This window comes from Streptomyces sp. NPDC049577, assembly GCF_040675635.1.
GTDB lineage: Bacteria > Actinomycetota > Actinomycetes > Streptomycetales > Streptomycetaceae > Streptomyces.
The window spans coordinates 1-42,850 of record NZ_JBFAPH010000013.1 but is presented as its reverse complement, the minus strand read 5'-3'; the positions used below and the strand labels follow the sequence as shown (position 1 = coordinate 42,850).

The following is a 42,850-nucleotide window of genomic DNA, read 5'->3' as shown; positions in this document are numbered from 1 at the left end:
GGTGCCGGTGGCGCGGTAGTGCGCGACCTTGGTGGTGAGGTAGGTGTCCGAGTAGCCCAGGGCCGCGCCGATGCTCTTGGCCGTGACGCCTTGGTCGACGAGCTTGAGGACCGCGGCGCCGAGTTCGGGCCCCTCCAGGCCGTCCAGGAGACGGCGGTCGTCCGCGGTCAGGTCGCGGGTGGGGGCCACACGCCAGACCATGCCGCGGGCGTCGAGTTCGCGGCGGCGCTGGTCGGGGACGGGCCTGCCCCCGGCCTTGGTGCCGGCGTGGAGGTTGCGGTAGTAGGAGATCCGGCTGCCCAGGGCGTAGCCGGTCTCGTCGACGTACTCCTTCTCCACGCCGGCCAGGGAGCCGTGTTCGGCGACGTAGCGGTCGCAGGCGGCGATGAACTTCTTCCAGGTCGTCGACTCCTCGTCGAAGTTCATGCCGAGTTCCTCCAGCGAGGCGCGTTCGGCCGGGTCGAGGCGTCCTTGGGCCGCGTTGCGGCGCGCCCGCTGGAGGCGTTTGCCGAGGGGGTAGCCGTCGGGGGTGCGGTAGGAGCCGGGGACGAGGAGGTCGCCGTGCTCGGCGGCGTACTGCTGGCAGGCCGCATACAGCTGTTGCCAGCGCAGGTCCCGGGTGTCCCACACCATGCCCAGGCCGTCGAGGGTGCGGCGGACGTGCTCCGGTACGCGGTGGCGGTTGCTGCGGGTGTGGTTGATCTTCTGGCCGAGGGGGTAGTCGGTGGGGGAGGTGTAGGTCTGTGGCACCAGGACGTGCCCGAGCTCGCGTTTGAAGGCTCGCAGCTCGTCGAGGAAGCGCTGCCACGGCAGGTCGGTGGTGTCCCAGACCATGCCGATCTTCTCCAGGGCCTCGACGCGGTCGGGGCGCAGCCAGCCCTTGCGCCGGTGCTGGCGGGCGTTTTGGATCCAGTGGCCCAGGTGGAAGCCGTCGTCGGTGACGTGGGTGGCGGGGACGTTGAGGTGGTGGTTTTCGGCGGCGAAGGTGCGGGCGTGGCCGTAGCCGGTCCACCAGGCAGAGGTGGTCTGGCGCACGGTCAGCGCGGTGAGCTGGCGCAGCAGGTCGTCGCTGGTGCCGGGGGGAAGCTGGAGGGTGATGCGGGAGGGCAGCTGCGGGTTCTCCCGGTGCTCCTTGGTGCGCTGGGTGTCCAGCTCGATCCCCAGGCTTTCGTCGTGGGCGCGCAGGGCGCGCAGGACCTGCCACAGGGTGCGGAAGTCGCCCGGGTCGAGGTCGCCGATGCTTTCGGTGGAGTCGGGCACGACGATGGGGACGATCACGGTGGCGGTGCCCGAGGTCTCGCCGGAGCGGCGCAGGGCCCGGCCGACGGCTTGGACGATGTCGACCTGGGAGCGCTTGGGGTGGGTGAACAGGACCCCGTCGACGGTCGGCACGTCCACGCCTTCCGACAGGCACCGAACGTTGGCGATCACGGTCCAGGTGCCGGGCGGGTGGCGCAGGGTGTCCAGGATCTGCTCGCGCTGGGCGTGTGTGTGCTCGCCGGTGATGCGCTCGGCGTGGACCGGGCCGTCGGGCTGCTGGTCGGCGGGGACCCGCCGGAGTGTGCCGGGCAGGGAGCGGACGAATTCGGCGGCGGCCTCCAGGCGGTGGCAGAAGGCGATGACGCGGCGCAGGCCGTGCTGGCGGGCCGCTTTGGCCAGCACGCTCTGTGCGGCGAGGGTGCGAAGGTCCGGACCGCCCGGGGTCTCGACGTGCAGGTGCTCGTCGTCCTGGAGCAGCTGGAGCATCTCGGCCTTGGTGACGCCGGCGATGACCACGCGGTAGTCATCAAGGTAGCCCTCGCTGATTGCCCGGGCCCAGGAGTAGGTGAAAAGGACCGGCCCGAAGACGGCCGTGTCCGACATCGTCAGCCCCTGGTGGGTCTGTGCCCTGAAGTCGTCGATGCGCGGGGTCGCGGTCATGAACAGCCGGCGCCGTGCCGGAAAGACGCTCTCGCTGAGGATCTGGCGGGTGGCCAGGTCGGCGCGTCCGGCGAGGTGGTGGGCCTCGTCGTGGACGACCAGGTCCGTTGTGGCGCCGACGTTACGCAGTGCCTCGGCGAGCCGGTGGGCGGAGAGGTAGGTGGCGACTACCAGGCGCCGGCCGCGTGCGGTGGCGAGCCAGGAGCCGATCTCCGCGACCTCGGTCGTCACGTGCGCGGGGATGTCCCCCAGGTGAGCCGGGGCGTCGGTGACGGTGTCGTCGGAGCAGACGGCCAAGACCGCGTCCACCCGCGATGCGGCCCGCCATGCGTGCACCGTCTGCGCGACCAGCGCGAGCGAGGGGGCAAGGACGACGAGCAGACCGTCACCGGGCACCAGGCGAGTGGCGGATAACACCGAGATGAGGGTCTTGCCGGAGCCGCAGGCCGCATGCAGCTGCCCGCGGCCCCCTTCGGCCAGGCCGGAAGCGATGGCCTCGACGGCCTCCTGCTGGTACCCCCGCAAGGACACGTTCCCGTTCATCGAGAAATTCCCCCAAGGAAATGAACAGTGCGTCACCGCGGGTCGGAACCGTATCCCGGACCGCCGCGGCTGGGCAGGAAGATGAACGATGATCAGCCGCTGGCCGGCAGCCCGGCCAGGTCGCCGCGCTGGCAGGCGTCGATGACGGCCAGGGCCTGCACCCGGCTCAGGCTGCGACAGGCGGCGGCCACTTCCGCGCCCAGCGCCTCGTCGCCCAGGTCGGCGTCTTCGGCCTCGCCGGCGAGCAGGCCGGCGGGATCACCGATCCACGTGGCGTCGATGAAGATGCCACGCACGATCCACGCCAGCGCCTTCCAGTGGGAAGCGGGCAACGGCGGCAGGGTGCGCCGCTCGGCCTCCAGCAGCCGCTCCAGGGTGTCGTGCGGCAGCGAGCGGGCGCCCGCGTCCCCGAGCCGGCGGGCCCTGGCGACCGCCTCGGAAATGGTCTTCTCGGACACGCCGAGTTCGTCCGCGAGCTGCTTGGCGCCACCGCGCCCGCGGCGCTGAACCTCCTCGCCGATCGCGCGGGCCTTGTCGTCGGCGCCGGCGATGCGTTCGCCGTTGCCGAACTCGATGCGGGCGGTGGCGGCGGCCAGCCGCTGGTGGAAGTCCGACATCACGAAAGGGGAGCTCCTTGCAGACAGGGCCCCGCGCCCGGAACGGGCGCGGGGGGACGGGCAGGCGGTCAGGCGGCCGCTTCGATGAGGTCCTCGCGCACAGTGCGCAGGTACTCCTCCAGACCGGGCACCACGGCGACACCGCTTTCGCTGACGTCGGCGAGATCACGGACGATCTCGTCGGCGATCTCCTCCAGACGGTCGTCGTCGGTGTCGCAGGAGATGTCGTACTCCTCCGCCTCGCCCCCGGTGACGGCCCCGTCGATGTCCCACACGGCGACCAGGTCCGCCTCGTCGAAGCCCTGGTCCTCGCGGTCCGACGCGTCGAGCCCCAGGCCCAGGGCGTCGCGCAGCTGCTCCTCGGCGGCGCGGGCGTCCTCGCCCAGGCAGGCCACCTTGTTGTTGCCGTCCCAGACCTCTTCCCAGTCGGCCAGGATCCGCTCGGCCAGGGGCGCGATCTGCTCCATGACCCGGTTCGCCGCCGCCCCGGTCAGCAGCGGGATGGCGTAGCGGCGCTCGAAGTTGTGGAAGACCGAGAAGGGGACGGCCCCGCCGACCTCGGCGTCGTAGTCGGCAAGCAAGGTCCCTTCCCGAAGGTCGAGTTCGATGTAGACGGGCTGGGGCGCGCCCTGGCCGACGTACTGGCGGAAGAGCTCGGTGGGGGTGGTGCAGCGGATGATCCGGACCTCGGTCATGGATGTACCCTCCACAGGTGTCGGGGGCCCCTGCTGGCCACCCGGCGGGGTGTCGGAGGGTGCCTCCTCCGACACCCACAAAGATACTTACCCCGTGGGGTAAGTTGCAAGTGCCTGAAGCAAGTTCAGCGAGAAAAGTGTCCGCCAGTCGCCCCGAGGGGCGCCGCAAGCTGGTGGAACTGGTGCTGCCGTATTGGTGGACGCCGACCTATGCGAGACCGGGGCCATCGGCGAGGGCGTTCAGCGCCGAACAGCGCGAGCGCCTGCTGGACCTGGTGGCCCAGCAGACACCTGTCCCCACAGCCGCCAAGGAAGTGGGGGTGAGCACGACCCAGGTCTACGGGCGGGCGACCTGGGACGCGGCGTTCGCCGAGGCGCTGGGCGAAGCAGTCTGGTCGCTGTGCGTCCTCGGGGAACACGACCCGCGGTGCGGCACGGCTGCCGGGTACCGGGGGAATAGCTCCGGCCGGTCGCCGCGGCCGTCGTGCAGGGGCACCGGCTGCCGCGAGTGGCGACGTGGCGCGGCTCAGCAGGAACGCGCCGACGGGAGGGAGTCCGATCTGCTCAGCCTCCGGTAGGAAGCGGCGTGCGGACCTCAGCGGACCGGCTCACCCAATTGCGGCCTCCACCGCCAGCGCCCGAGAAGTCGCACGGCAAGGGAGTCCCCGCAGGCGGCAGACGCCGACGGGGACTCCCCCGTCTGCGTCCGGCACGCGTGCCGGACGCTGCTCACAGGCCGATCCCCTTGGTCGCGGCGTCCTCGAACGCCTCGCCCTCGTCCACGTACTCCCAGAACACCGGGCTGTTGGCAGACCAGCCGCCCTGGCGGCGGAGCTTGTCGACGCGCTTGCGGTTCTTGATGCCGAGGGTGACCAGCGTGCGCCGGGCGGAGTGGCCGGTGATCCGGCGCCCGGTCAGGCCCGCGTACTTCGCGGACCGCGCGAGAGCGCGGCCGACGCCGTCCGGCGACAGGCGTTTGGTGCCCTGGTGGCCCCACTGGTCGACCGACAGGAACGCCGGGCCGTCGGGGTCCGCGCCGGCAGCGAGCTTGGCGGCCCTGTACGCCTGCCAGCAGCGCACCGGGCAGGTGCTGCGGTTCTCGCCGTACGTGACGGGCGCCTTCCGGCCCGGACGGCCCTTGACCGAGGGCACGCTGACGATCAGCCCCTCGTCCACGATCTCGATGTCCGGGTCGTCCAGCTCGGACATCTCCTGGTTGCGCCCGGCGATGCCCACCTTGAGGGCGTTGAGCGCCTGGTCCCGCAGCCGGGCCAGCTCCGGCACCCGGTAGACCATGCGGCGCCGTGCCGTCGGCTGCGGCTGGCGCTCGTGCGGGGCTTCCGCCATCGCGCGCAGGTCGGCCGGGCTGAGCGAGGCCGCCTTGCCGCGGCCGCGCTGCTGGCGCCTCTTGTCCAGCCGGAGCGGCTTCAACGCCCGCCGGGCCGCCTCCGTGGCCTCCTTGGGCACGGTGTAGCCGTGCCTGCGGGCCTCCGCGGTGACGCCAGTGATCCTGCGCTCGATCGTGTTCGGCGGCGCCTCGACCACCTGATCCAGGTAGGTCACGAACGACACGAACGTGCCGACGGTGACCTTGCTGAGCGGCAGGCGGGTGCCGGTTCGCTCGGCGAGCCAGTCGTGGAACTCGCCCCAGATCTCCCAGTCGCGCGCGTAGCCGTCCTTGGTCTTCGTCGGCCGGATGGCGTTGAGGTGTTCCTTGGCGTCTGCGTCCAGGGCCTTGAGGACGGCGGCCACCGGGTCGGGCACGGCGACCTCGCCGGCACCGGGGACGTCGTCCACCAGCTCGGCGTCGACCACCTCCACCGACTCCAGCGCGGCCCCATACTCCGTGGTGGTCGTCATTCGGCGACCTCCTCCACCTCATCGGCGAGCTTGCCGACCCGCTCGGCAGCGTGGGTGATCCGCTTCGCCTCGACCCTGAGAGTCGAGCCCTCCTCGTCGTGCTCCGCGAAGTCCGCCGCGACCTCGCCCACCAGGTGGGCCAGCTCCTCCAGCACCTCCGCGACGTCCTTCAGCCCCGCCCGCAGCTCCCCGCGCTCCAGGTAGTACGCGGCCCGGGCGAGTTCGCCGTACGCGGGCAGGTCGTCGCGGGTGGCGACGGCGGCCTGCTCCTCCTGGAACGGCACGTACACCTGGGTGAGCATCAGTCCGGGCTGCTTGCTCTCGGCTTCGGTGCCGAGCCCGGAGACCGTGGCCACCAGGCTCGGGTGCACGGTGTGCACCTGGTTCGGCTCGTCGGGCAGGGCCCAGTGGTGGTCGTCCAGGGACAGCGGCATGTCGCCGGGGAGCTGCTCCAGCAGGGCGCGCAACTCGCCCACGGTGTCGACCATCGGCGCCGCGACGACCGCCGACCGCAGCCGGGGCGCCTGCTCCGTGTAGGTGTCGCGGGCATCGACGGCTGCTTGCCCCATGGCGGCGTCGACCGCGCCCGTCATCGCGGCGTGCGCCTCGGTCATGCCCTCCCCCCGAACGGCTCGGGAACGATGCGGCCGTGCTCGCGCAGCCACGCGTGGGCCGCCTTCTCCTCGGCCCGCAGCCGGTCGTAGACGGTGGTGCCCGCGGGGGTCATGTCCGTGAAGGCGACGTCGGCGATGCGACCCTGCGCCCACTGGCACAGCTCCCACTCTGGCTGACCGGTGTCGCTGTTGTACGCGGCCGGGTGCAGGGAGCCGTCCCGGACGAACGCCTCCCGCTCGACCTTCCGCTGCGCGACCTTGGCCTCGGCGGCGGCGAGCACGGCCCGGGCCGCCTCCACCTCCTTCTGCGCCTCGGCGATCCGGTCCTCGAAGTACGCGGTGACGACGGCCGTGCCGTCGATCTCGGCGGTGCTCACTGGTCCTGGTCCTCCTTCGTCTCGGTCGCGGCGGCCGCCTCCAGCTCCGCCGCCACCCACTTCGCCGCCGCGGTGACGGCGGGGAGGGTGACGGTGGTGAGCATCATGACGCCATCACTTCCCGTCGGCGGTGAGCCACCGCAGCAAGACGGTGATGTCGCCCGGAACGGCCGCGTCGTTCCCGGTGCGGAGGTGCTCCAGCAGGGCGAGCCCCGGGGTGGGTTCGCGGTACACCAGGACCAGGGCGGCGTCGTCCTGCGGCAGGGTGTCCGGCAAGGTGCGCAGCGACCAGTCCCGTCCGGCGCCTCCGAGCGCGGCGCGGACCTCGCCGGCCGGGAGCGCGCGGGGCCGGTAGCCGATGCGGTCCATCAGGGCGTGTCCGGGGTCGTCGTCCGGCTCGCAGCCTGCGGGGCACGGCGGCTGCGGCTCCGCGTCGCAGCGGCGCGCGACCTCGCGGCACAGCTCCGCGAGCCGCTTCACGCCGAGGCCCCGAGTCTGGTCCGCGGCGACGGAGCGGGCCAGCGTCTCGGTCTCGTGCACGAGGTGCTCGGGCTTCATGTAGAAGGCGTTCGGCAGGTCCAGGTGGGCTTTTACCGCCCAGTCCGGGATGGCGATCAGGTCGGCTATCGCATCGGTCGGGGGCATCGCCCAGGTGTCGGCGGAGCGCTGCGGTTCCGGCATTGCACGATTCTTCCGGACCAACCGGTTAATCTCCCTGCGCACCCCCTCCGGGGACCGGTCGTGGAAGAGGCCGTTCTCCCGGAAGAGGTGGGCGGCCTCGTCCAGCATCAGCACGACGCGGTCGGGCAAGCCGCCGGTGCGCTCCTGCTGGGCGGCCAGCACGGCGGCGAGTATGTCCGCGGGCGTCTTGCCGGGCGTCGGGCGCTCCACCTCCTCGCGCATTTGCAGGAGTTCGATGGTCTGGTCTTGGAGCTTGGTGGCGGCCCACGCGCGGGCGGCCTCGGCCTCGACGTCCTCGTCGGCGTCGCGGCGGTACTGCTTGGCGACGGCGGCGCAGGCGTCGGAGTCGCACAGCACGCGCGCCACCGCCTCGGCCGATCCGTCGGGGCGTTCGATGACCTCGACGTCGGAGTCGGCCAGCTCGGCGGCGATGCACTCGGAGACAAAGGTCAGGCCCAAGCGGGCGTTGGCCTCCAGCGCCGCGAGGTAGTCGGCGGTGGGCGGCACGGTCCTTGAGCCGGCACGCCCGCGCACGCGGTGCACGTGGACGGTGTAGTGGCGATCCGGTTCGCCGGGGACCAGCAGCAGGGGGACGCTCAGCGGCATGAGGGGGTCGGCCTCTCGGTGGCGGGGGTCGGGTGGTGGTCGGTGTGCAGGCTGATCTGGCTGAACTCCGTGCGGCGCACGGGCGCCGGCGGGGCGTGGAGGACGCTCCAGGCTCCCGCGTCGGCGTCGCCCCGGGTGACGCGGAGGTGGCGGTCGTCGGCCGCGTGGACGGGGTAGGTGGTGGCGGTACGGGCCAGCTCGGCCAGGGCCGTAAGGTCGGCGTCGGTCAGCGGGGAGCCGTCGGGGCGGGCGCAGGTGAGGACGATGCGCGGGCTGGGCACGGGGAACAGCTCAAGCTGCCCCGGGCCAACGGGAGTTGCGGGAACGGTGGCCGTCGTCACGACGGGCCCTCCTCGGCGCCGGCGAGCGAAGAAAGAGCGGTGTAGCAGGGGCGGCACAGCGGCAGGGGGCCGCTCGACTTTCCGGGGGTGTCGATGCGCAGCAGCAGTCCCGGCTCGCCGGCGGCCGTGCAGCCGCCCGCGGTGACCGGTCCGGGGCTCTCGCGGTGGTAGAGGCCGCACAGGCACCGGCAGCCGCCGGGCCGGTGCTGCTCCCAGCCGAACAACACCGGCCGGTGCAGCGCGAGCACGGGTTCGCTCACCGGCCGCTCTGCGGGTCCGGTGCTCACCGCGTCGTCGCCGGTTCGTCGTCGCCGAGTTCGACCAGAGCCAGGACGGCGGCGTACTGCTCGGCGCTGAGGCCTAGCGGCGTCTCGCCGCGCTCCTCGGACCCGGCATGCAGCTTGCGCTGGCCCTCGGCCCAGGCGCGCAGCAGGTCGCGCGCCTCGTCGGGGGTGAGGTCGAGGGCGGCGGCGGCCTGGTTCCAGGTGGCACCGAGGTCGAGGGCGTCGTGGAGGTAGGCGCCGCGGCCGTGCTCCATCTCGCGGCGGATGGCCTCGCGCAGCGCGAGGACGGCGAGGGCGTCGTCGGCGGTGCCGCGGTCGACCTCGTGCGGGAAGTCGGCGGGCAGGAGGCGGTTGGTCAGCCGGGTGATGTGCTGCTGGTGCTTCTCCGCCAGCCACGTCAGCGGCGTGGCCGGCGGTACGTCGCCGGGGTGGGTGACGTGGAGGTCTTGCCAGTGTTTGTACGCGTCGGTGCTCATTGGACTGATTTTGTCCCTCCGTCGCGGGCGCCGGTGGTGACGGTGCACCATGTCCGGTTTATCGCCTCGGATATGGCACATTATCCGAGGCGAGACGCACTGTGTCATCACTTCGCCAAAACCCGTGCAGAATTCCGGCCAGATTCTCCGAGGTCTGTACGGGGAGGGGTTCGGTGCGGCAGACTCCCGTGCAGACCCCGGAGAACCGGGTGAGAATCTGCCGGAAGGCCCCTGTGAAGATCACCATTGAAGGCGCATCCGTGGAATTCGCCGAGAAGCTGGTTGTCCTCGCCGCCCAGCACCGCGCGGAGCTGACCATCATCGACACCGCCTGGACCGTCGAACGCGCCGAACGCTACCTCCGCTCCCTGCCCGCCGGCGCCCGCCGCTTCGCCGAAATCGTCGTCACCGACAACGGCGGCTACGCCGACGCCGACACGCTGCGCCAGGCGCTCGGCAAGCTCAACGGGCCGACCATCGCCCTGTCCCGGGCCATCCCACGCGGCGTGCGCGAGGGCTGGTGGCCGGAGGGCACCAGCGCGCCCATCAGCGCGGTGTGGGACCCGGAGAACCCCAGCTGGCAGAAGGCCATCGCCTACGAGATGACCAGCGAGAACGTGCCCGTCTTCCGCGAGGCCCTCGCCCGTCTCGCGTTCACCCGACAGGCCGCCCGGGCTGCGGGGCTGCACCCTGGCGGCGCGGGCAAGACGTCCGCGTCCTGGACGCCCGACCCGTCCATGCTGGAGGGCTCCCCGAACATCAACTTTGTTGATGTGGACGGCGGTTCGCGCCCGGCCGACGGCGACCAGGACGACGACGGCGTGATGGAGTGCCACGTCTGCCTCCAGCCGTACGAGGTGGATGAGCAGGGCACCGCCTCTCACCTGGACGCTGGCCGCGACGCCGACCACACCCCGAGGAGCTGACCATGAGCGTCAGCACGGAGTGGCTGCGCGCCTGCTACTGGTCGCCGATGACCGGCATGCGCGACGTCGCCGCGAACCTGTTGATCGAGTGGGGTCACCGTCCCGAGGACCACCCCAAGGTACTGGACGCGCTGGAGATCGAACTGTCCGGCGCCCTCATCGAGACCGCGTCCGACGTGATGCGCGAGCACGGCCTTCCCGACCTGCGCGTGCAGCCGGAGGCGGCGGAACCCGTCTGGAAGTGCCCCGACTGCGACACCAACAACACCCGCCGGGCGGACGCCACCTGCCTCGCCTGCGGGCATGACCGGCCGGTCTCCCGGGTCCGAATCAACCTGCCCTCCCCCGCCAACTCCGTCCGCAAGGGCACCAGCGCGCACATCAGCCCGGTGTGGGACCCGGAAAACCCCTCGTGGCAGAAGGCCCGCGCCTAAACCATGACCAGCGAGAACGTGGCCATTTTCCGGACCCTCATGCTCAACCTGGACAGTCCAAGCGCACCGACGACGGGAAGGACCAGCCGTGACCGAGAACTCCGTCCGCGCCGTGGACAGCCTGACCGCCTACCTGCGGGCCGCTTCCCCCGACGCGATGCAGGACATCCTGTCCCGGGTGATCGAGGCAGCCGGGACCGCGGCATGGCGGGAGGCCGTGGAGGCCCAGGCCGAAGCGCACATGCACCACCCCGACCTGGAGTTCGAGCACATCAGCGACCTCAAGGGCCGGGCGTGGCAGTCGGTGGCGGACACCTTCGACATCGCCGTGGCGACCCGCGCCCGCCAGGTGACCGCCAGCGGTGACTATGACGCGCTGGCGACCTGGCAGTCCGTGACCGTCGGGATCGACTCCCCGCGGGACGGCCTGGAAGGCACGGGGCTGCTGGCCGAGGACGTCCGCCGGACACGGCGCGACCTGCGTGTCGCATTCATCGTGACCGCGCAGTGGGTCGTCCAGCGCGCCGTGGAGTACGCCGTGTCGGCGGTGCTGCTCCGGGACGAGCTCACCCTGGCCGAGTACACCGTCCTCGCCGACGTCCTGACGCCCGCCTGGTACAACGCGTGGCGGCAGCGCTACGAGGCCGGTGACACCCAGCCCGACGCCGACCGGCTGCTGCTGAACGGATGGCAACCAGTCGACGGCATGCCCCGCTGGCTCAGTGACCCGGTAGCGGTGCGGTGCATCCGCTGCGGCGCCGAACGGGACCTGCTGCCCCGCGACCTCGCGCTCGCCGGCAAAGCGGTCCCGACCTGCCAGCACCCGGCAGGCGCACCGCCCCTGACCATCGCGCAGCGCCGGGAGATCAGCGCCGTGCGCAAAGCACGCCAGGACGAGAAGTACGAGCAGGAGGCACGGGAGGCGGGCTGGGAACCGGTCGACCCCCGGCCGGCGCGGGAGACCACCCCGTGGAAATTGCGTTGCCCCACTTGCGGCGAGACCGTCCTGGCCCGGGTGTCCAAGAGCGAGCATATGACGCCGTGCCCGCACCGCCCGACCGACGCTGAACAGGCCGCGATGCAGCGGTTCGCCGCCGCCGGGTGGGAGACCCTGGGGCACCCCCTGCGCGGCGGGACCAGTAAGCGCTACCCCATCCGTTGCATGACCTGCGGCTTCGAGACGAGCCGCGAGGCCATCAGGAAGATCCGGCCGTGCACGCACCCCGGACACCCGGAAGGGCAGGCGTGAGCATGCGGACCGACCGGCCCCACCTTCCCCTCTGCCCGCCGCCGTCCACCGAGACCAACACCGACGGCGCCGTGCTCGCCCACCACAGCACCGGGCACCTCGACCCGGAGGTGACCGCCGAACTGGCCTCGCAGGCCGGGCTGGACGAGGACGACAAGAAGCGCGCGTTCCTGGTCACGCCGCCGCTCGACCTGACGCCCGGCACGCTACTGGTCGCGGTCGGCCCCGGGGCATCAGGCAAGTCGACGTACGCCGACACCGCGGACGTCGACGTGGTGATCTGCCTCGACTCCCTCCGCCACGAGATCGGCGGCGACACGGGCGACCAGTCCGTGACCCCGGCCGCCGCGGAGCGGCAGAACGCCCTGCTGGAGCACTACCTGAGCGCCGGGGCGTCGGTGTTCCTGGACTCCACGAACGTGGAGGCGCACCTGCGGGCCAGGCTCGTGGAGCGGGCCCGCAGGCATGGCCGCCCCGTCGTCGCCCTGCGCTTCCTGCCCGACCTCAACACCTGCCTGGCCCGGAACCGTCTGCGGCCGGCCAACCGGCGCATACCCGACGACACGCTGCGCTGGCAACACGACCTCGCGCGAGCAGCCACCCCGAGCGTCCTGCTCGCGGAGGGTTTCGCCGCCGTGCATCAGGCCATGACCTGTCCTCCGCGACGGTGAATGCGTCGCGGAGGTTGACAGGTGGGCCGTCGGTCACTCTGCTTCGAACGCGCTCACGCACTCGCCGCACAGGATGGTGCGCTTGGCCAAGGTGCGCGGGGAGACCCGGATCACGGTCGGCGGTTCGCACTGGCAGGTGGCCTTGGCGTAGTTCCGGTCCTCCTTCACCGGGGGTCCGTCCGCCCCCTCCGGCTCATCGCCGCTCGCGTCGTCGTCAAGCTCGGCGGTGCTGGCCGTCCCCCCGGCGCCGCCGACGACGGCCCGGGTGCGTTGGGCCGGCCGCACGCGGGTGGCGCGGATCGCCTCGTCCAGGGCGGCGATCTGCTGATCGTAGGCCGCAGCGGTCTCGTCGGTGGGCGCGGTGCCGGCGAAGCCGTACTTCTTCTTGAAGTAGTCGCCGACGTCCGCCTTCTGAATCAGCCCGAGCTCAGCGGCCGCGTCCCGGAACGTCTTGTTGTGGTACTGGCTTGCCGAGCAGTCCCGCTTGCCCCGGGCGTTGTTGAGGGCGTGCGCGGCCTCGTGCAACAGGGCTCCGAAGACCTCACGCGCACCGTCCTCCAGGGACTCCGCGGTCACGAAAACCTCGTGGTGCAGGGCGCTCCCCTCGCGGATCCGCCAGCGGTGGGGGGCGAAGTGGGCGCTCTTGGTCCTGCTCTCGCGCCCGCCCGTCGCCATGGAGATGACCGCGTCGGGGACCTGCGGGTGTCGGGCCCGGATGGCGTCCCACCCCGCCACCAGGGCGGCGGTCACCCCGGCCGCCACTTCCGCGATCCGTCCCTGCGGCGGGTCGGTCGGTGCGCTCTGCGCCGGTACAGACGGGGCGTCAGCTGCTGTCGTCATGAGCGGCACCTTACCCTAAGTCTCACCTCTTAAGAGGTGAGACTTAGGGGTGAGTTCACGATTCCGGGGCGTGCGCGAAGAAGAGATCCCGCACCCGCCTCGCTGGCGCCCTCACGGGGACCGGAAGGTCCCAGCCACGCCGACTCAGTTCCGAACGGGCGCGAGAGCCCCCTTTCTGCGGGTCACTTCCAGGTGCATCTGTCGTCTATTCACTTTTTGATCCGATTGACGTTCGCTACTCGCCGACCCCTGACCCGGTGCCCCGACCACCCGACAGGGCCGGCTGAGCGGGCCGCTCGTTGTGGTCGTCCGGCCGGGCCGTCTTCTGCTTACCCTCGCGAGCAGCGAGGACCGGGCGGGACGGCTCGCCGAAGGGCACTGCGGCACCGGCGCCGTGGCCGGGCCCGTCGTCCAGGACCTGGTCGAGGTCGGCCTTGAGGTCGCGGATCGCCTCGCTGAGCCGGTCGAAAGCGGCGACCCGCTCGACGGCCTCGTCCCCGCGCACCGCCGAGGCGGCGCGCTGCGCGGTGTGGCCGAGGTCCTGGACCGCCCGCCGCCCGGGCGAGTCGTAGCGACCGGCCTTGGCCAGGCGCTCGGCGAGCTTGTGGGAGAGGAGGGCGACGGTGTCCAGGCTACGCACGCCGGCGGTCCGCAGGGCGCCTTGCCACCGGATGTCGGTGACAAGGTCAGCGCCGTACCGGGCGAGGACGGCCGTGCGCTGTTCGCCGAAGACCCTGTTGGCGACGGGCAGCACTGCATTGAGGCGGCGCCATTCGGGGGCGCCGTTGTACTCGCGGCCGTGCCGTGAGGCATTACCGAATGCCTCGTTGACCAGTTGGAAGGCGTCGACCTCGCGGTCCCGGGCCGCCGGTGCCCGGTCCCCGGCGGGGGCGTCCTGGCGCTCGCCGTCCATGTCCGTGCCGCGAGCCAGGTCGGTGCGCAGGTCGCGGAGCGAGTCGGTGATCTGGCCGAAGACAACGAAGTTCTCGGACCGGTCCCGCAGGCGGTGCGCACCGCGCTCGGCGGCCTCACTGAGCGACCGCAGAGCCCGGTGGCCCGGCGAGCCCTCGCGGCCGGCCTTGGCCAGGCGCTGGGCAAGTCGGTCCGACAGGCGCGCGACGCCGTCGGCCACGCGGGCGCCGACGGCCCGGCAGATCCCCCGGACACGGTCCGCGACGCGGGCGCCGGACCGGCGCAGCACGTCGCGGGCGTTCTCCCAGACCTGCTGACTGGACTGCCACAGCTCGGTGAGCTGCCGCCACTCGCGGGCGCCGTTGTACTCGCGGCCGTGCTGCGCGGCGGCGGCGTACGCCTGCTTCACCTCCTCGAACCCGGTCAGCCCGAGGTCCACCGTCGGCTGCGGCGCGTTGGGCGGGTCCACCACCGTGCCGAGCTGGGCAACCCCCTGGCTCAGGGCGGCGAGCGGCTCCTGCGGGCCGGCGGCCGCGGCGCGCTCCACGGCGGCGCTCTCCCGCAGCGACTCCAAAGCGGCCATGATCTGGGCAAAGGTCACCATGGCCGGGTCGTCCTGGCCCTGCTCAGCGGGGGCAGCGGCCGACTGCTCCGCCGCACCACCGCTCTCCTGCGCACCCCCAGCGTCCTCACGGGGGTCCGGCGACTCCTGCTCCGCCTCGCCTTCGGCCTGCTCGGCTACGGACTCCGATACGGCGGGGGCCTCCTCAGTCTCTTCGAGGGCCGCTGATTCCGCCTCGGTCGGGGCTTCGACTTCTGGGATCTGCTCCGGCTCGCTGATGTCCTGCTCTGCCGGTGACGACTCCGGCGTTTCACGGCCGTCCGCGGCCTGGAGTTCTTCGGGAGAGACCTTCTTCCCCGAGAGCTCGGCCCCCAACTCCCCTTCGTCCATGAGGTCGTTGAGGATAGCGCCCACCTCGGCCGCGTACTGAGCACGGTACCGGCTGGCCTCGGCGGCGGCCTGCTCGCCGACCTGACGCCATGACATCCGTACCGCGTCGTGTACAGCTTCCGGCACACCGAGCGCAGCGGGGCCTACCCGCCACAGGGCGCGCAGCGCGTCCGCGCGTGAGTCGGCACGCACCGCAGCCAGCTCGACGTCCGCGTCGTCGATCTCCGGAAGCACCGGCGCCTCAGCGGCGGACTCGCTCTGTGGAAGCCCGGCCTCGGCGTCGAGGATGGGCTGGTCTGCGGCCTGTTGCTCGCCCTGACCCTCCAGGGTGCGCAACGCGACCTGCGCGGCCGCCGTCTCGGCCGTCAGTGCTGCCACGAAGACGGGTGCGACGGTACCCTCCGGGCCCGGCTCGGTGAAGGCACCGTTCCAGCCCGCAGCTTGCTCCAGCGCCGTACGGACCGCCTGCACCTCCATGCGGCTTTGCCGGGCCTGCTCCATCGCCGCGCCGATGGTCTCCACCACAGCCTCGGTGATAGCGCGACGCACCGGGTGCGCCAGGGGCGATGCTTGCAGTTCGCGGGCCAGTTGCTCGCGCACTGCCACGTCGTCGGACGCAGCGCGGCGGCCGTAGTCGTCCTGGACGGTCCGGGCGATCTCTTCCAGGCGGCCTCTCAGGCTTTGGGCCGCCTCGGATATCAGCTCGCGCCGCTCGCCGACGCGGCTGCTTCCTTCGTCGAGCTCGGCGAGCGCTGTGCGCAGGTTGGCATCGAACTGGGCCACGGGGTTGGCCAGCTCCCATGCCAGCAGTTGGTCCTCCCCCGCCGTGTCACTCTGCTCGACGACCGCGTCAGCAGCGAGGTCAGGCTGCTCGCGGGCGAACTCGGCGGCACGGGCAGCCCGGGCCTGTAGCTGTGTGGACGGGGTCTCCACGAAGTAGATGCGCGAGGCGCGTACGATCCATCCCTCGTGCGGACCGGGGAGTACGGCGGATGGTGCCGGGGCTGGAGTGGCCATCGCGGCCTCCTGGTTCGGTTCAGTGGCGGGTGCCCGGTTCAGGTCGGCGGCCGCCTCGGTCCCGGCGTGTTCGATCAGTGCGAGGACCGGGGCCTCAGGTATCGGTGGCAACGCGGATTCCTGCGGCTGCTCCTCAGCCATGGTCGTGCCCTCCCTCGACGGCGCCGCAGACTCCTGGCCAGCGGCGAGCGTGGAATCGTCAACCTCAACAGGATCAGTCAGCACCGCGGACTCTTCCGGCACTTCGGGTTCCTGGCCTTGCGGCTCAGGGTTGAGAGGTTCGTCGAACGCCTCCGGGTAAAGGAGCTCGTAGTCCGGTTCCTCTTCGGGTCTAACTTCAGCCGGGGAGTTTGCGGGAGCAGCCTCGACCGCCGAAGCCAGTCCGGCCTGCTCAACGCGATCAGCTGCTGCCTCCTGCTGGTGGTCGGCGCCTTCATCGGGGACTGCATCGACCGTGACCTCCAGGCGGGTCAGCAAGCGGGTGACGTCGTATGCGAGGTGAGCCAGCGGAAACGCGAGGAACCGGCGCTCGTCCGTGTTCGTGCTCGGCGGCAGTGCGGCGCGCCAGGCGGTGGCCGCGTCGTGCACGGTCTGGAGCTGGGCGGCCAGCTGTCTCGAGCCGGCGGTGGCGAGCCTGTCCTGCCCCAGCGCGCCGAGGCGCTTGGTCAGCTCTTGAATGTGCGGGTTCTTCTCGTACGAGGAGGGCCAGATCCGCGCGGCTGCGGCCGAGATTTCATCCTGGTGCCTCTCGGCGGTGCGCTGCGCCTCGTCGCGCAGCACATCAACGTCCGAGGCGGCCTGTTCGGCCCGGGATGTGGCCGGGGCATCTCCATATGAGGCCCCTGTGATCGCGGAGAAGAGGATCGCGCCGTGGTGCGCGGCCTCTTGCGGCGTGCCGGTCATGGCGGTGATGTCGGCAGGAACGCCGTCGACGGCCAGGCGCGCGAACCATTGCCCGCCCGCTGACAGGTGCAGCGTGGCGACGGTGGCGCCGTCATGGCGGAGTTCTCCGGCGCTGGGGTGACCACCCCCTCTCTGAAGGTGGAGCCGGTAGTCGCTGTCAGTGGTAAGGGTCTGGTCGACGGGCCGCACTCGTGGGCTGGCCACGGGGCGCAGTGCCTGCTGCTCGCTGGACAGTGTCTCCTCCGAGGGGTCGGTGGGAGCAGAAGGGTCAGTCAGCTGGTTCTGCGAGTGGGCTGCGGCCATGGCCGCAGCGCTGTCGGCCTGTGCCGTCTGCGGCTCGTCCTGGGCAACGGAGACGTTTGTCTCCAGGTCATGAGCCTCGGCTGCCTGGGCCGTACGGGCAAGGCCGAGTCGACCGTCGCTGTACCGAGGAGCGCCGATCGGAGCGCGCGGCTCCGCAGGTTCCGGTGCGGCGTCGGTGGGGACGGTCTGCGCGGCCGGCTCGGCCATCTCGCTCGCGCCCTTTGCCCCTGATGCCTGGACCTGTTCGTCCTGCGACCTGGTGTCCGGGCTGACTTCCTGGTCCATGGTCCGCGGCCCAGCTCTCATGTGCTCGGCCCCGTCGGCTCCCGCTTCCGCGCCGTGCGCATCCTCAAATCCCAGAGCCGTCTCAACCGTGAGGTCGAACAGCCCCCTTTGTTGGGGCGGGTCTGGCTCGACACGGTGCGGCACGTGGTTGGCAGGCTCAAGCGCTCCGTGGAACACCTCGCCGGCGCCCAGGCCGTAGATGTGCTGGCCGAACGGGAAGTCAATGTCCGCGGCCCGGGCAAGGAGCAGACCGCCCTTGTTCGGCAGGAGGAGGAACGTTGTGCCGTTGTCAGACCATGGCGCGGTCCCCACGGTGATACGCCACCCTTTTTCCTTCCGTCCGTGGGTCGTGAAGGTGGTCTTTCGTGGCTCGCTGATGACGTACCCGGTCCGTCTGTCCGTGGCTCCCGAGTACAAGCCGGTCACCCGGCCTTCGATCCTGACGAGGTCGCCTCGGTGGATGTTCCCCGGGGGGACTCTCTTGGCCCGGGCCAGGCCGCCATCGGCCAGCAGTTCGTCCTGAATCTGGACGGCAGCCCGGTCGAGACGCGCTTGATGGTGCGCGGCCCGCTGGTCCGTTGGTCGCAGCGTATCGAGGTATTCGCTCATCATCTGTGCCAGCCACCTCGGCCCGAGGGCATGCCGCTGTCCGAGCTTGACCTTGGGGTCCTTGTAGCGCGTGGTCAGCCAGACGAGCTCGTCGTGTACCTGGGCAATGTCGTCGGCGGTGTTCCCGCTCGGCGTGACGCCCGATGCCAGCGTGTGCAGAAGCCCGCGAAGAGCTTCGAACCGCTCAAGGGCGTTCTGGTCGCCCTCCAGCGCTTTCAGTCCTTCCATAGCCGAAGGCAGATCGAGGTTGTTGGCGAGTCCTTGCAGGTCTCGGGCCAGGTCAGGGTCGACTTGGTTCAGGTCGGGCGCACCGTTCACCGGGTCGCACAGGACCAGGTATGCGATGGCCGCTTCGCGGCTGGCAAAAGTGATCGGGTCGACGGAGAACGGTCTGTGCGTCGACCACTGCTCGGGCTTGTCGTGATCCCCGTAGCGCTTGGGCGCGAGGGACACGGTGCCGATGAAGTGCCCCTTGCGCCACACCTGCCCCGACGATTCCATCTTCAGGACTGGCGTCGGGATGAATCCCTCTGCCGCGAGTTCCAGCATGCGTTCGCGAGAGCCGAAGAGCAGCCGTTCCCCCTCGGCGCCGAGGATCTGGTGCTCGCCTTCCCCGTACGGCAGGAGTTCCTCCCACGATGGCACTGAGCGGCTGGCAGCAGCCCCATGAGGGAGGACGCTCGACGCAGCGGCGTTTCGTTGCGGCCCTGCTGCGGGCTCTCCAGCCTGGTCTCCAGCCCCGAGCTGCGGGTCGGGGGCCGGAGAGGCGTCCGGCAGGGGTTGCTCGCCCGGCAGAAAGCCGAGGGCGTCCCGGACGTGCTCGGTCCCGTCAGCTCCCAGGGATGTGGACGTTCGGCGCGCGGTCCCTTCCGGGCCGCCCTTCGGCCCTGGGGCGGGGTCCACCTGCCGCTGGTCTTGTCCTGTGTCTTCGAAGGCCAGGACCATCTGCTCGCTCTGCGTCGTAGCCGAAAGGCGCGTTGCCTGCTTGTGGACGCGCTCCTCTGGATCACGCGTCAGACGGGCAGCGTCCTCGCGCAAACGGTGAATTTGCACGTCCAGATGTTGGCGGAGCTGGTGCAGGGGCTCGCCGAGGTATCCGCCGTAGAGGGCGGTGTCGCCGGCGGACTCGAAGAGGGCCGTGGCGGCGGCCGCCGCGGTGTCCATCGCCGCGGCGTTGGACCGGTAGACAGCACTGCCCGAGCCGTCGGCATCGATCATCTGGATCGCGTCCCGCAGCGTCTGAAGCTCGCTCTGCGGACCCCCGGCATCTGGCCACTGGCGGCTCGCGGCCTCGTCGAGGGCGGTGTGCAGCTCATGGACGCGCCGGGTCTCGGCGGCCGCCTGTGCGCGGTTGAGGTGGCGGCCGAACACCGTGGCGACGTCCTCGGCCGGCCTTCGCTCGCGGGGTACCACGAGGACCTCGTCGGCATTGGGCAGGATGAAGCCGTTTGCGTTGCCGCTGGTCACGTCGCGCGTCTGAAACCCGGTGAACCCCCTGCTGGCCTTGTGCGCGTAGCGCAGTTCGGTGACGACCTCGCCGCGTCGGCCGCCTTCAGCGATGAGGTCCCCCAGGCGGATTTGCGCAACTGTCCGGGTTTCCGGCCGCAGGTCGTCGCGGTGTCCGGCCGGGGTGAGGTGCACCTGGGCGGGCATCTGGCGGACGAAGACGTCCTCTCCGACGGCGAGCTCGTTTCCGTCGGCGTCGCGGATCACGGCGTCGAGCAGGTCGGTGCTCTGGTGGTAGCTGCGGTAACCCGGGAAGACGGTGCCCGTAACGGAGATGGTCTCCGGTATGGCCTGCTCCCAGGGGGTAGACCGCTCGATGCTGCGGCCGCTCACCACGACGGTGATCAGGTTTCCGGGCTCCACGGTGCCTCGCTCGACCTCGCGCGGTTCGGTCGCGGGCATGGCCTCCGTGGTCTCCGGCGCCGTGATCACGACGGGCTCGGTGCTGGTGGGGAGCTCGGGGGCAGTGCGGGCAGCCATGATGCGCCGGGCCCGCCCCAGTTCCTCGACGTTGTCAGGCGCGACGTCGAGGGCGGCGGCGATATGCGTGCTGCACGTCGGGGCCCCGCCGTCGACGCGGTACAGCGGCTGGACTTCGGTGTCGCCGAAGGTGCGGCTGCACTTCGCGCAGACGCCGTCTTCAGCGAGGTCGAGGTCATGCATCCGGGAACGTCCGTACAGCTGCTTGCCGGCCAGTTCCCGGGCTTGGCGTGCCGCGCGTACGCACGCGTCGACGGCCGCGGCCCGGGTCTCCTCCTGCCCGAGACGAACGACGACTTCGCCGTCGACTTCGACGCGCGGTTCGAAGAGCTCGGTGGCGCTCTCGTCGTGGCGGTCCATCTTGACCACGAACGGGATGCCGTCCGCCACGACGTCGAAGACGAGTTCGGGGAGACGGACCACAGGCTCACCGACCGCCACCGAGATGGGCTCGCGAACCGGGGCCAGACCGTTGGTGGGCACGTAGTCGGCGTAGGACGCGACGGGGCGCGCCGCGATGGCGTCCACGGCGGGCAGGGCCTCGAACGGCACCTGCTCCGGAGGACTGCCGCCCGGCCGGAGCTCCGCGGCTGCGCCGCTGAGGCTGTAGGTGTACCCCTGTTTCTTCGTCCCGCTCCGGCTCAGGACGTGGTACTCGCCCGTCACGCCGGTGCGGTCGGTGCTGACGTACCAGGTGTCCTTGTTCGCGCCGGGGGACATCACCTGCCCGGTCACCGTCTGGCCGGTCCTCTCGTCCCGCCAGGACACCCAGGAGCCGATGGCGTACTCCTGCGGTGTGAGGCCAGGGGCGTCCGCGCGTTTGGCCAGGCGTAGCGCAGGCAGCGGTTTGAACGGCTCCAGGCGGTTCTCGGTCTTGTAGGAGCGCCGCCACATGGCCAGCTCCTGCGCCCGCTGCTCGGGGCTCTGGAGGGCCTGCTCGTTCTTGGATTCGAGGGCCGCGGCGAGTTCGTCGCGGCGCCGCTGCCACCCCTCAACGGCCTCGGGGTGCAGGTCGTCGGTGGGGATACGGGGCAGGGTGAACGTCAGTTTCCCGTCCGTGCTGACGAACCGTTCATGGGTGTCGTCCGGCTCTCCTCCCCGCTCCTCCGCCTGACCGGTCGGGCTGGCGGAGGCGGCAGCGCTGATGGTGGGTTGGACCTCCTCCACCGTCATCTGCCCCTCCGCGACGCCCGGGGGCTCCTCCTCTTCCTCGGGCTCTTCCTGCGGCGCGGGAGCCGGGACGCGCTCGGGCAGCGTCAGGCCGAACTCGGCGAACAGGTCCGCCGTGCCGTACGGGTCGTCGTCGGCCGCTGCACCTTCAGCGGCGGTCGCCTGGTCGGCCGGTGGCTGCGTCTGGCTGCTGGTCGGCTCGGGAGCCGACGGCTGGGCCGGGGAAGAGGTGGTGGCTGCCGGATCGGCGGGCGGCTGCGAGTCCTGCTCGGATTGTGCCTCGGCCAGCTCCCCGACGGTGCCGGTGGAGGGCATCTCCTGCGTACTGGGCTCGGCAGCCGCGGGGAGCTCGCTCGTCTCGTCGAGTTCGGTGAGACGAGCGGCAACCCTGCCGTCGGGGTCGCCGTGAACGGTGACGTGGGCGCGCAGGATCGCGGCCTCGCTCTCGCGCTCGCTGGCGCTGAGCGTCGCGGGGTCGCGGCGGGGCCCGACGTCGTCCATGTCGAGCAGCACGGCGCCCGCCTCGGGCGAGACCTGCGGGGCCGGCGGCGCGGCGTCGAAGGCGTCGAGCTGCTGTTGCAGCTGGTCACGGCGGGCGATGGCCTGGCGGCGGGTGTCGGTGACGGCCGCGGGCTCGTTGTCTGCCGGCTCGCCTGCCTTGTTCACCGTGGCCTGCGCCGTGACGAGGGCGTCGACCAGGCTCAGGCGCTCGCGTGCCCGTCCCAGGCCAGGCACCTGGCCGCGCAGCTGCTCCGCGTACACCAGCAGTTCGTCGCGGGTGGCGCGCTTGGCCGTCAGGTTTCCCTCGTCCTCTTCCTGCCGCTCCGGGGCATCGGTGAGGGTCTTCACCAGGCGCCGCAGGACCGTTTCGCCCTTGAGGTCGGGCAGCTCGGCCAGGGTGGAGCGCTGGAGCGAGCCGGGAAGTCCCTCCAGGTGCAGGCGGACGTGCGGTTCGCCGGCGTCGTCGCGGTAGCCGACGGCCACGAGCTCCAGCCCGCCGAGCCGCCCGAGGACCACGTCCGGGGTGGTCGGGCGGCGGCCTTCGGTGAGGCGCTGCCCGACCTGGGTAAGCGCCTGCATGAGCGGCCGGGCGGCGTCCTTGTGCTTGGTGTAGGCGATGCCGTCGAGCGTGATGCGGAAGTCGTCGCCGAGGACCGGCTCCAGGGCCGGCAGGACGCGGGCGCGGCGGGTGATGTCCCGGGTGAGGCGTTCGATGTCCTGGTGGAGCTGGTGGACCTTCTGGTGCACGATGGCGCGCTGGGTAGCCCGGCCACGCTGGTCCAGCTCCAGCGTGCGCAGCTCGCGCCGCAGCTCTTCCTGGGCGATCAGGTAGGGATTGCCGGAGATGATCGCCATGGCCTCCTCGTAGGGAAGGCTGGCGTCGTCGACTTCCAGGATCTCGTCGGTGAGGGTGTCCAGGCGGGCCTTGTAGAGCTGGTTGAAGCCCTTGGCCTTGGTGGCCAGCAGCCCGTACATGCGCGAGTCGAAGGTGTTCTCGGTGGCGACCCAGGCGATCTCGACCTCGGGGTTCTGGTTGCCGTGGCGGACGATGCGGCCGTCGCGCTGGGCCATGTCGGCGGGCCGCCAGTCCGGGTCGACGTGGAAGAGGGCCACCATGCGGTTCTGCGCGTTGAGGCCCTTGCCCATCTTCTTGGTGGAGCCGATGGCGACGTTGATGCCGCCGTGGTTGGCCTTGTCGAGGAACTTGCGGCGCTGGTCGGCTCGCCCTGCGTCCTGGATGAACGCGATCTTCTCCGCGGGCATGCCTCGCTCGATCAGAAGGTTCTTCAGCTCCTGGTAGGCGTCGAAGCCGCCGCGGTTCTTGCTGCCCGGGGTGCCGTTGTTGAGGAAGACGCCGATCAAGCCGCCGGGTACGGGGTGCGGGCGGCGGTCCTTGGTGCTGTAGGTGTAGCGGTTGTCGCGGGTCCTCTCCCACGTGGCGATGATGCGGTCCGCGAGCGCGGTGAGCTTGTTGCCGGGCTCGGCCTCGGGGTCGACCAGCCGCGGGTCGAGGGCGATCACTCGCGCGTCGTTGTTGATATAGAGCGGGTTGTCGACGCTCTTGTCGACGCCGCCCTGATGGAACGCCTCGTAGCGTTCGCCGAGCTCCTCCATGCGCTGGAGCTGGTCGGCGGTGGCCGGCACGAGCATGAGCTCCGGTTCCCCGCCCTTGATGCGGGGGCGCTCCAGGCCGAGGTCTTCGGCGCTTTTGAAGTCGACGACCGGGTGCCACAGCTGCCGCACCAGGGAGGGGACGTTGTGGAAGGAGGCGAACCGCTCGACGCTCTTGAACGCCTTGCCGTCGGTGCTCATCTCCAGCCGCGCGACCATGCGGCCGTACATCGCGGCCCAGGCGTCGAACTCTTCGGCGCCGATGTCGTTCAGCAGCTCCGGGTTGGCCATCCGCACCAGCGTGTGCAGCTCGCCGATCGCGTTGGTCAGCGGGGTGCCGGTGGTCAGCACGCCGATGGGGCCCTTGGGCTTGTTGATGCGGGCCCATTCCAGGACGGCGTGGAGGTGCTGGGCCTTGCCGGAGCCTTCCACCCGCGCGCCGGGGATCTTCGAGCGCACGGCGAGGTTCTTGTACTCGTGCCACTCGTCCACCCCGAAGAAGTCCCCCAGGTCGTCCAGGTACACCTGTCCGGGGGTGCGGACGGCCGCCGCGCGGCTCTTGAGCTCCTCCTCGTACTGCTTCTTGCGCTCCTCGAGCTGCTTGAGGCTGACCGACTTCCCCTCGCGCTTGCGCTCGTGGACGATCTGGTCGTTCAGTCGCCGTAGTTCCTCGTCCTTGTAGAACTCATAGAACTCGGGGCTCAGGGGGATCGTGTCGAACAGCGAGTGCGACATGATGATCACGTCGAAGCTGTTTGCCCGGACGTACTCCAGGACCCGGTCGCGCTTGCCGTTCTCCAGGTCGGCGCTGGTCAGAGTGATGATGCGGGCGGTCGGGAAGAGGCGACGGACCTCCTTCTCCCACTGCTCCACCAGACCGTTGGGCACCGTCACCAGGGGCTTGTCGATCTGCCCGGTGTTCTTCATGGCCATGATGCCGATGGCCATCGTCGCGGTCTTGCCGGCGCCGACCTCGTGGGCGAGGACGAGGCAGCGCTCGTGGGCCATGCGAGCCGCCGCCGCCAGCTGGTGGTCAAACGGGGTGAAGTCGGGGTCGAGGCCGACCAGGGAGGGGCGGGCGCCGGTGAAGTCCCGCACCGCCCGGCTGTTCATCTGGCGGTTGTAGACCTCGGCGGCCCGCGCGGCGCGCATCGAGTCGTCCAGGACCCACGCCTCGAACGCATCCCGCCACTCGTCGATCTTGACCCGCACGGCGCGGGCGGCTTCCTCGTCGTCCGCCGGGCGCCCGGTCATGGACCCGCCGTTGAGCGCCTTGGACACCAGCGCGAGCGGGGACAGCCCGCCCGCGCTGTGGCGGACCTCGTCCTCTTCCGCCAGGCCGCGGCCCTTGCGGATGTGCCAGTTACCGCCACCCGAGTGCTGGATGGTCAGGTGCGCATCCCCCAGGTACTCCCGGAAGAACGACTGCACCATGTCGTCCGGGATCCAGGCCCCGCCGAGCCGGATGGCGAACTGGCCCGGCAGGAGTTCGCGGGGCTGGACGCGTTCGAGCTCGGCGACGTTGGTCTCGAAGGCCGGATCCCGGCGGGCCGCCTGCCGGGCGATCTCCAGCTTGCTGCGCACGTCGCCGGACAGGTAGTCGGCGCCGTGCAGGAGCTCGCCGGTGAGCGGGTCGGTGAACACGCTCCGGCCCAGGCGCCGGCGGGCCTCGGCCTCGTCGGTCTGGAGCATCCACGCGATGTGGGCGAGGTCGACGTGCCCGCGCTCGGCGACGACCGCGGCGAGTGCCTGCTGGGGATCGTCGGTGTGCTGCCCGAGCACGCTGCGGCGGGCGGCCGGGGCGTGGTCGAGGACCTCCGAGACGTGCACGGTCTCGGAGTCCGACTCCCACCATTCCAGCGCCAGGACCTCGTATGACTGCGGATCGTTGAGGAAGTAGCCCCAGGCGGTGAGCCGGTGCTCGCGCTCGCCGCCCTCGGTCTCGACGCTGGTGTTCTGCTGCTGCCGCGGTCGCGACAGCGCCCCGTAGGCCGCGACGTACCGCTCGTACGCCTCCTTGGTCTGGCGGCGCTGGGCGTCGGCGGAAGCGGCGGGGCGTCACTCGAACTCGCGAGCGCGCGTCGCGTGTGCGTACGCGCTGCTTCCGGTTAGGACTGCTCGGCGTCCTGCGGGTACCAGCGCAGCTCGACCGTGTTGCCGTCCGGGTCACGGACGTAGAGGGACTCCGCGAGGCCGCGGGCGCCGAAGTTGGTGCTGGGGCCGCGGAGGACGTCGAAGGTGCCGGCGTCGATGACGGACTGCCAGTCGAGGGGCTCGACGACCAGGCAGAGGTGGTCGACGTTGGACTCGCCGCGCTCGCGCTCGACGAGGTCGATGATCGTGGTGGGGGAGACCCGGACGGAGGGGAAGGGGACCTCGCCCGCGCGCCATTCCTCGACGCGGACGGGCTCCAGGCCGAGCGGGCCGCAGTAGAAGGCCAGGGCCCGTTCGGCGTCCGTGACGTTCAGGACGAGGTGGTCGAAGTCGATGACGCGCATGGTCTCTCCCCTGCGACGGGGCCCGTGTGTCAGCGCTCGCGGTGGACCTTGTAGTTGGAGGCCTGGGCGCGGGGGCGGACGACGAGCAGGTCGATGTTGACGTGCGGCGGCCGGGTGACCGCCCAGGTGATCGTTTCTGCGACGTCCTCGGCTGTCAACGGTTCGGCGACCCCGGTGTAGACGGCGGCGGCCTTGTTCTGGTCGCCGCGGAAGCGGGTGAGGGCGAATTCGTCGGTGCGGACCATGCCGGGGGCGATCTCGATGACGCGGACGGGCTCGCCGCACAGTTCCAGGCGGAGCGTTTCCGCGATGACGTGGGCGCCGTGCTTGGCGGCGACGTATCCGCCGCCGCCCTCGTAGGTGGCGAGTCCGGCGGTGGAGGAGACGACGAGGACCGTGCCGCCCTCGTCGCCCTGGCGCAGGCGGGGGAGGAGGGCCTGGGTGACGTGCAGGACGCCGAGGACGTTGACGTCGTACATGGTGCGCCAGTCGGCGGGGTCGGCGGTGGCGACGGGGTCGGCGCCGAGGGCGCCGCCGGCGTTGTTGACCAGGACGTCGACGGAGTCGAAGGTGTCGAGGAAGGCGGCGAAGGCGTCGACGGCGGTGCGGTCGGTGACGTCGAGTTCGTAGGCGACGGCTTCGTAGCCCTCGGCGGTGAGTTCCTCGACGAGGGCGTCGATGCGGTCCTTGCGGCGGGCGGTGAGGATGACGCGGTAGCCGGCGGCGGCCAGCTGGCGAGCGGTGGCGGCGCCGATGCCGCTGCTCGCGCCGGTGATGACGGCGGTGCGGGTGCTCATGGTGGGCCTCCTGGGCGGCGGTGTCCCTGCGGTCACGGCGGGTCGGTCGCAGGATATGCCGGGCCCGTGGCCCTGCCCGGGCTAGGGCCAGACCAGGCAGTAGGGCTCGTGGCCGGCTTCGTGCAGCCGGTGGGAGAAGTCCTGCCATTCGTGGAGCAGGCGGTAGACGGTGAAGGCGTCGCGCGGGCCGCCGCGGTCGGGGACGGTGGACCAGATGAAGGCGGCGGCGCCGACGGATTCCTCGCCGATGCCGCGGAGGGGGTCGACGACGGTCATGGGGAGCTTGACGACGGCGTAGTCGGGGTGGAGGACGACCAGTTCCAGTGGGGGCACTTTGTGCAGGGGTATGCCCTCGATGCCGGTGAGGACCATGGCGGCGACGGTCTCCGGCTTGATGCGGGTGAACATGCCGCCCATGCCCAGTTCGTCGCCGCCGAGCTCCTCGGGACGCATGGACAGCGGGACGCGCGCGGCGGTGGCGCCGTTGGGGGCCCCGAAGTACTTGTAGGTCACCCCCACGCGGCTACTCCTGATCAGGGCGTCGTCGACGGCCTTGTCGACGGTCTTGTCGCCGGATTCGTCGCCGGGCGTTTCGCCGGGGGGCGGGGTGCGGTCCTCGCGGCGGTCGGCGCGTCGCTCGGCGCGGCGGCCCTCGGGGGCCTCCCCGCGCTGTCCGTCGCGCCGGTGCCGGCCACCGGGGGAACGCCGGGCTCGATCGGGGCCCAGGTCATCGGTGCCCTCGCCCAGTCCGCCACCGCGATGCATATCTCCACCCGACCGCTTTTTTCACGCAGCACAGCCCCCGCCGCGCAACCAGATCATCGTCTCAGAGACCTCCCCCGTCGGCGCCGTGCGAAACGCCCGGACGCGACGGCGCGCGCGGCTCTGAGACCATGGCTGGCGTGAGCTATCCATACCCGTATGACGCCCCAGTCTCGCAGACGCTATTCGACCGCGCGGCGGTCGTGACGCCCGGTGGCGTGAACTCTCCGGTGCGAGCGTTCCGTGCCGTGGGTGGTACGCCCCGGTTCATGGTGTCCGGTTCCGGTCCGTACCTCACGGACGCGGATGGCCGGGAGTATGTGGACCTCGTGTGCTCGTGGGGGCCGATGATCCTCGGCCACGCGCACCCGGAGGTGATCGCCGCGGTGCAGGAGGCCGTGGCGCGCGGTACCTCGTTCGGCACGCCCGGTGAGGGCGAGGTCGCGCTGGCGGAGGAGATCGTCGCGCGGGTGGCGCCGGTCGAGCAGGTGCGGCTGGTGTCGTCCGGGACCGAGGCGACGATGTCGGCCATCCGGCTGGCGCGCGGTTTCACCGGCCGGGCCAAGGTGATCAAGTTCGCGGGCTGCTACCACGGTCACGTGGACGCGCTGCTGGCGGCGGCGGGCTCGGGCGTGGCGACGTTCGGGCTGCCGGACACGCCCGGTGTCACGGGTGCGCAGGCGGGCGAAACGATCGTGCTGCCGTACAACGATCTGGACGCGGTGCGGGCGGCCTTCCACGCGCACCCGGGCGAGATCGCGTGTGTGATCACCGAGGCGTCGCCGGGCAACATGGGCGTCGTGCCGCCGCTGCCGGGCTTCAACGCGGGGCTGAAGGCGGTGTGCGAGGAGAACGGCGCGCTGTTCATCTCGGACGAGGTGATGACCGGTTTCCGGGTCTCGAAGGCCGGCTGGTTCGGCATCGACGGGGTCCGGCCGGATCTGATGACGTTCGGCAAGGTGATGGGCGGCGGCTTCCCGGCGGCGGCCTTCGGTGGCCGGGCGGACGTCATGGCGCACCTGGCGCCGGCGGGCCCGGTCTACCAGGCGGGCACGCTGTCGGGTAACCCGGTGGCGACGGCGGCGGGTCTGGCGCAGCTGCGGCTGCTGGACGATGCGGCGTACGAGCGGGTGGACGCGGTGTCGGCGGAGATCCGTGGCCTGGTGACGGCGGCGCTGGCGAAGGAGGGCGTGGCGCACCGGCTGCAGACGGCGGGGAACATGTTCTCGGTGTTCTTCACGGAGGCCGAGGTCGTCGACTACGCCTCGGCGAAGACCCAGGAGGCGTTCCGTTTCAACGCCTTCTTCCATTCGATGCTGGCGCAGGGTGTGTATCTGCCGCCGTCGGCCTTCGAGTCCTGGTTCGTGTCGTCGGCGCACGACGCCGCGGCGATCGAGCGGGTGGCGGCCGCGTTGCCGGCGGCGGCGCGGGCCGCTGCCGAGGCCACTGAGTAGGGGAGACCGGTGAAGAAGAGCGACAGTGACATCACCGTGGTGCATCTGATGCGGCATGGTGAGGTCCACAACCCGGAGGGTGTGCTGTACGGCCGCCGGGCCGGCTACCACCTGTCGGATCTCGGCCGGCGGATGGCGGACCGGGTGGCGGAGCACCTGGCGGAGCGGGACATCACGTATGTGGTGTCGTCGCCGCTGGAGCGGGCGCAGGAGACGGCGGCGCCGGTGGCCAAGACGCACGGCCTGGAGATCGCCACGGACGAGCGGCTGATCGAGGCGGAGAACGTCTTCGAGGGGAAGACCTTCGGGGTGGGCGACGGGGCGCTGCGCAAGCCGGCGAACTGGCGGCATCTGACGAATCCGTTCCGGCCGTCGTGGGGCGAGCCGTATGTGGAGCAGGTCGTGCGGATGATGGGCGCGCTGGACGCGGCGAAGGACGCGGCGCGTGGTCACGAGGCGGTGTGTGTGAGCCACCAGCTGCCGATCTGGATCGTGCGGAGCTTCGTGGAGAAGCGCCGGCTGTGGCACGACCCGCGCAAGCGGCAGTGCACGCTGGCGAGCCTGACGTCGTTCACGTACCGCGGTGACCGGATCGTCTCGGTCGGGTACAGCGAGCCGGCGCGTGATCTGGTGCCCAGGCATCTGCTGGCCGGGGCGAAGCCGGTCAAGGGCGGCGCCAAGGCATTCGGCGCGTGAGGGTGTCCGGGCCGGCCGCGCGGGCCGTGGGCGCCGCGCCGGCCGGCCCGCGAGGGGGGTGCGGAAGATCCCTGAATCGCCCATGCGAAACTTTTCACATGAGTACCCGCCGCGCCTTTCGACGCCCCCGTTCACGCCGGCGCACCACCCTGCTGGCAGCCGGTGCCGCCCTCGCGGCCCTGACGCTCGGCGCGTGTGGTTCGGGCGGCACCAAGGGCAGCGGCGGCGGTACGCAGTTCGTGCAGGGTTCGGGCGGGGTGAGCGTGGTCGAGGACCGCGGTGCCCGGCAGGAGGCCCCCGAGCTGTCCGGGAAGACGCTCGACGGCAAGGACCTCGACGTCGCGAAGGACTTCAAGGGCAAGGTCGTCGTGCTGAACGTCTGGGGTTCCTGGTGCTCGCCCTGCCGGGCCGAGGCGAAGAACCTGGTGGCCGTCGCGAACGACTACAAGGACAAGGGCGTGCAGTTCGTCGGGCTCGACACGCGCGACCCCGACCCGGCTCCGGCGGTGGCCTTCGAGAAGGAGTTCCAGGTTCCGTACCCGAGCCTGTACGACTCCTCGGGGAAGCTGCTGCTGCGTTTTCCCAAGGGCAGTCTGAATCCGCAGGCCATCCCGTCGACGATCTTCATCGACCGGAACGGGCGGATCGCGGCCCGGGCGCTCCAGGCGCTGGGTGAGGATGGGCTGCGGGCGGCCCTCGATCCGCTGGTCGCGGAGAAGTGACCCCGTGACCGCCGCCACCCTCGCCGCGGCCGGCGAGCTCAACCAGACCGTCCTGTCCGGGGCGCTGCTGCTGGCACTGCCGGTGGCGCTGCTCGGTGGCCTGGTCTCGTTCTTCTCGCCGTGCGTCCTGCCCCTGGTGCCCGGCTACCTCTCGTACGTCACCGGGGTGACGGGTGCGGACCTGGCCGAGGCGCGGCGCGGCCGGATGCTGGCCGGGTCGTCCCTCTTCGTGCTCGGTTTCTCCGCCGTCTTCGTCTCCGCGGGCGCGTTGTTCGGGTTCTTCGGCAATACGTTGCAGCAGTACAAGGGGACGATCAGCACCGTGCTCGGCGCGCTGACGATCGTCATGGGGCTGAGCTTCATGGGCGTCTTCGGTCTGTTCGGGCAGCGCGAGTTCCGTTTCCACACCCGGCCCGCGATGGGGCTGGCGGGTGCCCCGCTGCTCGGTGTGCTGTTCGGGGTGGGCTGGACGCCGTGCATCGGGCCGACGCTCGCCGCCGTGCAGTCGCTGTCGTTCAGCCAGGCCAGCGCCGGTCGCGGCGCGCTGCTGACGCTCGCCTACTGTCTGGGCCTGGGGGTGCCGTTCGTGCTGGCGGCGCTGGCCTTCCGGCGGGCGCTGGGTGCCTTCGGCTGGGTCAAGCGGCACTACGCGTGGGTCATGCGGGTCGGCGGCGGCATGCTCGTGGTGGTCGGCGTGCTGCTGGTCACCGGGGTGTGGGACAGCATGGTCGGTGAGTTGCAGACGTGGTCGAGCCAATACACCCCCGGGATCTAGGACGATGACCGACAAGGACAGCACCAACGCGCCCGAGCGGGACGAGGACGAGGCGGCCGGCGCCCCGGACGGCGGCGCGCCGCTCTCCACGGCACCGGCGGAGGACCGGGGTACGGCCGTGCCCGGCTCGTTCGGCGGTGTGCGCCGGCCGGGCGTGTTCGGCGCGGTGGCCTGGGCGGTCCGCGAGGCGGTCGGCTGGGTGCGCTGGGTGTGGCGGCAGCTGACCTCGATGCGGGTCGCGCTGATCCTGCTCTTCCTGCTCTCCCTGGCCACGATCCCCGGCTCCCTGGTGCCGCAGTCGAGCGTCGACGAGGTCAAGGCGCAGACGTGGAAGGACGCGCACAAGTCGCTCACGCCCGTCTACGAGAAGCTCGGGCTCTTCCACGTCTACAGCTCGGTGTGGTTCTCGGCGATCTACATCCTGCTGTTCGTCTCGCTGATCGGCTGCATCGTTCCGCGTACCTGGCAGTTCGTCGGGCAGCTGCGCGGCCGGCCGCCGGCCGCGCCGCGCCGGCTGGACCGGATGCCCGCGCACGCCACCTGGCGCACGGATGCGGAGCCGGAGGCGGTGCTGGCGGCGGCGGAGAAGGTGCTGCGGCGCCGGCGGTTCCGCGTCGAGCGGTCCGCCGACGCGGTGGGGTCCGAGAAGGGCTATCTGCGCGAGGCCGGCAATCTGCTGTTCCACATCTCCCTGATCGTGCTGCTGGTGGCGTTCGCCTCCGGGCAGCTGTGGAAGTCCGAGGGCGGCAAGCTGGTCGTCGAGGGCGACGGCTTCTCCAACACCCTCACCCAGTACGACGACTTCAAGTCCGGCTCCCTCTTCCGGGCCGACGACCTGGATTCCTTCGGCTTCACGCTGGACGGCTTCTCGGGCACCTACGAGCGCACGGGCCCGCAGAAGGGGACGCCGCGCGACTACGAGGCCCACATCACCTACTGGGACGGCCCGGACGGCACGCCGCGCAAGACCTCGATCAAGGTCAACGAGCCGCTGGAGACGGCCGGGTCCAAGGTCTATCTGATCGGCCACGGCTACGCCCCGGTCGTGACCGTCCGGGACGGGCAGGGCAACGTGGCCTTCCGGGGCCCGGTGCCGTCGCTGCCGCTGGACAGCAACGTCACCGAGACGACGGTGCTGAAGGTGCCCGACTACCGGGACAGGAACGGGAACAAGGACCAGCTCGGTTTCCAGGGCAACTTCGTGCCCACGCTGGACCTGCGGACCGGCACGATGATGTCCCAGTTCCCGGCCCTGGACAATCCGGTGCTGGTGCTGACCGCCTACCGGGGCAGCCTGGGCATCGACTCGGGCGTGCCGCAGAGCGTGTACCAGCTCGACACGTCCAAGATGAAGCAGTTCACCAAGCCGGACGGCAGCCCGTTCGCCGATCTGCTCAAGCCCGGCGAGACCATGACCCTGCCCGGCGGGGCGGGCACCGTGAAGTTCGACGGCATCAAGCAGTGGGCCACCTTCCAGGTCTCCCAGAAGCCGGGCAACGACCTGGCCCTCGCGGGCGCGGTCGCCGCGCTCCTGGGCCTGGCCGGCTCGCTGTTCATCCAGCGCCGCCGGGTGTGGGTGCGGGCGGTGCGGGCGGCGGACGGCCGTACGGTCGTGGAGCTGGCCGGCCTCGGCCGCAGCGAGTCCGCGCGGCTGCCGGAGGAGCTCGCCGACATCGCGGTGGCGCTCCAGCCGGATGCTCCGCCCGCCGCCGGTGAGCCGGGCGACGAGCCCGCCGAAGAGCCCGAAGAGACCGTTCAGACGTCCGAACCGGCATCGTCCGCATCCGAAGGAGCGCGCGCGTGATCCCCCTCGCTGCCGCAGCCAACGAGAATCTGGCCCACATCAGCAATGTGCTGATCTATTCGGCGATGGCCGTCTACACCCTCGCCTTCCTCGCGCACATCGCCGAGTGGGTGTTCGGCAGCCGCAGCGCCGTCGCCCGCACCGCCGCCGCGATCGGCGCCGAGGCGCGGCCCGCCGTCACGGTCACCGCGCGCGGTGCCGAGCAGCGCGGCGGCGGTACGGCCGTGCTGGAGCGGCCCAAGGTCGTCACCCGCCGGGCCCCCGGCAGCCGCGATGTCCCGGACGGTCCCGGCGCCGCCGGCACCAGCGAGAAGGGCGACCTCTACGGGCGGATCGCCATCTCCCTGACGGTGCTGGCCTTCGTCCTCCACTTCGGCGGCGTGCTCACCCGCGCCCTGTCGGTGGAGCGGGCGCCGTGGGGCAACATGTACGAGTTCTCCACGACCTTCGCCATGGTCGCCGTCGGCGTCTACCTGGGTCTGCTGGCCGCGAAGAAGAACATCCGCTGGCTCGGTCTGCCGCTGGTCACCTCGGTCCTGCTCGACCTCGGCCTGGCCGTCTCCGTGCTCTACACCGCCAGCGACCAGCTGGTGCCCGCGCTCCACTCCTACTGGCTGTGGATCCACGTCTCCTGCGCCATCCTCTCCGGCGCGGCGCTGTACGTCGGCGCGGTCTCCACGTTCTTCTACCTCTTCCGCGACTCCTACGAGGCCCGTCTCGCGGCGGGCCGCGAGAGCGGCGGCGCGTGGGGCAACGTCCTCTCCCGGCTGCCCTCGGCCGCGACGCTCGACAAGTTCGCGTACCGCATCAACGCCACGGTCTTCCCGCTGTGGACCTTCACGATCATCGCGGGCGCGATCTGGGCCGAGGCCGCCTGGGGCCGCTACTGGGGCTGGGACCCCAAGGAGGTCTGGTCCTTCATCACCTGGGTCGCCTACGCCTGCTACCTGCACGCCCGCGCCACGGCCGGCTGGAAGGGCCGCAAGGCGGCCTACCTGGCCCTGCTGGCCTTCGCCTGCTACCTGTTCAACTACTACGGCGTCAACATCCTGCTGAGCGGCAAGCACTCCTACGCGGGGGTGTGACGCCCGCCGCGCAGCGCACGTGGACGAAGGCCCGCTCCCCCGTTCGGGGGAAGCGGGCCTTCGTCCAACTGGCCCCGCGACCGGCGCGCGATCCCCGGCGGGCCATGTTAGAGCTGGGGGTATGGAGATCCCCTCCCCCTACGGCGCGTCCGAGAGCAAGGGTGACACCCACACCCTGCACTACGAGCTGTCCATCCCCTACCCCGTCGACGAGGTGTGGGAGGCCATCGCCACGCCCGAGGGGCTGCCGACCTGGCTGGCCGCCGCCGAGCCGTTCGAGCCGCGGGAGGGCGGGGCGATCACGCTGCGGTGGCAGAACACCGACGCCCGGGGGCACGCGACGGTCGCTCCCGGCCGGGTGACGGTGTGGGACCCGCCGCGCGTCGTGGAGTACACGGTCGAGATCCACGGGCGCATCCGCTTCGAGCTGGAGCCGGGGCCGCTGGGCGTCGGCGGGACGCTGCTGCACTTCACCAACGAGCTCAGCGGGCCGGAGGACGTGCGGCTGGACTGCCTGGCGGGCTGGCATCACCACTTCGAGTACCTGTTGCAGGCGCTCGGCGGGCACCCGGCCGACTGGTCCACCTGGACGCGCGAGCGGTGGGCGCAGCTACGGGAGCGCTACGAACGGGGCGGGCAGGGCGGGCCGCCGGGCCGCTAGGGGGTGTCCTCGTCGGGACGCTGCGGCTTCAGGGAGCGCAGGAACTCCGGGTTGTCGTCCGGGGCGACCCACTGCTGCCGGCCCCGCGTGGCGCCGGCGGCCCGGGGGCGGCCCGCGACGAGCCAGGCGACGGGACCGATCAGCACCTCGCCGAAGAGCAGGATCACGAAGACCCACATCAGCTTCGGCATGCCCCGCACCTCGTCCTCGGGCGTGTTCAGGCAGTCGATGAACGTGTAGATCCACAGGGCCAGGACCAGCAGGAACGGCAGATACCTGAGCATGGCGGCGGACCCCCGTGGTGCGGTGCTGCGGGCCGCGTGGCGGCCCCCGTGACGGACCCAGCGTAGTGCGTGCTCGATACTGGAACGCATGGCTTATGACGATCTTCGCTCGTTTCTCCGGGCTCTGGAGCGCGACGGCGACCTCAAGCGCATCAAGGCCGAAGTCGACCCGTACCTGGAGGTCGGGGAGATCGTCGACAGGGTGAACAAGGCGGGCGGGCCGGCGCTGCTCTTCGAGAACGTCAAGGGCTCGGCGATGCCGCTCGCCATGAACGTCTACGGCACCGACCGCCGGCTGCTCAAGGCGCTCGGCCTGCGCTCGTACGACGAGATCGGCGAGAAGGTCGGCGGGCTGCTCAAGCCGGAGCTGCCGCACGGTTTCGTCGGCATGCGGGAGGCCTTCGGCAAGCTCGGCGCGATGGCGCACGTGCCGCCGCGGAAGGTGAAGGGCGACGCGCCCGTCCAGGAGGTCGTGCTCACCGGCGACGACGTCGACCTGGACGCGCTGCCCGCGCTCTTCACCTGGCCCGAGGACGGCGGCTCGTTCTTCAACCTCGGCCTCACCCACACCAAGCACCCCGAGAGCGGTGTGCGCAATCTGGGCCTGTACCGGCTCCAGCGCCACGACAAGCGCACCATCGGCATGCACTGGCAGATCCACAAGGACAGCCGCAACCACTACCAGGTGGCGGCCCGGCGCGGGGAGCGGCTGCCGGTCGCGATCGCGTTCGGCTGCCCGCCGGCCGTGACGTACGCGTCGACGGCGCCGCTGCCCGGGGACATCGACGAGTACCTCTTCGCCGGCTTCGTGGCGGGCAAGCGGATCGAGATGGTCGACTGCAAGACGGTGCCGCTCCAGGTCCCGGCCCATGCCGAGGTCGTGCTGGAGGGCTGGCTGGAGCCCGGCAGGATGCTGCCGGAGGGGCCCTTCGGCGACCACACCGGCTTCTACACGCCGCAGGAGGACTTCCCGGCGCTCACCATCGACTGCGTGACGATGCGGCGCCGGCCGCTGCTCCAGTCGATCGTCGTCGGCCGTCCGCCGACGGAGGACGGCCCGCTGGGGCGGGCCACCGAGCGGTTCTTCCTCCCGCTCCTGAAGATCATCGTGCCGGACATCGTGGACTACCACCTGCCGGAGTCCGGCGGCTTCCACAACTGCGCGATCGTCTCGATCGACAAGAAGTACCCCAAGCACGCCCAGAAGGTCATGCACGCGATCTGGGGTGCGCACATGATGTCGCTGACCAAGCTGATCGTGGTCGTGGACGCGGACTGCGACGTGCACGACCTGCACGAGGTGTCCTGGCGGGCGCTGGGCAACGTCGACTACGCGCGCGACCTGACGGTCGTCGAGGGCCCGGTCGACCACCTCGACCACGCCTCCTACCAGCAGTTCTGGGGCGGCAAGGCGGGCATCGACGCCACGGCGAAGTGGCCGGAAGAGGGCTACACGCGTGACGGCGGCTGGCCGCACATGGTCGAGTCGGACCCGGACGTCGCCGAACGGGTGACGCGGCGCTGGAAGGAGTATGGACTGTGAGGGGCCATGTCATGGTGTCGGTGGGCAGCGCGGGGGCAGGCTCTGCTCCCCGCAGCTGCGGGGATGAACCGGAGTACGGACTGTGAGTTCCGCCGCTGCCGCCGTACCGCAGCCGGGCAGGACCAAGGCGTTCCTGCGCCTGGTCATGATCGAGCACTCGGTCTTCGCCCTGCCCTTCGCGTACATCGCCTCGCTGACGGCGATGTACCAGAAGGACGAGCGCGTCGACTGGTGGAAGCTCTTCCTCGTCACCGTCGCGATGGTGGGTCTGCGGACCTTCGCCATGGCGTGCAACCGCATCATCGACCGTGAGATCGACGCCCGGAACCCGCGCACCGCGAACCGGGAGATCGTGACCGGGGCGGTGTCCGTGCGCTCGGCGTGGACGGGCGCGCTGGTCGCCGTCGTGTTCTTCCTCGGCGCGGCGGCGCTGCTGAATCCGCTGTGCCTGGCGCTCGCGCCGATCGCGGTCGTGCCGATGGTCGTCTATCCGTACGGCAAGCGCTTCACGAACTTCCCGCACGCGATCCTGGGCCTGGCCCAGGCGATGGGCCCGGTCGGGGCCTGGCTCGCGGTGACCGGGCAGTGGTCCTGGGACGCGATGGTGCTGGGGCTGGCGGTCGGTGTGTGGATCGGCGGCTTCGACCTGATCTTCGCCTGCCAGGACGTGGCGGCGGACCGGGCGCACGGCGTGAAGTCCACGCCGGCGCGGTTCGGGATCCCGGCGGCGCTGTACGGGGCGCGGGTGTGCCACGTGGTGACGACGGGGCTGCTGGTCTGGTACGCGCTGATGACGCACGCGGGCGCGTTCTTCTGGACGGGGCTCGTGGTGGTGGCGGGGGCGTTCCTCTACGAGCACTCGATCGTCCGGCCGCACGACCTGTCGCGTCTGAACCGGGCGTTCTTCACGGTGAACGGTTTCATCGGGATCGCGCTGTTCGGCTGCGCGCTGCTGGATCTGCTGGTGCGGGGGCTGGGCGTCTAGGGCGCCCGCCGGGGCTAGGCTCAGGCGTTGTGGAGCCGTATGAGGAGACGACGCCCCCGACGCCCCGTACCCCTTGGGTCGTCGGGGTGTCAGGCGCGTCCGGGACGCCGTATGCCGCCGCCGTGGTGCGCGGGCTGCTGGATGCCGGGGAGGCCGTCGACCTGGTCGTCAGCCGGGCGTCGCGGCTGACGCTGCTGGACGAGACGGGGATCGCGTTCCGGGACGCGCACTGGCGGCGGGACCTGCGGGAGTGGCTCGCGCTGGGCGCGGACGGGAAGCCGGGGACGTACGACGTCGCCGTCGAGGTGCTGGAGCGCGTGCGGTACTGGCCGGCCGGTGATCTCGCGGCGGGGCCGTCCTCGGGTTCGTACCCGGTGAAGGGGATGCTGATCGTGCCGGCGAGCACGGCCTGTGTGGCCGGTGTGGCGCTCGGGCTCTCGAAGGATCTGTTGCAGCGGGCCGCGAGCGTGACGCTGAAGGAGCGGCGGCCGTTGATCGTCGCGGTGCGCGAAACGCCGCTGAGCGGTCAGACGCTCAGACAGCTGGTGGCGCTCGACGATGCGGGCGCCGTGGTGCTGCCCGCCTCGCCGGCGTTCTATGCGGGGGCGACGCACATCCAGGACCTGGTGGACTTCGTCGCCGGGCGGGCGCTGGACGCGGCAGGGGTGCCGCATCGGCTGTACCGCCGGTGGAAGGGAGAGCTCGGTGGTGCGAGCGGCTCTCGTGGTGAGGGTTAGCGCTTCTTGGCGCGCAGGGCGCGGAGGGCGGCCCCGGCGCGGCGCGAACCGGTCGTCGGGATGGTGTTGGCACGCGAGCGGTTGGCCTGGTCCTGCAGCTCGCGCATGCGGGCGTAGGCCATCTCGATCGAGTACACGGGGTCTCCACTTCTGAAGGATCGTCGTTGATTCACTGATGTGGCGAAAGATTTACGGGGCCTCGGCCCTCGTATGCCTTAGATTCTACACGCAAACGGCTGAGTTTGCTGACTATTGAAAGGTGCCAGGCAATGGACGCGGTGGACAGGCAGCTCATCCAGGCCCTCCGGGAGAACGGCCGGGCCTCGTACGCGGAGCTGGGCCGGCTCGTGGGCCTCTCCGGGCCGAGCGTCACGGACCGGATCAACCGGCTGGAGGCGGCCGGCGTCATCACGGGCTACCGCGCGACCGTCAACGCCGCGTCGCTCGGCCTCGGGGTCACCGCCCTGATCGGCATCCAGCTCTCGGACGCCGCCGACCACGAGGACGTGGCGCGCCGGCTGCGTGACCTCGAGGAGATCGAGGACTGCTGGTTCATCGCGGGCGACGACTCGTACATGCTCAAGGTGCGGGTGGGGGACGTGGACGGGCTGGAGCGCACCATCCGCCGGCTGTCCGGCACCAAGGGCGTCAGCCGTACGCGCACCACGATCGTGCTGTCGACCAAGTGGGAGAACCGGGTCGGCGAGCTGCCCGAGAACGCGTAGCGACCGCGTGCGGGGCACCCCCGGCGGTGGCCGGGGGAGGTTGCGGATGGGGGCCCCTCCCGGCCGGAGGAGGGGGGAGTACGCTCGGGGAGGCCCGGAACGTAGAGGTATGGGAGGCGCCGAATGGACGCGGGGCTCAAGCGCGAGCTGGAGGAGAAGGTCCTCGCCGGAGAGCGGCTGACCCGCGAGGACGGCATCGCCCTCTACGCGTCGGACGATCTGGCGTGGCTGGGCGGTCTGGCCCACGAGGTGCGCACGCGCAAGAACGGCGACGTGGTGCACTTCAACGTCAACCGGCACCTCAACATGACCAACGTGTGCACGGCGTCCTGCGCCTACTGCTCGTTCCAGCGCAAGCCGGGCGAGAAGGACGCGTACACGATGCGCATCGAGGAGGCCGTCCGCCTCGCCAAGGCGATGGAGAGCGAGAACCTCACCGAGCTGCACATCGTCAACGGCCTGCACCCGACGCTGCCCTGGCGCTACTACCCGCGGTCCCTGCGGGCGCTGAAGGAGGCGCTGCCGGACGTCTCGCTGAAGGCGTTCACCGCCACCGAGATCCAGCACTTCGAGAAGATCTCCGGGCTGCCCGCCTCGGAGATCCTCGACGAGCTGATCGACGCCGGTCTGGAGTCACTGACCGGCGGCGGCGCGGAGATCTTCGACTGGGAGGTGCGGCAGCACATCGTCGACCACGACACCCACTGGGAGGACTGGTCGCGCATCCACCGCCTCGCGCACTCCAAGGGCCTCAAGACGCCCTGCACGATGCTCTACGGGCACATCGAGGAGCCGCGTCACCGGGTGGACCACGTGCTGCGGCTGCGCGAGCTCCAGGACGAGACGAACGGCTTCCAGGTCTTCATCCCGCTGCGCTACCAGCACGACTTCGTGGACATGAAGGACGGCAAGATCCGCAACCGGCTCCAGGCCCGGACCACGATGGCCACCGGCGCCGAGGCCCTGAAGACCTTCGCCGTCTCCCGGCTGCTCTTCGACAACGTGCCGCACGTGAAGGTGTTCTGGGTCATGCACGGCGTGCAGACCGCCCAGCTCGCGCTGCAGCACGGCGCGGACGACATGGACGGCTCGGTCGTCGAGTACAAGATCACGCACGACGCGGACAACTACGGCACACCGAACAAGCTGACCCGCGACGACCTGCTGGAACTCATCCGCGACGCCGGCTTCCGGCCCGTGGAGCGCAACACCCGCTACGAGATCATCCGGGAGTACCCGGGCCCGGACCCGCTGCGCCGCGAGTCGCCGCAGCCGATGCGGGTCTGACACCGTCCGTTTTGATCCTTTCCGGTCGTGCTTGACTGGAGGGGATCCATCCGGTTGCCGCCCTAGAAGAAGGTCTGTCCGTGAGTAGCCAGAAGTTCGCCTCGCTCCGCTACACCGCCATGCGGTTCGGCCTGCTCATCGTCTGCTTCGCCGTCGTCTGGGTTCTCTGCTACGTGCACGTGATCCCGCTCGGGGTCGGCAACTCGAACATCGTGTGGATGGTGCTGCTCGCGCTCGTGATCTCCGCGCCGCTCAGCTTCGTGCTGCTGCGCAAGCAGCGCGACGCCATGTCCGAGCAGATCGCGGACCGCGTGGACCGCGCCAAGGCGCGCATCGCCGCCAACGCGGGCCAGGAGGACGGCGCCTAAGGACGGCGCGCAAGGACGGCGTGTAAGCCTCGTCACACCACTCGGGCGCCCCGCCCCGGAACAACCGTTCCGGCGCGGGGCGTTCGCGTATTCATGTGCCGGCGCCTCAAAGCGTTCCTTTTGGGTGCTCAAAGCATGCTTGTTACCGTGGTGTCCGTCCCCCGCCCGACCTCCGGAGATTGCGTTGTCATCCGTGTCCCCCGCGTCCTCCGCCGCGTCCACGCGACGCCGCATACCCAAGGTCCCGTTCTGGGCCCAGATCCTGCTCGGCCTCGTGCTGGGCGCGCTGCTCGGCTGGGCCGCCCGCAGCGGTGACATCGGCTGGCTGCAGACCACGCTCGACAAGATCGGCGGGATCTTCGTCCAGCTGCTGATGGTCGTCGTCGCCCCGCTGGTCTTCTTCGCGATCCTGGTGTCGATCACCAACCTGCGGAACGTCTCCAACGCCGCCCGGCTGGCGACCCGCACCCTGCTCTGGTTCATGATCACCTCGCTGATCGCGGTGGTCATCGGCCTCGCCATCGGCCTGCTCACCCACCCCGGCTCCGGCACCGGCCTGACCGCCGCCGACGGCGCCGAGCCCAAGAAGCACGGCTCCTGGCTGGACTTCCTCACGGGCATCGTCCCGACCGACGTGATCACGCCGTTCACCCAGCTGAACGTCCTCCAGATCGTCTTCATGGCCGCCGTCCTCGGCGTCGCCGTGCTCCGGATCGGCGAGAAGGCCAAGCCGGTCCTCGACCTCAGCCACTCCGTCCTGGAGCTGCTCCAGAAGGCCCTGTGGTGGGTCATCCGCCTCGCCCCGCTCGGCAGCCTCGGCCTGGTCGGCAAGGCGATCTCCAAGTACGGCTGGGACCTGATCGGCAAGTACGCGACCTTCACCGCGGACATCTACGTCGGCTGCGCGATCATCCTCTTCGGCGTCTACCCGCTGCTGCTCGCCACGGTCGCCAAGGTCAGCCCGCTGCGCTTCTTCCGGGGCGCCTGGCCCGCCATCCAGCTGGCCTTCGTCTCCCGCTCCTCGGTCGGCACCATGCCGCTGACCCAGAAGGTCACCGAGCGCCTCGGCGTGCCGAAGGAGTACGCCTCCTTCGCGGTGCCGTTCGGCTCGACGACCAAGATGGACGGCTGCGCCTCGATCTACCCGGCGATCGCCGCCATCTTCGTGGCCCAGGTCTTCGGCGTGGACCTGGCGGTCCGCGACTACGTCCTGATCGCCTTCGTCTCCGTCATCGGCTCGGCCGCCACCGCCGGCCTGACGGGCGCGACGGTCATGCTGACCCTCACCCTGTCGACGCTGGGCCTGCCGATGGCGGGCGTGGGCCTGCTGCTGGCGATAGACCCGATCGTGGACATGATGCGCACGGCGACCAATGTCGCCGGCCAGTCGGTCGTACCGATCCTGGTCTCCGCCCGTGAGGGCATCCTGGACCGCGCGGCGTACGAGACGGCGGACGGCTCGAAGCTGGACGACGCCGAGGAGCCGGAGGCGGCCGTCCTGGCCGCGGCGTGAACGCGAGCGGCGCACCCCCGGACTCGGTGAGTCCGGGGGTGCGGCGCGCGCAAACGGCCGCGCAGGTCGTGACAGGGGCGTGACAAGATCAGAACCGGATGGTTCTCTCCGGGCTCCTAAGGTGATCAGGTGATCTCGCGGCGTCCGCCGCGATCCGCACCACGAGAACCACTTCCGGAGGATCCGTGCGACGCATATCCCTCGCGCTCTCGACCGTCGCCCTCATCGGCGCCACCGCCGGTCTGGCCGCTCCGGCCGCCCAGGCCGCCACGCCCGCGGTCGCCCCGCAGGCCGTCAAGGCCGCTGCGGCGTGCCACGAGGACAACGCCTACATCTACACCGACGGCACCCGGCTGCGGACCAAGGCGAGCACCTCGGGCGGGGTGATCGGTCAGCTGTACTTCGGGGACCCGATCCGCATCCTGAAGTCGTCCGGCGGCTGGGACTACATCGAGCTGAAGGCGAAGAGCAAGGGCGGCCTGTCCAAGGGCAAGCGCGGCTGGGTGGCCCACAAGAACATCATCCCGCCGTTCTGCGGCTGAGGCGCGCGGCCCGGGCCGTGGCCTGATAACGACCCTTGACGTCCCTCCGCCCTGTGATATTACCTGCCGGTATTGTGACGGGGGCGGAGGGATGTTTGTCGTGACGACTGCACAGACCGCACAGACCGACCCGGCCGGAGCGGCCCGGGTCAGGCCCGGGGGCGGGCGCAAGCGAGCCGGCAAGGTCAAGCGCATGCCGCGCGCCGTGCGTGAGCGGCAGATGCAGGAC

Annotated in this window: 37 protein-coding genes; 20 read left to right on the top strand and 17 right to left on the bottom strand. The window is 71.0% G+C overall.

Features of this window, described 5'->3' with window-relative positions; genetic code table 11:
• The 3 genes from AB0K09_RS03450 to AB0K09_RS03440 form a co-directional block, all read right to left on the bottom strand.
• Window positions 1–2,463, bottom strand: a 2,463-nt coding sequence (locus AB0K09_RS03450; RefSeq protein ID WP_366063559.1) for a Helicase associated domain protein, incomplete at its 3' end; no start/stop codon positions are given.
• A 92-nt stretch (window positions 2,464–2,555) separates the two neighbouring features.
• A complete protein-coding gene (locus tag AB0K09_RS03445) occupies window positions 2,556–3,083 on the bottom strand; it encodes an Lrp/AsnC family transcriptional regulator (protein WP_366063558.1) in 528 nt (175 codons plus the stop codon).
• Between the two features lie 65 nt (window positions 3,084–3,148).
• Window positions 3,149–3,775 (bottom strand): hypothetical protein, encoded by a 627-nt coding sequence (locus AB0K09_RS03440; protein WP_366063557.1) that lies wholly within the window; start codon window positions 3,773–3,775, stop codon window positions 3,149–3,151.
• A gap of 137 nt (window positions 3,776–3,912) precedes the next feature.
• On the opposite strand from AB0K09_RS03440, the gene AB0K09_RS03435 reads away from it, so the two are divergent.
• Window positions 3,913–4,353 carry a hypothetical protein gene (locus AB0K09_RS03435; protein WP_366063556.1) on the top strand — a complete coding sequence of 147 codons (441 nt, stop codon included), beginning with the start codon at window positions 3,913–3,915 and terminating at the stop codon, window positions 4,351–4,353.
• A gap of 151 nt (window positions 4,354–4,504) precedes the next feature.
• Here the strand turns inward: AB0K09_RS03435 and AB0K09_RS03430 are convergent, their stop codons facing one another.
• From AB0K09_RS03430 to AB0K09_RS03400, 7 genes are all read right to left on the bottom strand, one after another.
• Complete coding sequence (locus tag AB0K09_RS03430; RefSeq protein ID WP_366063555.1) at window positions 4,505–5,635, bottom strand: hypothetical protein; 1,131 nt, start codon at window positions 5,633–5,635, stop codon at window positions 4,505–4,507.
• Window positions 5,632–6,249 carry a hypothetical protein gene (locus AB0K09_RS03425; protein ID WP_366063554.1) on the bottom strand — a complete coding sequence of 206 codons (618 nt, stop codon included), beginning with the start codon at window positions 6,247–6,249 and terminating at the stop codon, window positions 5,632–5,634. Before AB0K09_RS03425 ends, AB0K09_RS03430 begins: the two co-directional genes overlap by 4 nt.
• A complete protein-coding gene (locus AB0K09_RS03420) occupies window positions 6,246–6,626 on the bottom strand; it encodes a hypothetical protein (protein ID WP_366063553.1) in 381 nt (126 codons plus the stop codon). Before AB0K09_RS03420 ends, AB0K09_RS03425 begins: the two co-directional genes overlap by 4 nt.
• A gap of 114 nt (window positions 6,627–6,740) precedes the next feature.
• Window positions 6,741–7,913 carry a hypothetical protein gene (locus tag AB0K09_RS03415; RefSeq protein WP_366063552.1) on the bottom strand — a complete coding sequence of 391 codons (1,173 nt, stop codon included), beginning with the start codon at window positions 7,911–7,913 and terminating at the stop codon, window positions 6,741–6,743.
• Window positions 7,904–8,254, bottom strand: coding sequence for a hypothetical protein (locus AB0K09_RS03410; protein ID WP_366063551.1), 351 nt, complete (start codon window positions 8,252–8,254; stop codon window positions 7,904–7,906). The genes AB0K09_RS03415 and AB0K09_RS03410 overlap by 10 nt, the downstream gene beginning before the upstream one ends.
• A complete protein-coding gene (locus AB0K09_RS03405) occupies window positions 8,251–8,514 on the bottom strand; it encodes a DUF6372 family protein (RefSeq protein ID WP_366063550.1) in 264 nt (87 codons plus the stop codon). The genes AB0K09_RS03410 and AB0K09_RS03405 overlap by 4 nt, the downstream gene beginning before the upstream one ends.
• 23 nt (window positions 8,515–8,537) lie before the next feature.
• A complete protein-coding gene (locus AB0K09_RS03400) occupies window positions 8,538–9,014 on the bottom strand; it encodes a hypothetical protein (protein ID WP_366063549.1) in 477 nt (158 codons plus the stop codon).
• A 260-nt stretch (window positions 9,015–9,274) separates the two neighbouring features.
• Between AB0K09_RS03400 and AB0K09_RS03395 the strand changes: the two genes are divergently transcribed.
• The 4 genes from AB0K09_RS03395 to AB0K09_RS03380 all read left to right on the top strand — a co-directional run bounded on the left by AB0K09_RS03395 (window position 9,275) and on the right by AB0K09_RS03380 (window position 12,294).
• The gene (locus AB0K09_RS03395) at window positions 9,275–9,940 is read left to right on the top strand and encodes a hypothetical protein (protein ID WP_366063548.1); all 666 of its coding nucleotides are present in this window, start codon (window positions 9,275–9,277) and stop codon (window positions 9,938–9,940) included.
• A gap of 2 nt (window positions 9,941–9,942) precedes the next feature.
• Window positions 9,943–10,374, top strand: a complete 432-nt coding sequence (locus tag AB0K09_RS03390) for a hypothetical protein (RefSeq protein ID WP_366063547.1) — start codon at window positions 9,943–9,945, stop codon at window positions 10,372–10,374.
• Window positions 10,375–10,462: 88 nt separating this feature from the next.
• Entirely contained in the window at window positions 10,463–11,623 is a 1,161-nt protein-coding gene (locus tag AB0K09_RS03385) for a hypothetical protein (RefSeq protein WP_366063546.1), read from the top strand.
• Window positions 11,624–11,625: 2 nt separating this feature from the next.
• A complete protein-coding gene (locus tag AB0K09_RS03380) occupies window positions 11,626–12,294 on the top strand; it encodes an ATP-binding protein (protein WP_366063562.1) in 669 nt (222 codons plus the stop codon).
• Between the two features lie 33 nt (window positions 12,295–12,327).
• Here AB0K09_RS03380 and AB0K09_RS03375 read toward each other — a convergent pair whose 3' ends face one another.
• The 5 genes from AB0K09_RS03375 to AB0K09_RS03355 all read right to left on the bottom strand — a co-directional run bounded on the left by AB0K09_RS03375 (window position 12,328) and on the right by AB0K09_RS03355 (window position 27,443).
• Complete coding sequence (locus AB0K09_RS03375; protein WP_366063545.1) at window positions 12,328–13,134, bottom strand: hypothetical protein; 807 nt, start codon at window positions 13,132–13,134, stop codon at window positions 12,328–12,330.
• Window positions 13,135–13,369: 235 nt separating this feature from the next.
• The gene (locus AB0K09_RS03370; RefSeq protein ID WP_366063544.1) at window positions 13,370–25,213 is read right to left on the bottom strand and encodes an SNF2-related protein; all 11,844 of its coding nucleotides are present in this window, start codon (window positions 25,211–25,213) and stop codon (window positions 13,370–13,372) included.
• 278 nt (window positions 25,214–25,491) lie between these two features.
• On the bottom strand, window positions 25,492–25,881 hold the full coding sequence (locus AB0K09_RS03365) for a VOC family protein (RefSeq protein WP_366063543.1): 390 nt from the start codon (window positions 25,879–25,881) through the stop codon (window positions 25,492–25,494).
• Between the two features lie 29 nt (window positions 25,882–25,910).
• Window positions 25,911–26,678, bottom strand: a complete 768-nt coding sequence (locus tag AB0K09_RS03360; protein WP_366063542.1) for an SDR family NAD(P)-dependent oxidoreductase — start codon at window positions 26,676–26,678, stop codon at window positions 25,911–25,913.
• Between the two features lie 81 nt (window positions 26,679–26,759).
• A complete protein-coding gene (locus AB0K09_RS03355) occupies window positions 26,760–27,443 on the bottom strand; it encodes a hypothetical protein (RefSeq protein WP_366063541.1) in 684 nt (227 codons plus the stop codon).
• A gap of 128 nt (window positions 27,444–27,571) precedes the next feature.
• Here AB0K09_RS03355 and hemL point away from each other — a divergent pair, with 128 nt between their 5' ends.
• From hemL to AB0K09_RS03320, 7 genes are all read left to right on the top strand, one after another.
• Window positions 27,572–28,894 carry a glutamate-1-semialdehyde 2,1-aminomutase gene (gene hemL / locus AB0K09_RS03350; protein WP_366063540.1) on the top strand — a complete coding sequence of 441 codons (1,323 nt, stop codon included), beginning with the start codon at window positions 27,572–27,574 and terminating at the stop codon, window positions 28,892–28,894.
• 48 nt (window positions 28,895–28,942) lie between these two features.
• Entirely contained in the window at window positions 28,943–29,590 is a 648-nt protein-coding gene (locus AB0K09_RS03345) for a histidine phosphatase family protein (RefSeq protein ID WP_366063561.1), read from the top strand.
• Between the two features lie 98 nt (window positions 29,591–29,688).
• Complete coding sequence (locus tag AB0K09_RS03340; protein ID WP_366063539.1) at window positions 29,689–30,312, top strand: TlpA disulfide reductase family protein; 624 nt, start codon at window positions 29,689–29,691, stop codon at window positions 30,310–30,312.
• Window positions 30,313–30,316: 4 nt separating this feature from the next.
• A complete protein-coding gene (locus AB0K09_RS03335; RefSeq protein ID WP_366063538.1) occupies window positions 30,317–31,087 on the top strand; it encodes a cytochrome c biogenesis protein CcdA in 771 nt (256 codons plus the stop codon).
• Window positions 31,088–31,091: 4 nt separating this feature from the next.
• A complete protein-coding gene (locus AB0K09_RS03330; protein ID WP_366063537.1) occupies window positions 31,092–32,891 on the top strand; it encodes a cytochrome c biogenesis protein ResB in 1,800 nt (599 codons plus the stop codon).
• Window positions 32,891–33,976, top strand: a complete 1,086-nt coding sequence (gene ccsB, locus AB0K09_RS03325; protein WP_366063560.1) for a c-type cytochrome biogenesis protein CcsB — start codon at window positions 32,891–32,893, stop codon at window positions 33,974–33,976. Before AB0K09_RS03330 ends, ccsB begins: the two co-directional genes overlap by 1 nt.
• Before the next feature lie 121 nt (window positions 33,977–34,097).
• Window positions 34,098–34,637, top strand: a complete 540-nt coding sequence (locus AB0K09_RS03320) for an SRPBCC domain-containing protein (RefSeq protein WP_366063536.1) — start codon at window positions 34,098–34,100, stop codon at window positions 34,635–34,637.
• On the opposite strand, the gene AB0K09_RS03315 is transcribed toward AB0K09_RS03320, so the two are convergent.
• Complete coding sequence (locus tag AB0K09_RS03315; RefSeq protein WP_366063535.1) at window positions 34,634–34,921, bottom strand: PLD nuclease N-terminal domain-containing protein; 288 nt, start codon at window positions 34,919–34,921, stop codon at window positions 34,634–34,636. The two genes, AB0K09_RS03320 and AB0K09_RS03315, sit on opposite strands and share 4 nt — an antisense overlap.
• 88 nt (window positions 34,922–35,009) lie before the next feature.
• On the opposite strand from AB0K09_RS03315, the gene AB0K09_RS03310 reads away from it, so the two are divergent.
• The 3 genes from AB0K09_RS03310 (at window position 35,010) to AB0K09_RS03300 (ending at window position 38,186) form a co-directional block, all read left to right on the top strand.
• Complete coding sequence (locus tag AB0K09_RS03310) at window positions 35,010–36,464, top strand: menaquinone biosynthesis decarboxylase (RefSeq protein WP_366063534.1); 1,455 nt, start codon at window positions 35,010–35,012, stop codon at window positions 36,462–36,464.
• An 82-nt stretch (window positions 36,465–36,546) separates the two neighbouring features.
• Window positions 36,547–37,449, top strand: coding sequence for a menaquinone biosynthesis prenyltransferase MqnP (mqnP, locus tag AB0K09_RS03305; protein ID WP_366063533.1), 903 nt, complete (start codon window positions 36,547–36,549; stop codon window positions 37,447–37,449).
• A gap of 86 nt (window positions 37,450–37,535) precedes the next feature.
• A complete protein-coding gene (locus AB0K09_RS03300) occupies window positions 37,536–38,186 on the top strand; it encodes a UbiX family flavin prenyltransferase (protein WP_366063532.1) in 651 nt (216 codons plus the stop codon).
• On the opposite strand, the gene AB0K09_RS03295 is transcribed toward AB0K09_RS03300, so the two are convergent.
• The gene (locus tag AB0K09_RS03295) at window positions 38,183–38,323 is read right to left on the bottom strand and encodes a hypothetical protein (RefSeq protein WP_366063531.1); all 141 of its coding nucleotides are present in this window, start codon (window positions 38,321–38,323) and stop codon (window positions 38,183–38,185) included. The two genes, AB0K09_RS03300 and AB0K09_RS03295, sit on opposite strands and share 4 nt — an antisense overlap.
• 132 nt (window positions 38,324–38,455) lie before the next feature.
• Here AB0K09_RS03295 and AB0K09_RS03290 point away from each other — a divergent pair, with 132 nt between their 5' ends.
• The 5 genes from AB0K09_RS03290 (at window position 38,456) to AB0K09_RS03270 (ending at window position 42,621) form a co-directional block, all read left to right on the top strand.
• Complete coding sequence (locus AB0K09_RS03290; RefSeq protein ID WP_366063530.1) at window positions 38,456–38,911, top strand: Lrp/AsnC family transcriptional regulator; 456 nt, start codon at window positions 38,456–38,458, stop codon at window positions 38,909–38,911.
• Window positions 38,912–39,034: 123 nt separating this feature from the next.
• Window positions 39,035–40,198 (top strand): aminofutalosine synthase MqnE, encoded by a 1,164-nt coding sequence (gene mqnE / locus AB0K09_RS03285; protein WP_366063529.1) that lies wholly within the window; start codon window positions 39,035–39,037, stop codon window positions 40,196–40,198.
• An 80-nt stretch (window positions 40,199–40,278) separates the two neighbouring features.
• A complete protein-coding gene (locus AB0K09_RS03280; protein ID WP_366063528.1) occupies window positions 40,279–40,566 on the top strand; it encodes a DUF4229 domain-containing protein in 288 nt (95 codons plus the stop codon).
• A 193-nt stretch (window positions 40,567–40,759) separates the two neighbouring features.
• Window positions 40,760–42,079: a dicarboxylate/amino acid:cation symporter gene (locus AB0K09_RS03275; RefSeq protein WP_366063527.1), complete on the top strand. Its 1,320-nt coding sequence runs from the start codon at window positions 40,760–40,762 to the stop codon at window positions 42,077–42,079.
• 185 nt (window positions 42,080–42,264) lie between these two features.
• A complete protein-coding gene (locus tag AB0K09_RS03270) occupies window positions 42,265–42,621 on the top strand; it encodes an SH3 domain-containing protein (protein ID WP_366063526.1) in 357 nt (118 codons plus the stop codon).
• Window positions 42,622–42,850 lie beyond the last annotated feature (229 nt).

Bases quoted from the DNA above. Each gene is read 5' to 3' on its own strand.
- AB0K09_RS03440 (WP_366063557.1), bottom strand. From the start codon at position 3,775: ATGACCGAGGTCCGGATCATCCGCTGCACCACCCCCACCGAGCTCTTC.
- AB0K09_RS03430 (WP_366063555.1), bottom strand. From the start codon at position 5,635: ATGACGACCACCACGGAGTATGGGGCCGCGCTGGAGTCGGTGGAGGTG.
- AB0K09_RS03425 (WP_366063554.1), bottom strand. From the start codon at position 6,249: ATGACCGAGGCGCACGCCGCGATGACGGGCGCGGTCGACGCCGCCATG.
- AB0K09_RS03415 (WP_366063552.1), bottom strand. From the start codon at position 7,913: ATGCCGCTGAGCGTCCCCCTGCTGCTGGTCCCCGGCGAACCGGATCGC.
- AB0K09_RS03400 (WP_366063549.1), bottom strand. From the start codon at position 9,014: ATGAGCACCGACGCGTACAAACACTGGCAAGACCTCCACGTCACCCAC.
- AB0K09_RS03390 (WP_366063547.1), top strand. From the start codon at position 9,943: ATGAGCGTCAGCACGGAGTGGCTGCGCGCCTGCTACTGGTCGCCGATG.
- AB0K09_RS03380 (WP_366063562.1), top strand. From the start codon at position 11,626: ATGCGGACCGACCGGCCCCACCTTCCCCTCTGCCCGCCGCCGTCCACC.
- AB0K09_RS03375 (WP_366063545.1), bottom strand. From the start codon at position 13,134: ATGACGACAGCAGCTGACGCCCCGTCTGTACCGGCGCAGAGCGCACCG.
- AB0K09_RS03365 (WP_366063543.1), bottom strand. From the start codon at position 25,881: ATGCGCGTCATCGACTTCGACCACCTCGTCCTGAACGTCACGGACGCC.
- AB0K09_RS03360 (WP_366063542.1), bottom strand. From the start codon at position 26,678: ATGAGCACCCGCACCGCCGTCATCACCGGCGCGAGCAGCGGCATCGGC.
- AB0K09_RS03355 (WP_366063541.1), bottom strand. From the start codon at position 27,443: ATGCATCGCGGTGGCGGACTGGGCGAGGGCACCGATGACCTGGGCCCC.
- hemL (WP_366063540.1), top strand. From the start codon at position 27,572: ATGGCTGGCGTGAGCTATCCATACCCGTATGACGCCCCAGTCTCGCAG.
- AB0K09_RS03345 (WP_366063561.1), top strand. From the start codon at position 28,943: ATGCGGCATGGTGAGGTCCACAACCCGGAGGGTGTGCTGTACGGCCGC.
- AB0K09_RS03340 (WP_366063539.1), top strand. From the start codon at position 29,689: ATGAGTACCCGCCGCGCCTTTCGACGCCCCCGTTCACGCCGGCGCACC.
- AB0K09_RS03330 (WP_366063537.1), top strand. From the start codon at position 31,092: ATGACCGACAAGGACAGCACCAACGCGCCCGAGCGGGACGAGGACGAG.
- AB0K09_RS03320 (WP_366063536.1), top strand. From the start codon at position 34,098: ATGGAGATCCCCTCCCCCTACGGCGCGTCCGAGAGCAAGGGTGACACC.
- AB0K09_RS03315 (WP_366063535.1), bottom strand. From the start codon at position 34,921: ATGCTCAGGTATCTGCCGTTCCTGCTGGTCCTGGCCCTGTGGATCTAC.
- AB0K09_RS03310 (WP_366063534.1), top strand. From the start codon at position 35,010: ATGGCTTATGACGATCTTCGCTCGTTTCTCCGGGCTCTGGAGCGCGAC.
- AB0K09_RS03290 (WP_366063530.1), top strand. From the start codon at position 38,456: ATGGACGCGGTGGACAGGCAGCTCATCCAGGCCCTCCGGGAGAACGGC.
- mqnE (WP_366063529.1), top strand. From the start codon at position 39,035: ATGGACGCGGGGCTCAAGCGCGAGCTGGAGGAGAAGGTCCTCGCCGGA.